The following is a 56674-nucleotide window of genomic DNA, read 5'->3' on the forward strand; positions in this document are numbered from 1 at the left end:
AACAGCCGCAAACATCGGCACCATCGGCAAGATGTAATAAGCGCGCTTGAAGTGCGGCACCGACAACCCGAGCAGAATCATCAAGCCACACGCCCCGAGGCGCACTAGCAGTTGCACCTGCCCGTCGACCCAGCGTTCCGGCCAGCGACGGCGCAGCGCGACCAGGGTGGCCAACGCCAGCGGCACCACCGGGAAGTAACGGTACAAACTCAGCTGGAAATAGAAATAGAACGGCTCACCGGACTCATCCAGGCGCCCGCCGACCTGCATCCTGAACACTTCATCAGCAAAGGCATCACCGCCACTCAATCGCGCAAGCTTCATCAGCAGCCACCAGCACACTGCTAGCAGCACCAGGCCGATAACGCCGTGGATCAGGACTTGCCGGACGCGTTCGCCCGGACTGCCCAGCGCCCAATACACGCACACCACCCCACACACCTCGATCAACCCCAGCGGGCCACGAATCGCAAAGGCCAGAACGAACAACGGGAACACCGCCAATTGCCGCAGCCGCGACCCCAGGCGCTCGCCACTGTGCAGCAGATAGAAACTGCCGACACACAGCAGCGCGATCATCTGGTCCAGGCAGACCGAGCGCGATTTTTCGAGCAACTGGGTGGTGAGCAGCGTCAGCAGCACCGTCAAAAATGCCCATGGGCGACTGAACGGCGCCAGCAGGCGGTACATCAGTGCGATCACACCGGCCGATGCAAGCGCGGTGGGCAGCACATTCGCCAGGTGGTTCGGCGCATCAAACCAGCGAGCGAATACAAAACTGAAGAAGGTCGCGGTGCCTGGGTAGTCCGCGTAAGGCTGACCGTAAGTGGTGGGGAAAAAACTGGCGCCGTGGCGAAACATTTCCTGCATGAACAACGCCCAGCGCCCATCAAAGCCTTGGGGCTGCTGATCCCAGATCCCCAACGTGAACAACAACAGGGCGATCAGAAAGAGGCCCAAGGACTCCAGGCGAAAACGGTTGCGATGATCCATCGGGTGACCTGTCAGGTGGGAAGCGCTGGCGTATGGTGCCGAGCACTGCCCTGAATAGCGCCTGAACGAACCTGAACATTCACGCTTTTATCGACTTGCGGGCCACACCACTGCCGGGATCAGGCGAACGTAGACCAACTCGGCCACCAACTCGACGAGGGTTTGCAGGATCACCGCCGCGGCAGCCAACCCGCGCATGTCCTCCGGCAAGGCCAGCGCCAATGGCAATACCACCAGCGAGTTGCGCGTCGAAGCACTGAACGTCACCGCCCGTGCACTTGGCGCAGGCAGCGCAAACAGTCGCGCAGCCAGGATCCCCATCAACGGCGCCAGCAGTACGAAGCCCAGGTAGATCGCAAGCACTGGCAGCAACAGGTCGAAGTCGCGCATGACCGATGTGATTTGCGACCCGATCACCACGAACAACACCAGGGCCATCGCCGGCACCGGCAACCAGGCCCACGCACTGCTCCATTTGTCGACCAGCCTTGATCGTCGCGCCAGGTAGGCCGTCAGCACAGCCAGCAGCATCGGCATCACGATCAACATCAGGAATGCCTCGATAAACGGGCCGATCTCAACCACCACACCCGAGTGTGCGCCCAGCATAAAACCCAGGTACACCGGCAGCAGTGCCAACTGCAGCAGCAACAGCAACGGTGTGGCCGCCAGCATCAACCGCGAATCGCCCTTGCCGATGTGGGTGAACACCACCACGTAATCAATACAGGGCGTCAACAACACCAGTAATGCCCCCACCAACAGCGCGGGATGCCCCAGCAGGCCACGGGTCAGCGCCCACACCAGCAATGGCACCAGAACAAAGTTGGCCAGCAACAACGCCGAGACAAAGCGGATATTGCCCAAACCCTGGCGCAGATCGAGGAAAGGAATCTGCAGGAACATCGCGTACATCAATACCGCGATGGCAGGTGTGATCAATGCGCTCAAACCGTGAGCCACTAGAGGCGCGAACACACCACAGGCAGCGGCCAGCAGGATGGCGACAAAATAGAAGGGGATCTGGTTATGCTCAAGGGCATCGCGGGTCATGAAGACGCTCTGGCAGATGACAAAGGCATAGCCTATTGATCTATGGCCTGGTGGTCGAGCGCGATAAGCGACCAAACCCCGCCCGGATTTCCTTGGGATTTGCCCCAACCTGCGCTTCAATACTCCACCCCGATCCAGAACCCAAGGATGTTGAGCCCATGGCTTCGCCGAACAAGCAGCAAAAACGCGCCCAGCGGGCAAAGACCAAGGCCAAGCAAAACCGCACCCAGCGCGCCGTCGCGGCCAAGCCGGATGCGTTCGCCGGCGACGACAGCCGCATCGATCTTGAATCGGTGGACTTGACCGAACTGTTCGTCGAGATGCGCACCGCAGGCGAGATCAGCCAGCAGGCACTGTGCGCGGTATTCCTCGCACACCCGCTGTTGGCGCTGGTGCTGGAGCAGGAAGGCGAAGAGGAAGCGACCGACTTTATCCTGGCGGCGCTGATTGAATATTGGCAGTGGGCCACTGACAGCGATGACGAGGCCGCTGCGTTGGCGTGGATCGAATCGCCGCAGTTCCAGGCGGACTATGTAGCAGCATCCCAGGCGCTGACAGCCTCAACAGACTGACACATATCAAAATGTGGGAGGGGGCTTGCTCCCTCCCACATTTGCACCACATTCCGTCAGTTGAGCACTGCTGCGCCTGATTTCTGGGCCTTGCCGCAGCTCGCCACTACCAATACCACCTGCAAGCTCAGCATCTCAGTCGCTGACAACCTCAGCAGACTGACGCGTATCAAAATGTGGGAGGGGGCTTGCTCCCGATGGCAGAGTCTCAGTCGACATCTCAGTGACTGACACTCTGCATCGGGAGCAAGCCCCCTCCCACATTTGCATCACATTCCGTCAGTTGAGCACTGCTGCGCCTAGCTTCTGGGCCTTGCGGCGGCTCGCCACGAACAACCCCGCCAGCACTACCAGCAAGCTCAGGATCCCGGTGGCGATGATCTCGACCCGGTGCGCTTCCTGGAACAGCATGATGGTCAAGGTGCCGACGATAAACACCATCACCGCGTAGGTCAGTCCAGGAAACAGCCACATCTTGAACACGATCTGCTCGCCCGCCGCCGCACGCTTTTGACGCATGCGCAGTTGCGACACGGCAATCACCAGGTACACCAGCAACGCAATGGCGCCGGAGCTGGCCAGCAGGAATTCGAACACGGCCGCCGGGGCCACGTAGTTGGCAAATACCGCGAGGAACGCCGCGCCGGTGGACAGCAACACCGCCCAATAAGGTGTACCACTTTTGTTGGTGCGCTTGGCCACCGCTGGTGCATCACCGCGACGCCCGAGGGAGAACAACATACGCGAGGCGGTGTAGAGCGCCGAGTTGAGGCAACTGGTAACAGCCACCAGCACCACCAGGTCGACGATCAGCTTGGCATTCGGGATGCCCATGCGCTCAAGTACCGTCTGGTAGGAACCTACGGCCGCCAGGGTCGGATCGTTCCAAGGCACCAGCGACACGACAATGAAGATCGACAGCAGGTAGAACAAACCAATCCGCCAGATGACCGAGTTGGTGGCCTTGGTGATTTGCTGGCCGGGGTTCTTGGATTCCGCTGCAGCGATGGTCACGATCTCAGTGCCCATGAACGAGAACATGGTGGTCAGGATCGCTGCCAGAACCGCGCCCATCCCATTAGGCATAAAGCCCTGGGTATCGAACAGGTGCGAAACACCGCTGACCTGGCTGGTGGGCAAAAAGCCGAAAATCGCGGCCAGGCCGAGGATTACAAAGCCGACGATGGCCACGACTTTAATCAACGCAAACCAGAACTCGAACTCACCGTAGTTCTTCACGCTGAACAGGTTGGTTGCCGTCAGCAACAACGTAATGACCAGGGTAAACACCCAAATCGCCACGTCGGGGAACCAGGCGTGCAGGATAGTCGCCGCCGCGTTGGCTTCCAACGGAATCACCAGCACCCAGAACCACCAGTACAACCAACCAATGGTAAACCCAGCCCAGTGACCGATTGCGCGGTCGGCGTAGGTAGAGAACGAACCGGTATCGGGTGACGCAACAGCCATCTCGGCCAGCATCCGCATCACCAGCACCACCAACGTACCGGCGGCCGCGTAGGCCAGCAGCACGGCGGGGCCGGCGGCAGCAATCGCATGGCCAGAGCCGACAAACAAACCTGCGCCGATTACGCCGGCAATCGACAGCATGGTGACATGCCGCGGCTTGAGCCCCTGTTCGAGGTCATTGGAGCTTTGAGTACTACTCATTGACACACCTTTGCGAGGAATTGCGAAAACGGGTTCGCCCGGCCTGCAGCCTTTCTCGTGAAAAGAATCCAACAGGGCGTTCTTTATTTTTTACGCAAGATTTGCGCCAAAATGTAACAGGGCCGCCATTGACGCGGGCTGTAGGACAATTCATCAGCGCTCGCAAGTCTTTGAGAATCATGGCATTCCGCTATAGCGTTACCGTGCGACTCACCTTCAAGCCAATCAGGCGCACCAAAAACACACACAAAAAGTACGTGACGCCCCATAAACGGGCTGATGTGGACCGTTTGCCCGGTTAACCCTTCCAACACCCGGCCAAAGCTGGCACCATCGCGCCCTTTTTTACGCGAAGCCTGTGGATCTTTCCGGTTCAAACGTCTGTAGGTTGTTGATGGCGCGACACGCTACTGCGCCGATGCGACACACTGCCGCAGACCACCAGTTAACCGTCCGCAGCGCTGTTGGCTGTCATCCAAACGCTATGCTAGCTTGGCGCCTCGCCAGGAAGGCGGCCCAACAGCGAAGATCGCAACGAACACAATGAGGACCGCACATGGCCCAGGCCACGCCCGCGCTTGAAATCCGCAACTTGCACAAACGCTATGGTGAGCTTGAGGTACTCAAGGGTATCTCGCTGACCGCTCGCGACGGCGATGTGATCTCGATCCTGGGTTCCTCCGGTTCCGGCAAGTCCACCTTCCTGCGTTGCATCAACCTGCTGGAAAACCCGCATCAGGGCCAGATCCTGGTGGCCGGCGAAGAGCTCAAGCTCAAGGCCGCAAAAAACGGCGAGCTGATGGCCGCCGACGGCAAGCAGATCAACCGCCTGCGCAGCGAAATTGGTTTTGTGTTTCAAAACTTTAACCTGTGGCCGCACATGAGCATCCTCGACAACATCATCGAGGCCCCTCGTCGCGTGCTCGGCCAAAGCAAGGCTGAAGCAATAGAAGTGGCCGAGGCCTTGCTGGCCAAGGTCGGTATTGCCGACAAGCGTCACGCCTACCCTGCACAACTCTCCGGCGGCCAGCAACAACGGGCGGCGATCGCGCGCACCCTGGCGATGCAACCCAAGGTCATCCTGTTCGATGAACCCACGTCGGCGCTTGACCCGGAAATGGTTCAGGAAGTACTTAATGTGATCCGCGCACTGGCCGAAGAAGGCCGCACCATGCTGCTGGTCACCCACGAAATGGGCTTCGCCCGCCAGGTATCCAGCGAAGTGGTGTTTTTGCACCAGGGCCTGGTCGAAGAGCAAGGATCGCCACAGCAGGTGTTTGAAAACCCGCTTTCGGCGCGCTGCAAACAATTCATGTCCAGCAACCGCTAACGGAGCAACATGCATGCAGACCTATAAGAAATTCCTTCTGGCCGCGGCCGTCTCGATGGCGTTCAGCGCCACGGCCATGGCAGAAACCTTGAAAATGGGGATCGAAGCGGCTTACCCGCCCTTCAACAATAAAGACGCCAGCGGCAACGTAGTGGGCTTCGACAAGGACATCGGCGACGCCCTGTGCGCCAAGATGAAAGTCGAGAAGTGCGAAGTGTATGTGTCCGACTGGGACGGCATCATCCCTGCCTTGAACGCCAAGAAGTTCGACTTCCTGGTGTCTTCGCTGTCGATCACCGATGAGCGCAAGCAAGCGGTTGACTTCACCGACCCGTACTACTCGAACAAGCTGCAGTTCATTGCGCCAAAAGCCACGGCAGACTTCAAGACTGACGCCGCTTACCTGAAGGGCAAGGTGATCGGTGCACAGCGTGCGACGCTGGCCGGTACCTACCTGGAAGACAAGCTGCCGGACACCGAAGCCAAGCTCTACGACACTCAGGAAAACGCCTACCTCGACCTGACCTCCGGTCGCCTTGACGGCATCCTCGCCGACAAGTACGTGCAGTACGAGTGGCTCAAGAGCAAAGACGGTTCGGCCTATGAGTTCAAAGGCGACCCGGTGGTGGAAAGCGACAAGATCGGTATCGCCGTACGCAAGGGCGACCCATTGCGCGAGCGCCTGAACAAAGCCCTGGCAGAGATCAAGGCAGACGGCACCTACAAAAAGATCAACGACAAGTACTTCCCGTTCAGCATCGAATGATCTGAACGACCTGCCCGGCGCGCTCCTGGGAGCGCGTCGGCTTTTAGCAATGCCTGCCGCGATATGAAAACACCATGAATTTCGATCTCTACGGATTCGGCCCGGCCCTCGCCGCCGGCGCGCTGATGACCGTCAAACTGGCGCTCACGGCCCTGTGCCTGGGGCTGGTGCTCGGCCTTGCCGGCGCCTTGGCCAAGACTTCGCCGTACAAGCCGCTGCAATGGCTGGGCGGTGCGTATTCGACCATCGTTCGCGGTATTCCCGAATTACTGTGGGTGCTGCTGATTTACTTCGGCACCGTCAACCTGATGCGAGCCCTGGGTGAGTTTTTTGGCAACCCCGACCTGTCGCTGAGTGCCTTCGCCGCCGGCGTCATCGCCCTGGGCCTGTGCTTCGGCGCCTACGCCACCGAAGTGTTTCGCGGCGCGATCCTCGCCATTCCCAAGGGCCACCGCGAAGCCGGTGTGGCATTGGGGCTGTCGAAATTTCGGATTTTCACCCGGTTGATCATGCCGCAGATGTGGCGTATCGCCCTGCCGGGCCTGGGCAACCTGTTCATGATCCTGATGAAAGACACCGCACTGGTGTCGGTGATCGGCCTTGAAGAGATCATGCGCCACGCGCAGATCGGCGTGACCGTGACCAAGCAGCCATTCACCTTCTTCATGGTTGCGGCGTTCATGTACCTGGGCCTGACCGTACTGGCGATGACCAGCATGCACTTCCTGGAAAAACGCGCCGCCCGCGGCTTTGCAAGGAGCACCCAATGAGCGGCGACTACAGTTGGCTATCGCACTTTGACCTGGGCCTGAACTGGGCCGTGATCATCAAGTGGCTGCCGAAGTTGGCCCAGGGCGCCACCCTGACCCTGGAGCTGGTGGCAATCGCCGTGATCGCCGGCCTGCTGCTGGCGATTCCACTGGGTATCGCGCGCTCTTCGCGCCGCTGGTACGTGAGCGCCCTGCCCTATGGCTACATCTTCTTCTTCCGTGGCACGCCGTTGCTGGTGCAGTTGTTCCTGGTGTATTACGGCCTGGCGCAGTTCGATGCCGTGCGCAACAGCTTCATGTGGCCGTACCTGCGCGATCCGTTCTGGTGCGCCACGGCCACCATGACCTTGCACACCGCCGCCTATATCGCCGAGATCCTGCGCGGTGCAATCCAGGCCATTCCGCCGGGCGAGATCGAAGCAGCGCGGGCATTGGGCATGTCCAAACCGAAAACGCTGTTCTACATCATCCTGCCCCGCGCCTCACGCATCGGCCTGCCGGCCTACAGCAACGAAGTGATCCTGATGCTCAAGGCCAGTGCCCTGGCCAGTACCGTGACCCTGCTGGAACTGACCGGCATGGCCCGCACCATCATTGCCCGCACTTACCTGCCGGTAGAGATTTTCTTCGCCGCGGGCTTGTTCTACCTGTTGATGGCCTACGTGCTGGTGCGCGGTTTCAAACTGCTGGAAAAGTGGCTGCGCGTCGATGCGTGCCAAGGACGTTGAGGCACGCTTCCAGGCACTGGATGCATTCCTGATCGAGTACCAAGGGCTGTGGCGACCACGGCCCTTTACTCAGTTGCAGCTGCCCTGGGAAACCGAGCATCCCGAGTTATCCCAGTGGCTGCGTCGGCGTTCGTTGGCCGAAGCTGAAGCCAGTCACAACCACCCCCACGACCTGCGTGCGCCTGCACCGTTTCCACAGCTGGCCGCTCAAGCACTGCGCCTGAGTGCTGTGGATAAGTTACCCGCCCACTCCCTTGACCCCGCTCGCCACCGTTTGAATGTGGACGTGCCCGGGCGCAAGTGGCAACAGATCGAAGCCTTCGGCGCCGCACTGACTTTTGCCCAGACGCCTGCCCACTGGCTGGACTGGTGCGCCGGCAAAGGCCATCTTGGCCGCCGCCTGCTGCAACCCGGCCAACGGTTGACCTGCCTGGAATATGACCCGGCCCTGATTGCGTCCGGCCAAGCCCTGAGCGATCACCACGGCGTGCCCGCTGCCCATTGCCTGCAAGACGTGATGGCCGATGTAACGATCGACCCCGAACACACACCTGTGGCCCTGCACGCCTGCGGCGACCTGCACGTGCGCCTGCTGCAACTGGCCAGCGCCGCTGGCTGCAAACAATTGGCGCTGGCGCCCTGCTGCTACAACCGCATCAATGCCGAGCGCTACCAGGCACTGTCCGCCGCCGGGCGCGCATCCCTGCTAACCCTGTCGATCGACGATCTGGGATTACCCCTGAGCGAAACCGTCACCGCCGGCAACCGCGTGCGCCAGCAACGGGACACCTCCATGGCGCGGCGCCTGGGCTTTGATCGACTACAGCGGCAACTGCGCGGCTGCGACGACTACCTGCCGACGCCCTCCCTGCCCACCAGTTGGCTGGATAAATCCTTCGCCGACTACTGCCGCGAGCTGGCAAACCTCAAGAATTTATCCACAGGTGAACAAGACTGGCCGGCGCTCGAAGCCCACGGCTGGCAGCGCCTGGCCGAAGTGCGAAACCTGGAGTTGGTAAGGGGTTTGTTTCGACGCCCACTGGAAATGTGGCTGGTGCTGGACCGCGCACTTTTTTTGAGCGAAAAGGGCTACAACGTCGAGGTCGGCACCTTCTGCGAACCAACGCTCACCCCGCGCAACCTGATGGTGCTGGCCCAGCGCGAATAAGGTGCAAAATTCGCTGCACGCGCCCTGTGGATAACTCTGTTGATGGAATCTTTGCAGAAGCTGTAGCAATGGGCGCTGAACGCCAAAAGCGAGGCTGGTCATTTTTTGTTCACAAAATAAAACGCACACAAAACAGGCAGTTGCAGCGTGTTGAGAACGGCTGCACAAAATGGCTGTTTCGTGACAACTGTTACCAACCGATTGTGCATAAGCATCAGACGTTAAACGTATAAAGCGGACTTTGCAGGGTGGTTTTTGGCGGTTTCAGCGGGCGGAGAACCTCGTTGGGCGCCGGATCGCTCAGGTACGCGGTGTACCTGGCCTGACGCCGAAGTGACGACTTTTTACGCTGCCACGCCGTGTGGAAAACACGCTAATCGCAAGAAACCTTGGTTTTTGCAAAAATAGTCAGAATTCAGGGGTTTACAGAACCTTTCCAATCGCTATAATCGTCGCCCTAACACGCCGGTATAGCTCAGTTGGTAGAGCAACTGACTTGTAATCAGTAGGTCCCGGGTTCGACTCCTGGTGCCGGCACCATACAAGGTTCCAGAGAAGGCTTTCAAAATCTCTGAAACCCCCGAAAAACCCGCCTTCTGGCGGGTTTTTTCGTTCTGGAGATCCCAGACTCCCTCACATGCAGTTCGCGATTTCTTGAAACGAATCCGCGCTCCAGCCTGCCGCCCATGCCAATCCAGCTACGGTATAGTCCGGCCCCTCCTTGGCGAAAACGCCGGGACCAGTTTTCAGGATTAAGGGAACCTTGGATGGGCGGCAAACCGAGGCCTGATCCTTCTATTGTCAGCGGTTTCAGAGTCGCGTATGTAGAGGGTGGCCGTAAGTATTACTTTGATGCCGTAGAGCAACGATACTACTCATGGGATTCGCTTCACGGCGAGTTTGAAGTCTTCGACCGACGTGGCTTTCACCTGGGTTCGGTCTGCCCTGAAACCGGGCTTGCGTTGAAACCTGCCGTCCGCGGACGAAGGATCAAACCGAACTGAGAGGTTCATATGAATTTTGTAGAGCTTTGCCTTAAAGGCGATGTGCTGGAAGAAGAGATCGACCGATTCGTCGAGGACTGGCACGAGGGCCGTCAAGGTGCCGACATGCAATTGCATGAATACCTGGGCATGAAGTGGGAAGAGTACCAACTGTGGTCAACCACCCCGTCTGTCTTACCTTTTGTATTGACTGCCCACAAGTACGGCACCTCTCTTAAGGACCAACTCGATCAAGACAAATTTGCGATTGCTGCACGCGCGCGATCGGTCGCTGAAGCGACCAAAGTCGAAGCCTGGCTACGCAGCGTGGGCAAGATCTAGTGACCCCAGAAGAAAAAATGGCCAGTCGCGTCCTGGCCATCCGCAAGCTGACACCGCCTTACGATCTAGAACAGCTAGCCTCTGCCTATGGGGAGCTTGAATACCTTGAACTGCCGTTCGGCGTGGACGGAATCACCATTGGTATTGGTGCTGCAACCAAACCCCGCATCCTGATCAACTCAAGCGCACCTGCTACCCGTCGAAAATTTACGCTGGCCCATGAAATCGGGCACGTAGTTATCCCATGGCACACCGGCACAATCGTCTCCCACCTGGAGAATCGGGAAGTTGATGCTGCCTACAGCCAAATGGAGACCGAAGCCAATCGCTTCGCCGCAGAGCTGCTGATGCCATCTGACTGGTTGCTTGAAGCCTACAAAGCCGCACCCAGTGTGGAGCACTATTTCCGCTCGGTCCTTACCCAGGCCGGGGCATCCAAAGAAGCAACATTCAATAAAATATTACGCCCGCTCCCGCAGCCTGTGATTTGCGTGCAAGTGGACAGCACATCCAGAGTTCTCAGCACGCGAAGATCCCAAACGGCGCCGTACCCTCCAGAACCAAACGCCGAAGTCAGCAGCGAAACCTTTCAGACAGACTGTCGTTTCGAAAGCTTTGAAATAGACGGCCAGTTTTACATGAGCTGGACCTTCATCGGCCGCGACATACGGGAAGTAGACAAAAGGCCGTGGCGGGAAGTCTTCAACCAAATCCTGAGTGACACTGGCATGCAGGGTTATTTGCAAAACATGAACGGCATTCTTGCTGCTGCTTACGGCAAAAACAAAGCGCTCGACGAGGCGGAAATCTGCGGAGCCGTTATCCGGGCATTCACAAAATATGAAATGTACGATGTGGTGACTGCGCACCCTCTGTTTGAACAGTTTGTGATCAAACGGGTGAGGGAGCTGAAACTGCGGGGTTGAGTGATCAGACAGGCGTAGAAAAGAGAAGGCAAAGCGCTGCCGCTGACGGCAACCCAGGTAGCCAGAACCTCTAAGGCTGCCACACTGTGGTGGTTCACCCAAAGTGCGATTAGCGTCCGGCGGCTCGCACGGTCACAGCGATGTGATGGATGCCTACTTTTACCAGTGTGCCCACTGCGGCAACTTATTCCGTTTCATAGCTGCCCTGCAGCAACCTATTCGCTTGGCCATTCCCGTGCGCCAACCTGCGCCCGTCTCTTTCTTCTGGAAAGAGACGGGCGCTCCTACCGATGCTGCAGTTCAACTCGTACAAGGCTTTGCGGCATGCCCCCTCGTGACAATCGGCGTGACAAATACCGGGAAAATAGGGGTCAGGGAAAATAGGGGTCAGCAGAATAGGGGTCAGAGCATGTTTTCAATAATGGTGGTCTGACCCCTGTTTCCGTGCTGATACCTTCTGTGGGCATATCCAGATCAAGTAGATGGATAGCCTCAGGACTCTGCGGACCCGGATTCGATTTCACCGAACGCCATAACTAGCTGATTTATTTATCCCTTCGACAACAAATTAATAACCGTACAATATTTGCCGCGTGGTAAATTCCTTATTGCTATCGTCCAACCAAATGTCTAGACCAGATACTTCCTTTGGAAGAATCAAGGCGTTCGCTCGAGGCAGGCTCTTAAGTAGCTCAAGCAATCTTTCACCATCGAAAAGCTCAAGTTCTAACCTAGCATTTACACTATGCTTTAGTTTATCCGGAATCTCTAAAGCTTTTTTACTGTACCTTGTCGCAGTAGTCACGAAGATTCCCTTAGAAATATTCTCAATGGCTAATGCTCCTAGGAAGTTTCTAACCTCCGCCACCCCTTCCACGTCTCGATTTATTCTTCGCTTCACCTAGACCGCCGATAGTATTTTTCCACCCTTGTGGCAAACATGCAAATCTATCCCCCCATCCTGAGTATTTGTATTGGCTGTTGCACTTACCACGTCACAACCTAGATGCTCTTTTAAAAGACTCCCCACAAATAACTCTGCTGCTGACGCAGAAATCATCTTGCGATCACTCCACTTTCTGGTCAGATGAAAAACCAGATCATCAATAGCAACCTTGCTGCTCGATATATCTATTTTTTCTATCCCTGGGCAATAATCATCAGGACTTCGCGAGTTTATACCAGACGGATAAATCACTCCTCGCTCGTTTGACCACCACCAACCACACCTCGGGCAAGAGAATAAATTCTTGCACATCAAAATAAAAGACGATCCGGGTTTAGATTTTATTATCTCATCAAACTCCACTATGTCGCCCCGACTCATCTCCTTTGGTTCTCGATAATGCTTTAGCTTACCTCGGCAAATATGACACACTTTGTCATTAAACTCAGACTCCACCACCAATCCTGATCGTTCATATTCCGCAACATCCATATTATGATCAAATTCGAGAAGATGTCTAAATGCTATTCGCTCTGCACAACCAACGCTCAACTTCAACCCCCTAAAACCAATAAATTTTTCATACTAAAAGACGGCACCGTGAAATCACACTTCGCAACTAAAAACGGGACAGATCAGTGCAACGCGGCACAGCCCACTACGATCAAACATAGCCGACTAATGAGTTCGCTTAATATCATGGCCTGCCACGATCTTCGCCAAGAGAAGCGTGAAATTAATATCGAATAGCTGGCACGCATTTAGTCAATATAAAAAACAATAAAAGCACATATCTTTGAGTTTCAGCATAGTTCTGCCCCCCCAAAAAACACACTCAAAGTGTTAACGATTTAGCCGCTACCACCTCACAAGTGATACAAGTCAATATTTACGAGAAAAATTTGATTTAACCACGCTTGAAATATAGCTATTGAGTCCGCGGCCAGCCACAGCAAGTCGCTGTAATTCAGCAACCACTACTGGTCCGGGACGATTGGAATCATATACATAGGTTCTATAGGCTCCTGAGGCGAACTCTACGGATATCGACCCTTGTGCCAGTTCATATGCCACCACATTTGACTGACCACTGAGATTTTTGTAACGCTCCATGTGTCTCATCTCCTGAAACTGGCAAGTCGCCAGTACACATACTTTAGACATCAATTGACTCCCCGCCAAGTCGAAAGTCCATTACCTCAAGAAGCACGTGTAAATTGCGAGTTTCGCCAACACCGAGTAGATACAAGAAAGGTAGCGGGAACTCAAAATCAGCAACTCTATGATGTAGTACAAGCCTCCGGTTCGATTCCATTGAGCGCCATAACTAGCTGATTTATTTATAGTTACTAGTTGGGGTACGCCAGATTTTCCAGCGAACTCCAGACGCCCGAATAACCTAGTCTCGCTGAAACATACCGTTCGTCTGGTGCCGCACCATACAAAACGAATCCCTCGCAGAAATGTGAGGGCTTTGTAGTTTCCGCACCTCCTCTTTTTGTCCACACACCGCAATCCGGGAGCCTCGTGTGCCACCCAATCCACCGACGATCTACGTGGCATGCCCTCGAGCGCCTTCTCACCTCAGCCAGTGCCTTTCGCTAGCTACCGATCTTTTATACAAAATTATGGGCAGCCAATAATTATGCCGATCCCATAAAACCAATAATTGGTCAGTCGATCCCTGCTCTTAACCCAGCAGACGCCTAACCGATCTAGTTTCCCGATTGCTCCCCACGCCCCACCACGCTAATCTCGTCCCCGTCGCTGCAATTTGGCGACCGGGCCTGAGAACCCGACTTGATGCAGGCGCCTTAGCGCCACGCATTCGTTCAAACGACGAACGTGGTAGCTCTCACTAGATACGGGAGTTCTACCAATGACCGCTCCAAATCCATCCGCGTTAACCACCCTCGGCGTCACCCCCTTTTCCTTTCACTCCGACCAACCTCTGTTCCGCGTCAACAGCGGTGTTTCCCTGCATGAAGCCTTGCATCACGTTTCCGACCTGCTCCACCTCGCCAAGCTGCTCGCGGAAGACGCGGCGATGACGCAGGACACGGACCGTTATGCCTGGGCGTCGCATTATTTGCAGGAGATGAGCAAGGCGGTGATTGATGATGTGGTGAAGGTGTTGGAGTCGCCTGGGAATGTTGAGCAATAAAGAAGTCGTGTGGTGCGCGGGCTGACGTCATCGCGGGCAAACCCAGCTCCCACAAAGGAAAGCCCTGACCTGAATAGGTCGGGGCTTTTTTGCGAAAGGCTAGCCACGCGGCAAGAGCCATATGGCAATTAGCCACTTTTCCGTTTGACACTCCCTCCCACTCCGGTTAAAAACCCCGCCTTGCTTGTGCCTTTAATCGAGACATGGATGTTGTCGAACCCTCCGCTGTTCAAATACCGCCGCTATTGGCTGGCGGTCATCATCGTGTTGCTGGCGATTCTTGATCCTTTCGGCCTGGCCAGTTCCAGCGACAAGGCGTCGGCGCAGTGGCTCAATCGTATGTTCGCCAGCCACTACCCGAGCCTTGGGCAGCAGCGGGTGGCGGTGGTGTTGATTGATGATGCCTACCTGATGCGCAACGACACCTCTTGGCCAATGCCCTACGGCGAGCAGAGCAAGTTGTTCAAGCGTTTGCTGGCGTACAAGCCTCGGGCGGTGTTTGTGGATCTGTTGTACAGCCACGACCACTCGTTGGGCGACCCGGCGCGGGGCAGTCAGTTGCTGGCGAATGTGTTTGAGCGTTATCAACGCCAGGGCATCCCACTGTGGTTGGCCAATACCGGGTTGACGCGTGCGGAGGCGGGCCAGGCCAATACGCTGGCGCCTTTTATGCAGGTCAGCCGCCCAGCGCTGGTGGTATGGGAAGGGGTGGACGACAAGTACCCGCTGGCCATGCACACACAGGCGGGGCTTTTGGAAACCCCAGCGATGGCGCTGTACCGCGAGTTTTGTGCCACGCAACATTGCAAACTGCCACCGGTGGATGCGCAGACCGCTGCGCAGCGCCAGCCCATTGCGGTGCAGTGGGGGCTGAAGTTGGCGGCGGAACAGGCGCGGATTGCCGATATCAGCCACTGCGCGCCCGCGCGGCATTTTTTGCTGGATGGGGTGGCGCAGTTCTTTCAGGCCGTGTTCTGGAAGCTTGATGACTCGGCCCAGGCACGGTGCCCTTATACGCTGACGTTGTCGGCCAGTGACCTGGAGGTCAGCGACCCCGACGATCAGGCACTGATCGCAGAGTTGCTGCGCGACCGCCTGGTGCTGGTGGGCGCCAATATCGCGTCCACGGGGGATCTGGTTGAGTCGCCGGTACATGGCCAACTCCCCGGCGTGTACTTGCACGCCATGGCCCTGGATAACCTGATCAATTCAGGCATGGACTACGACCATGAACCGGCCGACTTTCCCCGCTTGCCCTTCAATTGGCTGGACCTGCTCGAGCTCGGGCTGTTGGCGTTGATTGCCGTGCTCAAGGCGCTGCACGCACGTCGCCTTGCGGGCCAGCGCACCTGGAGCCGGTGGCGGCGCCAGGAAATCTGGTTTTTTACCTCGCCGTGCCCGTCGTGGCTGTTGGTGATGTCGATGTTGGCGGCGGTCAGTGTGTTGCTGAGCCTCAATGACATCACTCCGGTCAACGTGCTGGGCATTGTATTGCTGTCGTTGGTGTTGTTCAGCGAGCGGATCGAAGCCTTCTTCGACCGCGACCGCTGAGTGTGCCGTTTTGTCATTTGACTCAAGGAATTCAAGGATGAACAGAAGTCTCATCGTTTTGCTCACCGCCCTCTTCACCCAGGGTGCCTGGGCGGAAACTCACAGTATCAAAGCGTTCCTGGCCGACCCAGTGACCGTACTGGACGAGCAAGGCAAGCAACAACGTGAGTTGGCGAAAAAGGATGCGCCCACCCAGCCCGTACCGGTGTTGCAGTACAACCAGGCGCTGGACCTGGTGCAGGTCGAGCTGGCGGGCCAGAAGGTCTGGCTGGACACCATGGACCTGCGCATCGAACCGCCGCTGAACGTCGTCGACCTGCCCTGCCAGGGCCTGACCAAAAGCCAGGCCAAAGACAGCCGCAATAACTCCACCATTGGTTTTGGTGCCGGTTGCAATCAATAAAAGGAGCGGTGCGGTGAAGGGATATCTAGTTGCGGCCTGCCTATTGGCCAGTTCGGTGCTCAGCGGTTGCGCCACCTTGAAGGGCGCGGACCAGGCGTTCCTGAACCTGGTGGGGCCTTCGACCCAATCCCGGGTTCAGGGCCACTACGTGGACAACACTGACGTACGCCAGTATTACAAGCTCGACCCACAGCGCCAGAGCCAACAGCGCCTGAGCTACGACGGGCGGGCGGTGCCGGCTGCCGAAGCGCGTCAGCAGAACCTGGTGGATATCCCGATGCTGCAAGGCTACTTGCAGGGCATTGTCACGCGCTTGTCCAAGGGCTGGCCGGGGGAGTTGCCGCCGCTGCAGGTGAAGATCACCGACAGTTATGGTTTCGGGCCATCGGCAGACCCTTACGGCAACCTGTTCGTGCCGCTGGGTATGCTGGACAACGTCGCCAGCGAAGACGAAATCGCGGCGATGCTGGGCCATGAAATGAGCCACGTGTTGCTGCATCACCATGACCGCATGGCTGCCTTCCAGCAGCAGAAAGACATGTTCACCACCGTCGCCTCCACGGTCGCCTTGGCCACCATGGCTGCCGATACGGGCGTCGACCGCAGCTCCGGGACGATGAAACTGTTCAGTAAAGACCCGGCCGGCACGCAAAAGACCATCGGTAACACCGTGCTGTACACCGCACTGGCCAATACCTTTTCCGATCAGGTATGGAGCACCGCCTGGGGCCGCAGCCAGGAAGACCAGGCCGACTTGCTGGGCACTGACTTGATGATCCGCGCCGGTTACGCCCCGCGTGCCGCCACCCATAGTCTGGAGCGCCTCAACGACTTCCAGGGCAAGCAGAAACCCTTGCTCACGGGCTTCCTCACGGCGCGCAAGAATGCCATGCAGGATTCGCTGCAGCAGTTCAATCTCAACCAGTTCACCAAAGAGCTGGACGTGCTGGTCAAGGACGGCTTGACCACCGGCATCAACGCAACCACGCAATACTTCAACCGCTCGCACATGTCGGCGATGGACCGTGACACCGAGCTGCGCCAGTACTTGCAACGCGAATATCGCCAGGAACGCCGCGCTCGGGTCAACCCACAAAGCTGGTCGAAGATGAAGACTACGCCGCAAGTGGCGAAGGCCTTACAGGGTTATAAAGACGCGTACTTCGCCATCGATGCCCTGGAGAAAAACAAAGTGCCGGATGCTGAAGGGTTTATCCGCAAGGCCCTGGCATCACCGGTCAAGGACCAGCCGAGCATTCGGCGCACGGCCTATACCGTGCGCCTGGCCCAGGGCAAAAACAGCGAAGCGGTGAAAGAGTTGCAGGCGATCAAGGACTGGTCCCTGGCCGGCCCCTCCACCTATGACTTGATGATCAGCTACCACCTCAAGCGGGGTGATGGGCAATCGGCCCTGGCGATGATCGACAAGGCTGAACGCAATCTGGGCTCGGAGGAGCTGTTCATCACCGAAAAGCTGTTGGCCAACCAGCAACTGCAGAATGTGCAGCAGGTGCAAACGGTGTTGCGCAAGTGCGAGCAGTACCCGACACGCAAGGAAAACTGCAAGAAGCTCGCACCGGCCAAGGCCTAGGCGGCAACATTCGCACCTGACATAAAAAAACCCCGAACCAGTCGGGGTTTTTTATTGCCTGGCATCAGGCACGACGCTCGATCAATTAGAAAACGTTGATCGGGTAGTCGGCGAACAGACGGATTTCGTTACCGCCTACGTTGTAGTTGCTGGCGTTGTTGGAAACGCGCAGCCACGAGGCGCGAGCACGCAGGCTCAGGTCTTTGGCTGGGCCGCTCTGTACGACGTACTTGAACTGGTTCCAGATTTCACGCTCGGTGCCATCGCCACGGCCTGTGCCGTCGTCGATGTTGGTGCCACGCACGTAGGCAATGTTGTAGGTCAGGCCCGGTACGCCGAAGGTGGCGAAATCGATGCCGTAACCTGCTTGCCAGGAACGCTCGTCCTTGCCGTTGAAGTCAGACCAGTAGGAGTTGGCCAGCAAGATGGTATTGCCGCCGTCGCCGATGCCGCCAGCGTTGCGGTAGCCGCCGTACAGGTAGCCAGTGTCGCCGGTGCTGCGCTGGTGAGCGAGGGTGAAGCTGTGCGCACCAACGGCCCAGGTCGCGCCCAGGCTCCAGATCTTGTTGTCGCGCGCGTCCGCATCACCTTGGTTTTCCAGGGCGAAACTGCGATCAAGCTTGGTTTTGTAGCCGTTGAAGTCAAACGTCAGCGATTGCTTCTCTGGCAGGGCCAGCACGTAGTTGACGTTGACGTATTGCTTTTTCAGCACGTCCTGCATGTCGGAGGCATACAGGGCAGCCGACAGGCTTTCGGTGAATTTGTAGCTACCGCCGATGTAGTTGATGCTCTTCAAGCGGCCGCTGTCGCTGCCCTCGGCGCTCTTGCGAGCTTCCTTGGTGAAGTGACCGGCGTCCAGTTGCAGGCCGGCGATCTCTTTGGAAACAATCGAGGTGCCCTCATAGGTTTCCGAGAGCAAGCGCGAGTTATCGTACTGCAGGACCGGTACGGCCGGCATTTGCTGACCGTATTTGATCACGGTGTTGGAGATACGCGCCTTCACGGCCGCGCCGCCTTTGGCCAGGTCGTTGGCGGCTTCACCGCTGTCACCTTGCTTGAAGAAGTCGATACCGCCAGCGCCGCTGCGGCCTTTACCACCGTCCAGGCGGATAGCGTATTGGCCAATCACGTCCACACCCACACCCACGGTGCCTTGGGTGAAGCCGGACTCGAACTTGCCGATGAAGCCTTGGCCCCATTCAGCTTTGTCCTGCTTGCCGTTTTTGTAGTCACGGCTGATGTAGGCGTTACGTGCGGCGATGTTCAGGTGGCTATCTTCAACAAACCCCTTGGATTGCTCCTGGTCGTTTGCCATTGCTGTCGATGCGCTCAAAATCCCCAGAGCGATCAGACTCATCCGTTGCTTCAACATATTCTTATATTCCTTATTACGGGTTGAGTACGCGCTGTGACACCAGGCTCCATGTTGCTATTTCTGGTGTCGACCTTTGCCGCAAAAAGAAAGCCCGCGGACGACTGAACTGCCGCGGGCCTTTTTTTATTGGAGTAAGTCATGGCGGTGAGCCACAGGCGTTGGGCGCAATCCTATGCGGGCGTTGAACTATGTGTCAATTTCGTGAATCGTCTGTATTTAGGCGATATTCGTCTAAGGGGCGAGCTAAAGCACTACGCTGAAAACGATTGAATGACCTACGGCACCGATAAAAAACACATCAAGTAACAAATCTGCCAGCGACACGACAGGGAATAGATAACACGCGCAAATGCAAAGCATTACCATTCGCGCAAATTTCCTGCCCAACTTGTTGGATACACCCCCATGCCCACCCCTTGCCTGACGCCCATCGCCCTTGGGCTCTCCATGCTGCTGTCTGCCGGTTTTGCCTGCGCGACTACCGTATTGCCCGAGACCTCGATCAACGCCGAAGCTGACGAAGACGACCCACGCGTCAAAGAGACCAACACCGCCACGCGCACCGCGACCTCCGTACGCTATGTGCCCCAGGCGATCGACTCGGTAAAAACCGACAATCTGCGGTCCTACGGCACCAACGACCTAGGCCAGGCGTTAAGCGGTATTCCCAACGTCAGCAGCGGCGCCGACACACGCTTCGACAGCCTGCGCATACGCGGTTTCGACGCCAGCAATGACTTCTATCTGGACGGCATTCGCGACGACAGCCAGTACGTGCGCGACCTGCACAACATCGAGCGTATCGAAGTGCTCAAGGGCCCGGCCGCCGTGCTGTACGGGCGAGGTGGCCAGGGCGGTATCGTCAACCGCGTAAGCAAATTGCCCACGCCAGGTCATAAGTCGAGTATCGAAGCCCAAGGTGGCAGCAACGATTTGCGCAGCCTGTATGCCGACCTGAGCGCCGACCCGAGCGACACCATCAGCCTGCGTCTGAACATGGGCAACCAGGACAACAACAGCTTTCGCGATGGCGTCAGCGGCAACCGCCAGTTGTTTGCGCCGTCGATGAGCTGGCAGCTCACCCCCGACCTGAACTGGCTGGTGCAATACGAATACAGCCGCTACAACCGCACGCCGGACCGTGGCATTCCCGGGGTCAACGGGCGCCCGGCGGATGTGAGCCGCAGCACCACTTATTTCAATCACGGCGACTACATCGACGATAAATCCCAGTCACTGCGTTCCAAGCTCGCCTACGAGCTCAACGCCAACTGGCAACTGCGCCACACCCTCGGTGTGTTCAAGCTCGACAGCGATTTCGACAACACCTACCAGACCGGCTACGACGCGAAAACCAACAGCGTCAGCCGCCAACACTGGCAGCAGGACCTGACCACCCGCAATGTGTTCAACAACCTTGAGCTGGAGGGTGGTTTCGACGCGTTTGGCCTGGAGCATCGCCTGCTCACCGGCATCGAGCTGGGCAGCCAGCGGCGCGACCCGAAGCTGTACTCGGCTCGGGATGCCAGGACGGTCCCCAACCTGGACCTCAACCAACCCAATCGCCGCCTGAGCCACACAGGGAGCATGCGACTGTCGAGTTACAACCACACTGAAGTCGAAAGCAGCGCGCTGTACGTGCAGGATCAACTGCGCCTGAACGACCAGTGGCAACTTTTGGGCGGGCTGCGTTACGACCGCTTTGAAGTGGACACCACCAGCAAGGTGCTCAACACCCAGGAGAACGTGAAGAGCCACAGCACCAGCCCGCGCGTCGGCCTGGTGTGGACGCCGCTGGAGCATCATTCGTTCTATGCCTCGTGGAGCAAGACCTTCTCGCCAGCGGGCGGCGGCCTGATCGGTATCACGCCGAACGCCGCCGGGAACGTCAACGACCTTAGCCCGGAGCTGACCAAGCAGAAGGAAATCGGCGTGAAGAGCGACTGGTTCGACGACCGCCTGAGCACCACGCTCGCCGTGTACGAGCTGGAACTCTACAACCGCCGCACCAGCGACCCGCTGGACCGCACCATCACCCTGCTCACCGGCGAGCAACGCTCACGCGGCGTGGAGCTGACGGCCACCGGCAAGATCATCGACAACTGGTACGTACGCGGCGGTGTAGGCCTGCAGGACGCCAAGGTGGAGAAGGACAACAACGGCTTTGAAGGCAAACGTATCAGCGACGTGGCCAAGCGCAATGCCAGCGTGTTCATCACCTGGAAACCGGAAATGGGCTGGTACGCCGAAACCGGTTTGACCCTGGTGGGTGATCGCTACGCCGACAGCCTCAACACCGTGGTACTGCCGGGATACGGGCGCTGGGACGCACTGGCCGGGTTCCGTCAGAAAGAGTGGGACGTGAGAGCGGCGCTGAACAATATTGCCGACAAAAATTACTACGCCTCGGCGACCAGTGCGGCGCAGATTCAACCAGGGGAGCCGCGTAGCCTGGTGGTCACCGGTACCTACAGTTTCTAATATTTCATCTGGCACACTGACTGCAGTGTGCCTTCACTTACTCATCAACTCGCATAACGCCTGCACTTCATCCTCCGTGAACAACCCCACCGGGTAGCGTTCTCTCATCACCCTGCGCAAGTCAGGCACCTGCCTGACCTGGCGCGAGCCGTTTGCCTTCAACCACAGCGCCAACGCATGGATCGCATCGCCGTTGACTCGCAAGGGGTGAAACGTGCGCATGTTCATCAGGTCGATATCGGCATTCATTTCAGCGCTCTCTCCTGCTGCGTGAGCGGCTAACTTACTCAAGGTTTGTGACAGAACTGCGCAGTCATCGCACAGATTCACTGTGCCGACAGCGATACAAGAGCTATGCCAATGTGCCGTCCGCCTTGGCATTCAGATACAAAAAAGCCCGCGACCTGGCTGGGTCGCGGGCTTGGCTGGAACACTGCGGTTGCGCAGCGCACACGCGCCCTCAAAGCACCGTTACAACTGCACTCAATTTCTGTGCGGTGCGGGCTGCTGTTGGGTCAGGCAATGAATATTGCCTCCCCCCAGTAACAGTTCGCGGCCCGGCACCATCACCACTTCGTGCTGCGGGAACAGGCTCTGCAGGATTTGTTTGGCCTGGTGGTCCAGCGGGTCATCGAAACTCGGCGCGATGATGCCGCCGTTGACGATCAGGAAGTTGACGTAGGACCCGGCCAACCGCACGCTCGGGTTACGTTCCTGGCTGCCGTCCACCGGGTCGACACCGGCGCATTCTTCCTCGGTGGCATACAGCGGTCCCGGGATTGGCATTTTATGCACGATGAACGCGCGCCCCTTGGCGTCGGTGCTGTTTTGCAGCACATCCATGGCTGCGTGGCAGCGTGGGTAGTTCGGATCTTGCGGGTCATCGGTCCAGGCCAGCAACACTTCGCCTGGGCGCACATAGCAGCAGAAGTTATCCACATGGCCATCGGTTTCGTCGTTGAACAGGCCATCCGGCAACCAGATGATCTTATCCACCGCGAGGTGATCAGCCAGTACAGCTTCAATGGCCGCACGATCCAGGTGCGGGTTGCGATTACGGTTCAACAGGCACTCTTCGGTGGTGATCAGGGTGCCTTCGCCATCCACATGGATCGAACCCCCTTCAAGCACGAAGCCTTGGGCGCGATAGCGCGGCGCGCGCTCGATCTCGAGGATCTTGCCGCCTACCTGGGAGTCACGGTTCCACGGTGCATACAGGCCGCCGTCAAAACCACCCCAGGCATTGAAATCCCAATTCACACCCCGCACTTCGCCGCTGTCGTTGATCACGAACGTGGGGCCCGTATCGCGGACCCAGGCATCGTCGGAAGACATTTCCACCAAGCGAATATTGGGTACATCCAGGCGCGCACGGGCGTTCTCGTACTGGCCGGCGGAAACCGCAACGGTCACGGGCTCAAAGCGGGCGATGGCCTTGGCCACAGCCACGTGGGCGGCCTGCGCAGGCTTGCCGCCCAGACGCCAGTTGTCGGGGCGCTCGGGCCAGATCATCCAGGTTTGGGTCTGTGGCGCCCATTCGGCAGGCATATGGAAGCCATCGGCGCGAGGTGTGCTGTGCAGGGTGGTCATGGCGTTCAAAACTCCGAATGGGGTGAAGACCGACTTGATATGGATAAAAATCGGCTTTGGAAGCACTTAACGATTATAGATCCCGAATATTACACAAAATAGCCGATAACAATCGATCTATCACAGCTGCTCATCCAGTACTTTCGACAACATGTCGACAAAGAAGTCCACGCTTTGCCGGGTGGTCACCATCGGCGGTTTGATCTTGAGAATATTCAGGTAGTCACCCGTAGGCTGCATGAAAATCCCCAATTCCCGAAGACGATCACATAACAGCGCCGTCTCTTGCGTCGCTGGTTCCAGGGTGTGTCGGTCACGCACCAGTTCCAGGCCCAGATAGAAGCCCGAACCGTGTACCGCTCCGACCAGCGGATGGCGGTCGATCAGCGCTTGCAGCCGAGCCTTGAAATGCCCGCCAACCACCTGGGCGTTTTCCCAGAGTTTCTCTTCTTCCATCACGTCCAGCACCGCCATGCCGATTTGACAACTGACCGGGCTGCCCCCCGATGACGAGAAGAAATACCCTTCGGCCTCCAGCGCCTCGGCAATTTCTCGACGGGTGATCACCGCCCCCAAAGGCTGGCCGTTGCCCATGCCTTTGGCCATGGTGATGATGTCGGGCACCACGCCCTGCTCTTCAAAGCCCCAGAAGAAGTGGCCCATGCGGCCGTAACCTACCTGCACCTCATCGGCGATGCACACGCCCCCCTGGGCACGGACCAAGCCATACACCTGCTGTAAATAACCCGGCGGCAGAGAGATGCCCCCGGCATTGCCGTATACCGGCTCACAGATAAATCCGGCCAATTGGCGCTGGCTTGCGGCAATTTTCGCCAGGTTGTGTTCCACGCTTCGCACGTAGTCCGGTGCGCTGTCCGGCCCGCGGAATTCGCCGCGGTAGGTATTGGGTGCTGTCACCGGGTGCACCCAGTCCGGGCGGCTGCTCAATGCCTGGGGGTTATCGGCAATTGATGTGGACACGGCGTCTGCCGCCACTGACCAACCGTGGTACGCCTCCAGCACGCTGAGCATGTCGCGCCCACCGCTGTAGGCCCAGGCCAGGCGAATCGCCAGGTCATTGGCTTCGGTGCCGCTGTTGACCAGGAACACGCGGTCCATGCCCTTGGGCGCCAGCGCCAGCAACCGTTCGGAAAACTCGGCAATCGCAGCATAGTGAAACCGCGAGTTGGTGTTGAGCAGCGACCACTGCCGCGCTGCCACCGCGGCCATGCGCGGGTGACCATGGCCCAGCACGGCTACGTTGTTGAGCATGTCCAGGTAGGATCGGCCCTGCATGTCGATCAGGTGGTTGCGCCAGCCCCGCTCGATACGTGGCGGGTCCACGTAGTAATGCTTCTGGGAGCGGGCGAAGCTGGCATCACGCCGGGCCAGCAGAGCCTGCGGGTCCAGTTCCGGCTCGGCATCGCAGGCCAGCCCCAACAGCGCCGCCGGTGACGGGCACAACGCCTGCCAGGCCGAGGCTCGGGAGGGCGTGCAGAACAGTGGCGGTTCAAGGTCGGCGCTGCATAACTGCACAGTCAACGGCGCGTGAACCTCCCCCATTACTTGCCCTTTCACCACCAACGCTCCAGGCGTGAGTGACGTTTTTAAGCCCCACACACGCAGGCTCAGCCTAGGGTCGTGCAAGCACAGCAAGCCATCGGCGCCTTCACGCAGCGTGCCTGCAAAGGGGGCTTGCAGCACGCTGCCGTGGGGCAGGTGCAGTTCGACATGGAGGGGCAAGGTCTGCGGCTCTACCGCGCTGTCGGCACAGGTACGCGACAAGCGGTATTGCCCATACCGGCTGGCCGCCAGCCCATGTACTGCCGCTGCTTCAGCCAGCAACCGCCGATCTATTCCCGGGGTTTCCCAATTACCGGCCTCCCAATGCGGGCTGAGTACGCCCAGGTCGATCAGCGCGAACTCGCGGCCCACCAGGCCCGGCAACAAGGGTGCAAAGTCATGGCTGGCAACCGGTGGCAACGTCTCGCCAACGCCAGTGAGAATCGCCGCTTGCATCAGCGCAAACGGCACCGCCGTCGCAACATGGAAAATTTCCCACTCGTGCTCAGCGTTTTTCTTTAAATACGTGTTATCCGGGTCCAGGCGTTGCTGCTGTTCACTGCTGAGCACCAGCACCGCCGCGCGTGCGACGATCAGCGGCCACAACACTTCCAACTCTTCGCGCTGTAACGGCATCACCGCGTGACAGGCCTGGATTGCCGGCAGAATCGCAAACGGGTCACCGTGAGCGTGGTGCAACAGGGACGCGCAGGTTACCGACAGGTCAGCAATCCGCCAGGTGTGCACCAAATCGCCGAAATCAATCACGCCGTGGATACGCCAGCGCCGCTGGGCATCACGCTGGCACACCACATTGTCATCGGTGATGTCCAGGTGCACCGCTTGCCACGGCAGGCGTGGTGCCAACGGTTGGACATACGCCTCGACCTGCGTGGCTACGCGCTCCAATACGGCGCGTTGCGGCAGGTCAGGCAAGGTTGCCAGCAGGTAAGTGATCAACGCCTGCGCATGGCGCGGATCCCACTGCAGGGTACGCGCAAGGCCCGGATGTTCGAAACCTTGCAGCGCGAGGCTCATCTGTGCGCACAGCTCACCGAAGCCTGCGATCACATCGCGGCCCAGGTGCGGTAAATGCGTGAGGGGCTGGCCGTCGATGTACTCCAGTAGCCGCAGGTGCAGGGTGTGCCCGTCGACGCTTACCGTCAGCAGCTCATTACCATCCAACGCTTGAATCACCTTGGGCACGCGCAGATGGTCATGTGCTTGCAGACTATTGAGGGCCGCGTGTTGGGCCTCGAGTTCAACGGCGGCGTAGTCACCGCGGCAGATTTTGAGAACAAAACGGCCCTGGGCGTTGTCAATCTTGTAGTTGAGGTCTTGTTGACTGCCCAACGCTTGCAGCACACCGCTCATCCCATAATGCCGCTCGAGCAGGCTTGCCGCCTGGTCGGGGCTTACTTGTGGGCAAGGTAAACTGGCGCGGTGGGTCAATGTGGCTAACGACATTGTGACGACCTTTGTTTTTTCAGACGTCTATATCGCCATTGTTCCGGGTCACAAGGCAACCCCCAGTAAACGCCGGACTTGCACCACCCGGCCCACACAACTCAAGCTATGCTTCATTCGCTTAATGTCCATCTAAGGAAAGGGCCCTCCGATATGCGCATTCTCGTTACTGGCGGCGCTGGCTTTATCGGCTCAGCCCTGATCCGCTATTTGATTCAAGATACCGAACATGAAGTGCTCAATCTGGACAAGCTCACCTATGCCGGCAACCTTGAATCGCTGACCAGCATCGCGTCCAACAGCCGCTATGAGTTTGTCCAGGCCGATATCATCGACCAGGCCGCCGTCAGCGCCGTACTCGCACGCTTTGAACCTGATGCGATCATGCACTTGGCGGCCGAGTCCCACGTTGACCGCTCCATTGACGGTCCGTCGGATTTTATCCAGACCAACATCGTTGGCACCTACAGCCTGCTGGAAGCCACACGGGCTTACTGGCAGAAGCTGGCAGAACCGGCCAAAAGCGCGTTCCGCTTCCACCACATTTCCACTGACGAAGTGTATGGCGACCTGCACGGCGTAGACGACCTCTTCACCGAAACCACGCCTTACGCGCCCAGCTCTCCCTACTCCGCGAGCAAGGCGGCATCCGACCACCTGGTACGCGCCTGGCAGCGTACATACGGCCTGCCGATACTGCTGACCAATTGCTCGAACAACTACGGGCCATTCCACTTCCCCGAAAAATTGATCCCGCTGGTTATTCTCAACGCCTTGGCGGGCAAGCCACTGCCTGTCTACGGCGACGGTTTGCAGGTACGTGACTGGCTGTTCGTCGAGGATCATGCCCGTGCACTGCTCAAAGTGGTCACCACTGGGGTGGTTGGCGAGACCTACAACATCGGTGGTCATAACGAGCAGAAGAACATCGACGTGGTACGTGGCATTTGCGGCCTGCTGGAAGAGCTGGCGCCGCAGCGCCCCGCCGGCGTGGAAAAATTCACTGACCTGATCACCTTCGTCAAGGATCGCCCTGGCCACGACCAGCGCTACGCCATCGACGCCAGCAAGATCGAACGCGAGCTGGGCTGGGTCCCGGAAGAAACCTTTGAGACAGGACTGCGCAAAACCGTGCAGTGGTACCTCGATAACCTGGAATGGTGCCGCAGGGTCCAGGACGGTAGTTATCAGGGCGAACGATTGGGCAACACCGACTTGAAGGATCTAATCGCATGATGAAGGGCATCGTATTGGCTGGCGGCTCCGGCACCCGCTTGCACCCCATTACTCTGGGAGTGTCCAAACAGCTGTTGCCGGTGTACGACAAACCCATGATCTACTACCCGATATCCGTGCTGATGCTTGCCGGGATCAAGGACATCCTGGTGATCTCCACGCCGGTAGACTTGCCACAGTACCGAAACCTGCTGGGAGATGGCAGCCAGTTTGGCGTGCATTTCACCTATGCCGAACAGCCGTCTCCAGACGGGTTGGCTCAAGCATTTATCATTGGCGAAGAGTTCATCGGTGATGACGCCGTGTGCCTGATTCTGGGGGACAACATCTTCCACGGCCAACATTTTAGTGACCAATTACGCACTGCAGCCGAGCGTTCATCGGGCGCTACGGTATTCGGCTACTGGGTAAAAGACCCGGAGCGCTTCGGTGTGATTGATTTCGATAAAGAGGGCCGCGCCCTGTCCATTGAAGAAAAACCGGCGAAGCCCAAGTCACCCTATGCCGTCACCGGCCTGTATTTCTACGATAACGACGTGATCAAGATCGCCAAGGCCGTCAAGCCTTCGCCACGCGGCGAGTTGGAAATCACCGACGTCAACAACGCCTATCTTCAGCGCGGCGACCTGCATGTAGAACGCTTCGGTCGCGGTTTTGCCTGGCTCGACACCGGCACCCATGACAGCCTACTGGAGGCCTCGACTTACGTGCAGACCATCGAGCACCGCCAGGGCTTGAAAGTGGCTTGCCTGGAAGAGATCGCCTACGAAAACGGCTGGATCGACCGCGACTATCTGCTGGAACGCGCCAAATACTTCGGCAAGACCGGCTATGGCCAGTACCTGTATTCCCTCGCCGGAGAGACCCAGTGAACGTAGTTGAAACCACACTACCCGGCGTGCTGATCCTTGAGCCAAAGGTATTCGGTGACGAGCGCGGTTTCTTCTACGAAAGCTTCAACGCCCGCGCTTTTGAAGCAGCTACCGGGCTCAAGCGTGATTTTGTGCAGGACAACCACTCGCGCTCGCAAAAAGGCGTACTGCGGGGCTTGCACTATCAGCTTGAGCACACTCAAGGCAAGCTGGTGCGTGTCACTCACGGCGAAGTGCTGGATGTAGCCGTCGACATCCGTCGCAGCTCCCCAAACTTCGGACACTGGGTAGGTGTACGCCTGTCGGCACAGAACCATCGTCAATTGTGGGTGCCGGAAGGTTTTGCGCATGGTTTCGTGGTGTTGAGCGACCACGCAGAGTTCCTGTACAAAACCACCGATTACTACCAGCCAAGCGCCGAGCGCAGCATTCTCTGGAATGACCCAACGCTGGCTATCGACTGGGAGCTGGTCGAGCCGCCGCAATTGTCTGCCAAAGACCAGGTCGGAAAACTGCTGATGGAAGCCGACCTGTTCCCATGAAAATATTAATCACCGGCCAACACGGCCAAGTCTCCCTGGAGCTGCAACAGCGGCTCCAGGGTCTTGGCGAACTCGTCATCCTGGGCCGCGACCAGCTTGACCTGGCCGACGCTGACCTCATCCGCCAACAGGTACGCGCCCACCGCCCTGGCCTGATCATCAACGCGGCAGCTCACACGGCCGTGGATCTGGCCGAGAGCGAACCGGGCGCAGCCTTTGCGATCAACGCCATCGCCCCCGGCATCCTCGCCGAGGAAGCCAAGGCACTGGGCATCCCGCTGATTCATTACTCGACCGACTACGTGTTCGATGGCAGCAAACCTGCCCCTTACATCGAAAGCGACACACCCAACCCTTTGGGTGTCTATGGTCAGAGCAAACTGGCGGGTGAACAGGCGATTGCTGCCGTGGGTGGCGAACACCTGATCTTGCGCACCAGTTGGGTGTATTCGAGCCATGGCAAGAATTTCCTGCTGACCATGCAGCGCCTGCTGCAGGAAAAACCGCAGATGCGCATCGTCGCCGACCAGATCGGTGCGCCGACCTGGGCCGGGACCATCGCCAGCAGCACCCGCGCGCTGATTCAGCAGTGGCAGGCTGGCAAGGCCGGGGACTGGGGGGTTTACCACCTCACCGCACAAGGTGAGACCTCGTGGTTCGGCTTTGCCCAAGCCATTGGCGAGCAATTGCGGATCGAAGGCAAAGCCTGCGCCGAACTGGAGCCGATCCCTTCCAGTGCCTACCCCACCCCCGCCAAGCGCCCGCTGAACTCGCGCCTGGATTGCTCGCGTCTGCAACAGCAATGGCACGTCAGCCAGCCCCATTGGCAAGATGCATTGCACGAGTGTCTTGCCAAGCAGCACTAGGCATAATGCGCCTGTACCCACAGGCGCACACTCCCCATGACTCCACCCCTTCCGCGAAGACCCCGCTGGCGCAGCCTCGCCCTGCTGGCATTGTGCTTGGCACCGCTGTTATGGCCGCTGGAGCATTTGGCCGAGCGCTACTACCGCAGCGAATTGGCCGGGCAAAACCGCCAGACTCTCGACCTGTATGTCGCCAACCTGTTGGGCACCTTGCACCGCTACGAAGTATTGCCGCAAATCCTCGGCGATTTGCCGGCCCTGCGCGTCGCCCTGGACGCACCTCACGTCAGTACCAACCTGGCCAATGCCAACCTGTTGCTCAAGGATGTCGCCGCCCAGGCGGGTGTGGAAGTGATGTACCTGATGGACACCACCGGCAAGACCCTTGCCGCTTCCAACTGGGACAAACAAGACAGCTTCGTCGGGCGCAATTTCTCCTTTCGCCCCTATTTCAGCGAAGCCATGGCCGGGCGCCTGGGTCGGTTTTTCGGCCTGGGCACCACCTCAGCCAAGCGCGGCTACTTCTTCGCCGCCGCGGTGCGTGACGGCGACACCATCATCGGCGTGCTGGTGGTCAAGGTCGACCTTGATCACACCGAAAGCCTGTGGGGCAATACCCCGGAACAACTGCTGGTCACCGACCACAACGGCGTGGTGATCCTCACCTCGCGCCCGCAATGGCGATTCCGCGCCACGCGGCCACTGACCGCCGAAGAGCGCCAGGCCATCATCGCCATACAGCCCTACCCCACCCGTGACCCGCAGCCGCTGAGCCTGAGCAGCAGCGCCTGGCTGCGCCAATCCACGGCCATCGCCGAAACCGGCTGGAATGTGGAAATCCTGGCGCCACGCTCGCTGATCAACCGTCCGGTGCGCACGGTTGTCGCCGTGGGCGGTGCCACGTTGTTGGTGCTGATGCTGTTGCTGGGATTGCTGATGCAGCGCCGTCGGCACTACCTGGAACGCATCGCTTTCGAAGCCAAGGCCCGCCGTGAGCTGGAAATGCGCGTGGCCGAGCGTACCAGCGACCTGGAGGGCCTGAACCGGCGCCTGAAACAGGAAGTGCTGGAACGCGAACACGCCCAGCAGGAACTGGTGCGCGCCCAGGACGACCTGGTCCAGGCCGGTAAACTCTCGGCCCTGGGCACCATGTCGGCGAGTATCAGCCATGAGCTGAACCAACCGTTGGCGGCGATTCGCAGCTATGCAGAAAACGCCGAAATCCTCCTCGACCATGAGCGCACCAGCGATGCCCGCGGCAACCTCAAACTGATCAGCGAGCTGACCGGGCGCATGGCCTCGATCATCGCCCATTTGCGTGCATTCGCTCGCCGTGATCGTCACGCACCGGAGAGCGTAGCCTTGCAACCGGCCCTGGATGACGCCCTGGCGTTGCTGGCCAAGCGGCGGCGCTCAATGGAAGTGGAATTGATCCGCGACCTGCCGGAAGCAACCCTATGGGTGCAGGCCGGCGAAACCCGCCTGCGCCAGGTACTGGGTAACTTGCTGGCCAACGCCCTGGACGCCCTCACCGAAAAAGGCCCGCCGCGCAAGCTCTGGCTGAGTGCCGAAACCACGCCCCAGGGCGTCAACCTGTACATTCGCGACAACGGCCCAGGTTTTTGCATGGAAGCCCTGGGCCGCGCCAGCGAGCCGTTCTACACCACCAAGACGCGCACCCAGGGCCTGGGCTTGGGCCTGGCAATCTGCGACACCCTGATGCGCGCCTTTGGTGGCGAACTGTTGTTCGCCAACCACAAGGAAGGCGGCGCGCTGTTAACCTTGAAATTGCGTGCCGGCTCGCCGGGCGTCAGTCTGCAACCGTCCGAGGACCGCAGTGTATGAGCATCGACAACCAGATTCAGGTGGTGTTGATCGACGACGATCCACACCTGCGTCAAGCCCTGTGCCAAACCCTGGACCTGGCCGGACTCAAAGTCCTGCCCCTGGGCGAAGCCACCGGCCTCACCGCACGCCTGTCCCGCGACTGGCCTGGAGTGGTGGTCAGCGACATCCGTATGCCCGGCATGGACGGCCTGGAGCTGCTGGCCGAACTGCATGGCCAGGACCCGGACCTGCCGGTGCTGCTGATCACCGGCCACGGCGACGTACCGTTGGCGGTGCAGGCCATGCGTGCCGGCGCGTATGACTTCCTCGAAAAACCCTTCGCCAGCGACGCACTGCTCGACAGCGTGCGCCGCGCCCTGGCCTTGCGTCGCCTGGTGCTGGACAACCGCAGCCTGCGCCTGGCTCTCAGCGATCGTCAGCAACTGAGCACGCGCCTGGTGGGGCACTCCCCGCAAATGTTGCGCCTGCGCGAGCAGATTGGCGCCTTGGCCGCGACCAAGGCCGATGTGCTGATCCTGGGCGAAACCGGTGCTGGCAAAGAAGTCGTCGCCCGCGCCCTGCATGATCTTTCAAGCCGCCGCAGTGGCCCATTTGTGGCGATCAACGCCGGGGCGCTGGCCGAATCGGTGGTAGAAAGCGAACTGTTCGGCCATGAGCCGGGGGCGTTCACCGGCGCGCAGAAACGCCGCATCGGCAAGTTCGAGTTCGCCAATGGCGGCACGCTGTTTCTCGATGAAATCGAAAGCATGAGCCTGGATGTGCAGGTCAAGTTGCTGCGCCTGTTGCAGGAGCGCGTGGTGGAGCGCTTGGGCGGCAATCAGCTGATTCCGCTGGATATCCGCATTATCGCCGCCACCAAGGAAGACCTGCGCCAAGCCGCTGACCAGGGCCGTTTCCGTGCCGACTTGTATTACCGCCTCAACGTCGCACCGCTACGCATCCCGCCTCTGCGCGAGCGTGGTGAAGATGCATTGATGCTGTTCCAGCACTTCGCCGACGAGGCCAGCAGCCGCCACGGCCTGCCCCTGCATGAGCTGCAACCGGGCCAACGCGCGCTGTTATTGCGCCACAGCTGGCCGGGCAATGTGCGGGAACTGCAAAACGCCGCTGAGCGTTTCGCCCTGGGCCTGGAGTTGGCGCTCGATAGCGCCCAGGACAATCCCGCCGCGGGCGTGCTGACGTCCACGCCCGGCGGCTTGAGCGAGCAAGTCGAGCAGTTCGAAAAAAGCTTGATCGCCGCCGAACTCACCCGCCCTCACAGCTCCGTGCGCAGCCTCGCCGAAGCGTTGGGCGTGCCGCGCAAGACCTTGCACGACAAGTTGCGCAAACACGGTCTGAACTTCGCCGACAGCACCAGCCACAGCGCCGACGACGAATGAATCCGCCTACCACCAAGAGACCGCTATGAGCCGCGACAGCCGTTACCTGGAAGCCGTCCTTCACCACGACATTCCCCTCACCCGGGAGATGGGTCTCAAGGTGCTCGACTGGCGACACGACCAACTGCAGCTGTACCTGCCCTTGCAAGCCAATATCAACCACAAAAGCACCATGTTCGGTGGCAGCCTCTACTGTGGCGCCGTACTGGCAGGCTGGGGTTGGCTGCACCTGAAGCTGCGCGAAGCGGGGATAGAAGACGGTCATATCGTGATTCAGGAAGGGCAGATCAGCTATCCGCTGCCGGTGACGCAGGATGCGACGGCCATTTGCGCGGCGCCGGAAGAAAAAGTGTGGAAGCGTTTCCTGGCGACGTACAAGCGTTATGGACGCGCGCGGTTGGCGCTGCAGACATGGATTGTGAATGAAGGCAGTGAGGAGCGTGCAGTGGCCTTTACCGGCCAGTACGTCCTGCACCGCTAGCAGCCATTACATAAAATAAAAGTGGGAGCTGGCTTGCCTGCGATAGCGGTGGATCAGCCAATACCTGTATGACTGACACTCCGCCATCGCGGGCAAGCGATGCTCCCACATTTTGCTCTGCAGTGATCTTAAGATCTGGCCAGGGTCAACAGGCGCTCACGCCATGCAGCCTTGGCTGGCAGCGCCAGAAAGAACGGGTTCAATAGCGATTCCCGCGCCGGGTAGCTGAACGGCTGACCGTTCAACTCCAACACTTCACCTCCCGCGCCTTCCAGTACGCCCTGTGCCGCAGCGGTATCCCACTGTGAGGTCGGTGCCAGGCGCGGATAGCAGTCAGCACTGCCTTCGGCCAGCAGGCAAAACTTCAACGAGCTGCCGATATTCGCCAGCTTCAGCGCGCCCAAACCTTCGCTCAAGCCATCCAGCAGGCGTTTCTGCTCAGGGCTGGTATGCCGACGACTGGCGACCACAGTAAAGGCTTCGCCCACGGCCGGGGTCTGGCGTACCTGGATCTGCTTGGGTGCGGCCTTCACATCTGAACGCCATGCCCCAAGGCCCGCGCCACCGAAGTAGCAACGGCCAGTGGTCGGCATCGACACTACGCCGAACACCACGCGGCCCTGTTCGATCAAGGCAATATTGACAGTGAATTCTTCGCTGCCGGAAATGAATTCCTTGGTGCCATCCAATGGGTCCACCAGCCACCAGCGCTGCCACTGGGCACGCACGCTCAGATCGATATCGGCGTCTTCTTCGGAGAGTACCGGAATACTCGGATCGAGCGCGGTCAGGCCCGCGAGAATCAGATGGTGAGCGGCCAGATCGGCAGCCGTCACCGGCGAATCATCCGCTTTGGAGGTCACGGCTACATTGGCGCGCCAGTAGGGCAGGATAGCTTCGCCGGCCTGGCGGGCCAGCTCAATCACGGGGGCGATAAACGGGTGGCCTAAAAACAGTTCGCTCATGCGTTGAACGCTCCACGCTGGGTCAACAGATCGCGTACCAGGTACAGCGCGGCAAGCGCTCGGCCCTCGCTGAATTGCTCGTTTTGCGCAAGCGCAGAAAGCTCCCGCAGGTTGACCCTGTCCACGCGCATCGGCTCAGGCTCATCGCCCTCCAGGCGCTCTTCGTAAAGGTCGGTGGCCAGTACTACCTGAATTTTCTGGCTCATATAGCCCGGCGATAACGACAGCTCGGTGATGTGCTCCAACTGCCGTGCGCCATAGCCAGCTTCTTCCTTGAGCTCGCGGTCCGCCGCCGCCAGCACGTCTTCGCCGGGCTCGATCAAACCTTTGGGCAAGGACAATTCATATTCGTCAGTGCCACCGCAGTATTCTTCGACCAGCAATGCATGATCCTCGTCGATCATCGCCACAATCATCACCGCGCCGTAGCCCGCGCCGCGCCCCACCAGGCGCTCGTAGGTCCGTTCAACGCCATTGGAAAAGCGCAACTGCACTTCCTCCACGCGGAACAAACGGCTACTGGCGACTATTTCGCGGGCGAGGACGGTGGGTTTCTGGCGCATAAGCGGCTCCTTGGCGTGATCGGGTTACTATACCGTGGCTTTTCCGATTGTCTGTGTCGGATATCTTTACTTACATGAGAACGCACCATGCCCTCTTTGCCCTGGCACGCCATCGACACCGTCCTGCTGGACATGGACGGCACCCTGCTCGACCTGCATTACGACAACCATTTCTGGATGGAACATCTGCCCCACCGATACGCCGAACTGCACGGCGTGAGCCGGGCCATGGCCGAAATGGAGTTGCAGCCGTTGTTTGAGCGTAACGCCGGACAGTTGCAATGGTATTGCCTGGATTTCTGGAGCACTGAACTGGCGATCCCGGTGCGCGAACTCAAGTTGGAAACCGCCCACCTGATCGCCCTGCGCCCGGATGCCGATACTTTTCTGAAGGCGATCAAACAGGCCGGCAAGCGCGTGATCATGATCACCAACGCTCATCGTGATTCGCTGTCATTGAAGTTGGAACGCATTGAACTGGCGCCGTATTTCGAGCGATTGATCAGCTCCCATGACTACGGTTTTCCCAAGGAAAACCCACAGTTCTGGGAAGCGTTGCAAGCCGATATCCACTTTGACCCGGCCCGTAGTCTGTTTATCGATGACACCTTGCCGATCCTGCGCAGTGCCCGGGATTTCGGCGTGGGGCATTTGCTGGCAGTCAAAGAGCCTGATAGCAAGAAAGGCCCGAAGGACACCGCAGAGTTCGCGGCAGTAGAGGATTACCGCAATCTCATTGTCGGGCTCTGAACCCATGTGGGAGGGGGCTTGCTCCCGATGGCGGTGTATCAGCCAAGTATCAGGTGCTGAACCACCGCCATCGGGAGCAAGCCCCCTCCCACATTTTGTCCTGCGTATTACTCAGGGATACGCAGTGTCTGGCCTGGATAGATTTTGTCCGGGTGCGACAGCAGCGGCTTGTTAGCCTGGAAAATCTTGTCGTACTTATTCGCGTCGCCATAAACCGTTTTAGAGATTGCGCTGAGAGTGTCACCGCTTTTCACAACAACAAAGCGTGAAGCCACGACTACTGGACCAGTTACAGTGATCTGGTCGTCTACGCTTGCCACGCCAGCAATGTTACCCAGCGCCAAAAGGATCTTTTCTTTCTCTTCCTGGCTCGCCACTTCACCAGTCACAGTGACCTTGTCGCCATCCACCGTGGTCTGCACGTTTGGATTACCCAGGCCCACCTTGCTCACATGCTCCTTCAGCTGCTCACTCGCATTCGCATTACCCGGCGTCAACAGATCGATCAACTTCTCGCCAGCTTCCTTCACAAAACTTAAAAGACTCATGGTGCGCTCTCCTTGGGATTTAATTTCCAGATGCCCAAGACTAGACCAGTCCAGCAGACTTGGGTTCCAAACCGGCTAAAGACTCAAAAGTATCCAGATCCGCCGTCCCTGGAATAAGCCCCCGGCGAAATGGGCGGGAACCTTGATCGACGCCATCTATCAATACATCAATACTGGCAATTAGACGCGACCCTTTGTCGCGCCTAGTCTGAACACTGATCAATCCGTCGGTGGTACTGCCCCATGAACGCCAAGCGCCCAACCTGCGCGGCGCCCGCCCTTGAAACGCCCGCGCCCGCCGCCAGCCAGAGCTACCAATACTGCAATCTTGAACACACTGAAGTCGGCAGCACTGCGTTGGCCGAAGAGGTGGCGTTGGCCATTGCCTATAACGATATCAGTCAGGCTGTCATGTTGGTCACACCGACTGATCTTGAGGATTTTATCGTCGGCTTCAGCCTCGGCAGCGGCATTATTGCCGACGTTAGCGACATTTATGATCTCAAAATCAGCGGCGCGGGCTCCGCTCAGTATGCTCAGGTACAGATTTCCAGCCGGGCCTTCTGGAACCTCAAGCAGCAGCGCCGCCAATTGGCGGGCACCAGCGGCTGCGGCCTGTGCGGTGTAGAAGCGGTTGAACAGGCCCTGCCCGACCTTCAAGTGCTGCCCGGCGCGCCCTTGCCGCCAGCGCAATGGCTCGACGGCCTGCGCCAGCGCATCAGTGCGTTCCAACCGTTGGGCCAGTACAGCGGTGCAGTGCACGCAGCGGTGTTTATGAACGATCAAGGCGAATTGCTGTTGGGCCGTGAAGACATCGGCCGGCATAACGCCTTGGATAAATTGATCGGCGCGTTGATCCGCCAAAAGATTCAGACCGACGGCGGCCTGGCGATTGTTACCAGCCGCTGCAGCCTTGAATTGATCCAGAAAGTCTTGCGTGCAGGCATCCAAACCCTGGTCAGCCTGTCGTCGCCCACCGGCCTGGCCTTGCAATGGGCGCGCCGGCATAACCTCAATCTCATCCACCTGCCGCAGAAAAGCGCGCCACGGGTCTACAGCCCAGCGATGGAGCACCAGCCATGAGCCTTCACCACCAAGCCGACCAAACCCCGACTCCGCGCTACAAGCCTTATAAAGGCCCGGCTGGCGGCTGGGGCGCCCTGATCAGCGTGGCACAAGCCTGGCTGACCAGCGATAACGCGCTTAAAAACCTGCGCATGATGCTCAAGACCAACCAGAACGGCGGCTTCGACTGCCCGGGCTGCGCCTGGGGCGACTCGCCGGAAAGCGGCATGGTCAAGTTCTGCGAAAACGGCGCCAAGGCGGTCAACTGGGAAGCCACCAAGCGCCGCGTCGATGCAGCCTTCTTCGCCAAGCACAGCGTCACGGCATTGCTGGAGCAAAGCGACTATTGGCTGGAATACCAGGGCCGCCTGACCGAGCCGATGCGCTATGACGCCGAAACCGACCGCTACACCCCCATCAGCTGGGATGCGGCATTTGACCTGGTCGGCAAGCACCTCAACGCCTTGCCCAGCCCGAACATGGCAGAGTTCTACACCTCGGGTCGCGCCAGCAACGAAGCCGCCTACCTGTATCAGCTGTTTGTGCGCGCCTACGGCACCAACAATTTCCCGGACTGCTCGAACATGTGCCACGAAGCCAGCGGCGTAGCCCTGGCGCAGAGTGTGGGCGTGGGCAAAGGCACCGTGACCTTTGACGACTTCGAACATGCCGACGCTATTTTCGTCTGGGGCCAGAACCCCGGCACCAACCACCCGCGCATGCTTGAACCGTTGCGCGAAGCGGTGAAGCGCGGCGCCCAGGTGGTGTGCATCAACCCCCTGAAAGAGCGCGGCCTGGAGCGCTTCCAGCACCCGCAACACCCGCTGGAAATGCTCACTAACGGCGACAAGCCGACCAACACTGCCTACTTCCGCCCGGCCCTGGGCGGCGACATGGCGATCCTGCGCGGCATGGCCAAGTTCCTGCTGCTGTGGGAACGCCAAGCGCTGGCCGAAGGCAAGGAAGCGGTATTCGACCATGACTTTCTCAATGAACACACCGCCAACGTACTGGAGTATCTGGGCCAGATCGACGACACCTCATGGGAAGAAATCGTCGAGCAATCCGGCCTGACCCTGGTCGAGATCGAGCAAGCGGCGCGCATGTACGCCAAAGGCAAGAACGTGATCATGTGCTGGGCAATGGGGATTACCCAGCACCGTCACTCGGTGCCGACCATCCAGGAAATCGCCAACCTGATGCTACTGCGTGGCAATATCGGCCGCCCTGGTGCCGGCCTGTGCCCCGTGCGCGGTCACAGCAACGTGCAGGGCGATCGAACCATGGGCATCAACGAGCGCCCACCGGTGGCGTTCCTTGACGCGCTGGAGCGTCGTTTCCAGTTTCAGGTGCCGCGAGACAATGGTCACAACGTGGTGGAAGCGATTCACGCCATGCTCGAAGGCCGCTCCAAGGTGTTTATCGGCCTGGGCGGCAACTTCGCCCAAGCCACGCCTGACAGCCCGCGTACCTTCGAAGCCCTGCGCAATTGCGACCTCACCGTGCAAATCAGCACCAAGCTCAACCGCAGCCACCTGATGCACGGTAAAGACGCACTGATCCTGCCGTGCCTGGGCCGTACTGATATCGACATCCAGGCCGACGGCCCGCAAGCGGTGACGGTGGAAGATTCGTTCAGCATGGTCCATGGCTCCAATGGCCAACTGCAACCGCTGTCGGCGCTGATGAAATCCGAGCCCGCGATCCTCGCCGGAATTGCCGCCGCCACCCTGGGCAGCACACCGGTGGACTGGAACTGGCTGGTAGCCGACTACGGGCGCATCCGCGACCTGATCGCCGACACCATCCCGGGCTTCAAGGATTTCAACGAACGCATCAAGCACCCAGGTGGTTTTTACCTTGGCAACTCGGCCGGTGCACGTCGCTGGAACACGCCGTCGGGCCGCGCCAATTTCCGCCCTAACATCCTGCCCAAAGACCTGATCCACGAACGCACCCACGCCACGGGCCGGGTACCAGACCTGATCATGCAGTCGATGCGCTCCCACGATCAGTACAACACCACTATTTACGGCCTGGACGACCGTTACCGTGGCGTCAAGGGCCAGCGTGACGTGCTGTTCGTCAACGAAGCCGACATCATCCGCCTGGGCTTCAAGCCAGGGCAGAAGGCCGACATTGTGTCGCTGTGGGAGGACGGCCGTGAGCGCCGGGTGAAGGGCTTTACCTTGCTGGCGTTTGATATTCCGGCCGGACAGGCGGCAGCGTACTACCCGGAAGTGAACCCACTGGTGCCGTTGGAAAGCACCGGCGACGGCAGCCATACGCCGACGTCGAAGTTCGTCGCAATTCGTCTGGAGGCGGCGAGTGATACTGGGTTGATCATGGCGCGCTCGGCCTGACCCGGGATCTTTGTTGTTTGAATGACCGCTTTCGAGGCCCGCACAATCTCTACATATTCTACGGGCACAAAAAAGGCCGCTTTTGCATAAAAGCGGCCGTTCCGAAGTAACTAAAGACCTGTAAAAACAATTTAAGTTCCCCATACAAAACAGCAACTTAGCAAATTGTATACAACCTCTGCCGCCGGTCGGATTTCGATTGTCAGCGACCCGATACAACCTCAGGATCGCGCCGTCATCCCCTTGAGGTTTCCCTGAATGAAGTTCTCCTCGATTCTCTTGTTGTCCCTTGGCCTGGTCAGTGGCGCAGCCATGGCCGGTGGCACCACCGAAGCCGGTGTAGGCGGCGCATTGGGCGGGGTTCTAGGTTCTGTTGTCGGCCAGCAGCTGGGCGGCAATACCGGTTCGACCATCGGCGCGGCCCTGGGCGGCGCGGGTGGTAGTGCGGTCGGCGCCGACAAGCGCAGCCGTGGCGAAGCCGCCATTGGCGGCGCACTGGGCGCAGCTGGCGGCAACGTCGTGGGCCGCAGTGTCGGCGGCAGTACCGGCGCACTGATCGGCTCGGCGGCCGGCGGTGGCGCGGGCGGTGCACTGGGCAACTACATGGGTAACGAAAGTGACCGCGACGACCGCCGTTATCGCGACCGCGACCGTGACGACCGTCGCTACTACCGCGATGGCCATCCAGGCCGTGGTCATGCCTATGGGCATCGCAAGAACAAGCACCACTACCGTCATCGGTAAGCTCTGAAGAGCACCTCAGTACTAATGTGGGAGGAGCAAGCCCCCTCCCACATGGGGTGCCGCAAGGTCAGACCACCAGTCGCTGCAACGCCTCGCGCAACATCCCCGGTATCGGCACAGGCTGGTTCGAGGCCCGATCCACAAACACATGCACAAAGCGCCCCGCCGCACAGGCTTCTTCTTCGCCTGCCTTGAACACCGCCAGCTCATACTGCACCGAACTGTTGCCCAACTTGCCCACTCGCAGGCCGATTTCAATGCGCTCGGGAAAGGCCACCGAGGCAAAATAGTCACAGGCCGAACTCACCACAAACCCCACCACTTCACCGTCATGAATATCCAGCCCGCCCTGTTCAATCAGGTAGGTATTCACCGCCGTATCGAAGAAGCTGTAGTAGGTGACGTTGTTCACATGGCCGTAGGCATCGTTGTCGTGCCAGCGTGTGGTGATGGGCTGGAAGTAGCGGTAATCGGCGCGCAGGGGCGTTGAGTCAGGCATCGGCAAGTCTCTTCAGAGTAGGTCTAATTGAGCGCGGGCCCATTCGCGAACTTCGGCGTAGGGGTAGTCTTCCAGCGCAGCGAAACCGGGAATGCCCCGCGCCTTCAACTTGGTAAACAACGGCACGCTGATACCGCCAAGAAACCGCGTCAGCCGCTCGGCACTGGGTAGCTCGCCAGTGTGCTCATGATGCCTGTGGATAAAATCGCCGCACAGCCCCATGAAGCTTTTATCCACAAGCGGCGGCAGGCTTGGCGAAGGCGGCAGATACGCGACATGGCCGTGGCACACCGAACAATGTCCACAACGCTGGGGAGCGTTTTCATCACCAAAGTACTGCGCCAGGCGCTGCCCCAGGCAGTGCTCGGTGGCGAACAGGTCGAGCATGGCGTGAATCCGCGCCACCTCCGTTACTTCATGCTGCTTGAAGCCTGTGTATAACTCGGCGCTCAACACCACCGGATCGAAATCGGTGTCGAGCAAACTGTAGACCTCGGTCATCTGTTTGCTTTCCAGCTCGATCAGGCCCTGCTCCTGGAAGTAATCCAGCGCCTTGACCACCCGGCTGCGCTCGGCATTGTGCTGTTGATACAGCGCGTCGAAATCCACCGTTGCCCAGGTTTTCGCACGCTTGCACACCTGGATGATCGCCGCGACGAACTGCTGCCGCTCGCCGGAAAAACGTGCGAGCAAAGCGTCGGGCTCGACCAGGTACTTGAAACGGTATTCGGCATAAAACGCGTAGCGCGGCGCGATCACACCCTTGAGTTCCAACTGCACCAGCAGCGTCTTGAGTGGCAGCTCGCGAATATTGCTGTGATCGGACAACGACCTGAGCAGGAACTCCCACTGCCCTTCACTGCGTGCGGCCTGCAACTCCTCGAGGACACGGCCAATGCCCTCTTGCTCCGGCGTGTCGCCGTAGACGAAATTTTCCAGCACATTGAGGCTGTCGCGATTGGCCAACACCAGGCAATCCGACGGCTGCCCGTCACGCCCTGCACGGCCGATTTCCTGGCTGTAGTTCTCGATGGACTTTGGCAGGTCGAAGTGCACCACATTGCGGATATCGCTTTTATCGATGCCCATGCCGAACGCGATCGTCGCGACAATGCAATTGGAGCGCCCACCCATGAAACGCTGCTGGATGCCTTCGCGTTTATCGTGGGGCAGCCCCGCGTGGTAAGCCTCGGCCTGAATGCCGTGGCGGTTCAGATGCTCGGCAATCTGCTCGGCGGTTTTCTGCAAGGTGACGTAGACAATGCTCGGCTGGTTGGGCCGCTCTCTCATCCACTCCACCAGCCGGCGACGTTTGTCCTGGCCGCTGACCGGCTCCACCAGCAGGTTGAGGTTGGGCCGGTAGAAGCCTGTGGTGACCACGTCACCCGGAGCAATCGCGAACTTGGCCTGCATGTCGGCAATCACCTTGGGCGTGGCCGTAGCTGTCAGCAGCAACGCTTGCGGGATATTGAACTGACGCTGGTAGTCCGGCAGCTTCAAGTAATCCGGGCGGAAGTTATGGCCCCATTCGGAGATACAGTGCGCTTCATCCACCACCAGCAGTGAGATCTGCACGCTGTGCAGGAAGTTACGAAAGCGCTCGTTCTTCAAGCGCTCCACCGAAATCATAAGGATTTTCAACTCGCCCGAACGCGCACGGGCCATCACATCGTTGGCCTCATCACGGCTCTGGGCCGAATCGATACTGCCCGCCGAAATGCCATGGCGCTGCAGGAACCCCAATTGATCCTGCATCAACGCCAACAAGGGTGAGACCACCAGCGTCAGGTGCGGCAGCAACACCGCCGACAGCTGGTAGCACAAAGATTTACCCGACCCCGTAGGGAAAATTGCTGCTGCCGAACGCCCGGCCAGGACGGCGCTGACCGTCTCTTCCTGGCCCAGGCGAAACTGTGGATAACCAAAGACCTGCTGGAGGGTGTCGTGCATAAGGCTGTCACTCCATTGACCGCTGAACGTGGCTTAAAAACGTAGCCCAGTAAGTTCGGCGAATCGAGAAAGGTCGCAAGGAAATAAGAGACAGGATGATACACAGGCAGGGGATGGCCCAGGGCCGACGGGGAATATTGCGAAAACTCACATTGAATTAAGATCTTCGGCGGGATTTTGATACAGGTTACGACTTGGTTTTTATACTGCCTTCCCCCTGAAGCATTGCGCTACAATCACAGCCTTGCTACCCAGGAGTACGCTGCAATGAGCGAACTGACGTTTGAGCAAAAGCAGGATCACTATCACAAGATCCGCCGTTCCAATTACCTGGCCAGCCTGCGCCTGGAAGGGTTCGATACCCAACCGACCGATGTCGACAAGCCCCTGCCGACCCGCGAAGCCGTCCTGGCCAAATACCGCAATACCTCACGCTGATGCTCGACAAATACGGGGTGGGCCAGGACCCGTACTGCTACCCCGGTAGCAGCGTCCTGCGCAACCGCCTCGATTTGCTCGATGAACACCGCCTGCACGAGGCAGAGCGGGAGTTATCCGAGATTGCAGTAGGCAACCTTCCGCTCTTTCCGCCGCCCTACGACCTTGATCGTCTGCAACACATCCACCGCGTCCTGTTCGGTGACCTCTACGATTGGGCCGGTGAACTGCGCAGCGTCAACATCCAGAAAGGTGAGACGCTGTTCTGCACCCCGGAGCGCATCCCGCCGGAAGCAGCGAAGATCATCCGGCATATGCAGGAAGCCAATTGGTATACCGGCGCGTCCCAGGCCGATCTCGTTCACCACATCGCTGAAGCTTATGGCGATCTGAATGTTATCCATCCCTTCCGTGAAGGCAACGGACGGGCTCAGCGGATCCTGTTTGAACAGATCATCGTGAATGCGGGATTTTCGGTGAATTGGTGGCTGGTGAAACACGCGGCATGGATACCCGCGAATATTGATGCGGTGGCGTGTGATTATCGGGGATTGGAGGCGATTTTTGGGCGGTGTATCAGTAAGCCTCTCAGTGTCTGATCGAAGCGCGAACGATTAAACTATCTGTTTATTGCCCGATAACAAACTCACTTCTAAGCCACTGACCACCTGAACGCGACAGCCCCCTCACCCACTCCTATGTACCCACCATGAACCTGGCCCCCAACTTCCCCGAAGATCCTGTCATGCAGCAACTCCTGCAATTGCTGCATGAAGAATTCACTCTGCCGAAACACAAGACCATCAGCCTGCAAACCTCGCTCAACTTCGACCTTGCTTGCGATGGCGTTGAGGCCAAGCAATTCATGGAGGCGCTGGAACAGGATTTCGGGGTAGACCTAAGCGACTACGACGCTTATCGTTACTTTCAGCCGCCGGTATTCGACGTATTCTTGAAGCGACGCGCCAAAGGCCGTGGCGACAAAATACCGCTGACCATCGGCATGCTCTACCTGGCGAGCAAGACCCTCAGGTGGGACACGCAGACCTTGGAAAACCTGAGCTGATCCCAAGAGCACTGAGATACCAATGTGGGAGGGGCTTGCTCCCGATGGCGGTGAATCAGTCAGCTTATCTATAGCTGACCCACCGCTATCGGGAGCAAGCCCCCTCCCACATTGGTTCTGCGCTAATCTGGCGAGCAGTGTGCATAACAAGGATCTTACATGGACGTACTAATGGGCCTGCTGGCCGCCCTGCTCTGGGGTGGCACGGACTTTCTGGTGGGCCTCAATGCCCGCGCCGTTGGCGTTAAACGCGCGGTGTATTTCGGCCAAGCCCTCGGCTTTCTGATCATGACTCTGCTGCTGGTCATTTTCCCGGCCTTCCTGTTCAAATCCCTTGATGCGCCGTTGAGCGTCTGGCTCCTGGGCATCGCAGCGGCCCTGCTGACCGTCTCTGGAGCCCTCGCGCTGTCCAAGGCTTTCGCCCTGGGCAAAGCCGCCATCGTCGCGCCATTGGTCACGTCCTATGGCGTGGTGACCACCCTGCTGTCCTGGGCCAGCGGTGAGCACATCAGCCTGATACAACTGGGCTGCATAGCCCTGTGCGTGATCGGCGTGATCCTGTCCAGCATCCACAAGGACAACGGCACGCCCCACAACAACCCGCGCCTGTCCATCGCCTACGCCATGCTCGCAGCAACGCTGTACGGCACCAGTTTCTGGCTGCAAGGTCGCTACACCCTGCCGGCACTGGGGCCGATCACCATGTTGTGGTTGGGGTACCTGGTGGGCCTGTGCGTGCTGGTGGTGATGGTGCTGAAGATCAAGGACGGCCTGAAGATCCCACCACTGAAAAATTGCGCGACGTTGACCGGTGCGAGCCTGATGAACCTCGGCGGGTTCTCGGCGTTTTCGTGGGGGGCGATGGCCGGCTCGGTTTCGGTGGTGACCGTGATCAGTACGCTGTCAGGCGGTATCGCGGCGATCCTGGGGTTTGTGTTTTTCAAGGAGCGCTTGTCGGCGGTACAGGTGCTCGGGGTTGTGCTGGTGCTGGTCGGCGCGGTGCTGCTGCACATCGCCCACTAACCCTGCGCGCACAAAAAAGCCGCCTACAAGAGGCGGCTTTTTCACAACAGCTAAGTCTTACAACTTAGGACCCGCCGCCTTGATCGCATCGCTCACTTCAAACTTCTTGAAGTTCTCGATAAACAGACCAGCCAGCGCCTTCGCGGCTTCGTCGTAGGCAGCTTTGTCAGCCCAGGTGTTACGTGGGTTCAACAGGCCGGTTTCAACGCCCGGTACGGCCAATGGCACGTCGAGGTTGATGGTGTCCAGGTGTTCAGTTTGCGCACCGATCAACGCGCCGCTCTGGATCGCTGCAATCACGCCGCGAGTAGTCGGGATGTTGAAGCGCTTGCCAACGCCGTAGCCGCCACCGGTCCAGCCGGTGTTGACCAGGTAGACCTTGGAGCCGAAACCACGGATGCGCTTGATCAAAAGCTCAGCGTATTCGCCGGCCGGACGCGGGAAGAACGGCGCGCCGAAGCAGGTGGAGAAGGTCGACTTGATACCGCTGCCGGAACCCATTTCAGTCGAGCCCACCAACGCGGTGTAGCCGGACAGGAAGTGGTAGGCCGCTTGTTCTTCGCTGAGGATCGACACTGGCGGCAGTACGCCGGTCAGGTCGCAGGTCAGGAAGATCACTGCGTTTGGCTCGCCGCCCAGGTTCTTCTCGGAACGCTTGGCAACGTGCTCCAGCGGGTAGGCGGCACGGCTGTTCTGGGTCAGGCTGACATCAGCGTAGTCGGCGTGCTTGGCCTCGTCGATCACGACGTTTTCCAGCACGGCGCCGTGCTTGATGGCTTTCCAGATAACCGGCTCGTTCTTCTCCGACAGGTCGATGCACTTGGCATAGCAACCGCCTTCGATGTTGAACACTACGCCTTCGCCCCAGCCGTGTTCGTCGTCACCGATCAGGTAACGGCTTTCGTCGGCCGACAGGGTGGTCTTGCCGGTGCCGGACAGGCCGAAGAACAGGGTCACGTCGCCTGCTTCGCCAATGTTGGCGGCGCAGTGCATCGGCAGTACATCGGCGGCCGGCAGCAGGAAGTTCTGCACCGAGAACATGGCTTTTTTCATTTCACCGGCGTAACGCATACCGGCGATCAGCACTTTTTTCTGTGCGAAGTTGAGGATCACGCAACCGTCGGAGTTGGTGCCGTCGCGCTCTGGCACGCACTCGAAGTTGGCCACGTTGAGCACTTGCCACTCTTCACGACCGGCCGGGTTGTACTGGGCCGGGTTGATGAACAGGCAACGACCGAACAGGTTCTGCCAGGCAGTCTGGGTGGTCATTTTCACGGCCAGGTAGTGGTCTTCTGCGGCCCCTACGTGAACATGGGAAACGAAATGCTCTTGCGCGTTGTTGAACGCCTCGACGCGAGCCCACAGGGCATCGAACTTGTCGGCCGGGAACTTGCGGTTGATCGGGCCCCAGGCAATGGCGTCCTGGGTGGAAGGCTCTTCAACGATAAAACGGTCGACCGGCGAACGACCGGTGCGGTGACCGGTTTCGACAACCAGCGCACCAGTATCGGCAAGCACGCCTTCACCGCGCTGCAGGGCTTCTTTGACCAGATCGTCAACACTCAGATCGGTGTATACGGCGTTATTGGCTTGCGTCATGAGGTTCCCCGTCGGCCTATGGCCGAGTGCTCCAAACGTTTTGTAGTAGAAAGTTGCGCACTACTACCGCGAAAAAAGTGGGCCGGATTATGCCAGAAAAGCCCAAAAAGAGTAGGGCCCTCCCGTCAGAACACCTCTAATCCGGCGTTTGTCAGGTGATTTACCTGTGCTTAAACGTTTTAGTGGCGGGTGTCGGAAGGGGTGTCGATGCCCGCTCCGGCGAACAATTGGGCTACATCAGCGGCATCGAACAGGTAGCGCTGGTTGCAGAACTGGCAATCAATCTCGATATGGCCGCCGTGTTCCACCACCAGATTTTGCGCATCTTCCAGGCCCAGGCTGACCAAGGCGTTGCCTGAACGCTCGCGCGAACAGCTGCAATGAAAGTGCAAGGCTTGCGAGTCAAACAACCGCACAGCCTCTTCATGGTAAAGGCGGTGCAGGATGGTTTCGTTGTCCAGGCCCAGCAGTTCTTCGGCCTTCAACGTATCAGCCAAGGCGATGATATGCCGCCAGCTTTCGGCACGATCATCCTCATCCTTGATGCGGTCGGCCGGCAATTGTTGCACCAGCAAACCACGGGCACGTTTGCCGTCGGCGTTAAGCCAGAACTTGGTGCCCACCTGCTGGGACATTACGAAGTAGTTGGTGAAGCACTCCGACAGGGTTTGGCCATCGAGGTCGACAATGCCCTGGTAGCGTTGGCCTTCGGTCGGGTCGACGGTGAGTGCCAGGACGCCATTGGGCATCAGGTCGGCCAAGGTGGCGTCCGCGGCGATCTGGTCGGCTTCATAACGGGCCAGGCCACGGATTTCGCGCTCGCTGGAGCACTCGATCATCAACATGGGCACCGGCCCTTCGGAACGGGCCTGCAAGATCAGCAACCCGTCGAACTTCATGGTGCCAACCAGCAGCGCCGCGGCGGCCATCAGCTCGCCGAGCAATTGCGCGACCGGCTCCGGATAGGCGTGCTTGGCAAGGACTTCGGCATAGCTGAGCTCCAACGACACCATCTCGCCGCGGGCATCGCTCTCATCGAAGATGAAGCGTTGGGTGAAGTCGGTATCCGGTAGATCAGTCATAGGTCTGGGTATCTGAAGTGATGACAAAATGATTACAAGGTTTATAAAATTAAACGCTTTAGCACCATCTTGGTGCGACTTCTCCTGAATTCAAGGAGCTGAATAGAGCGATGAGGGACAGTTTATGAACAATCCGGGTTTGTTCCAAGCCAACTGGAACCTCCGGCGATGGGCTCTTTGCAATCTACTCGCTATCGGACTGCTGTGTTTTTGGCTGTGGCCCACGGGCCAGATGCTGTGTGTGATTTTCGACGAGTGGCTGTTTCATCTGCTCAATGGCCCGCTGGCAACCAATTCGACCTGGCTGCATGTGTGGGCCGTGGCCAGCCTGCGGCCGTTTGATGCAGTGGTCGGCGTTATTTTGCTGACGCTGCTGATCCGCGGCGACTGGGTGTTCAAGGCCGTGCAGGTGCGCCAGGCGTTTTTTGGTTTTCTCGGCATTCTGCTGCTGTTGCTGTTTATTCGCATGTTGTTCTCCAAACTCGCGGCGCATATGGGCTGGCAGCACAGCAGCCCATCCATGGTGATCAGCGGCGCGATTCAGATGAGTGATTTTTTCCCGGGACTGGAGAAAACCTGGGAGTTGAAGGACCGTTCCAGCCAGAGCTTCCCGGGCGACCATGCCTCGGTGCTGTTGATCTGGGGGATGTTCATGACCGTATTTGCCAAGCGCATCGGCCAGGTGCTGGTGATCTGGGGCCTGGCGCTGCTGTTCATGATGCCGCGCCTGGTTGCGGGCGCGCACTGGGGTCAGGACGATTACATAGGTGGCGTATTGCTGGCGCTGTTGGCGCTGGGGTGGGGGTATTACACGCCGTTTGCGGCGAAGGTGTCGGGGTTCCTGTTGCGGGTAACCGCGCCGGTGTTCGGGTTGCTTGGAAAACTGCCGGTGATCGGGCGATTGAGCGTCATACGCACCGCTCCTTAAATACGCGGGTTAAATGTGGGAGGGGGCTTGCTCCCTCCCACATTTTGATCTGCTGCCGGCAGGAGATTCGTAATCAATCGTCGTTGCCGCTGCCGCGGAACTTGAATAGATCGCGGCGCTGCTTCTTGCTTGGCTTGCCATCGGTGGTCATTCCAGTCGCTCCCGCCTTGCGCATGGCCGCTGCGTTTTCGCGCTTGGCGATACTCGCTTCGGTCTCGGTGTACAGCGCCTGCGCTTCGGGTGCCCCACGGCGCACGACAGAAAGCGCCTGCACCACGACGGTCTTTTCATCAAACCCTGTACGAATCTGAAACTCATCGCCGATACGTGGCTCTTTGCCCGGCTTGCAGCGCTCGCCGCGATGATGAACCTTCCCGCTTTCGATTGCGGCCTTGGCCAGGGCACGGGTTTTGTAGAACCGCGCGGCCCACAACCACTTGTCCAGTCGGACCTTTTCTTCCTCTTCCTGTTTTTGACCCACTTGAATTCCTCGCTCTGAAAAATGTCGCAACCTTACCGTTGAAACCCTTCGACGCATAAACCCCAAGGCTCACCTAAGATACGCCAGGTAGCACCCTGTTTTCGCGAGGATACGCTGTGACCGACTTCCCCCTTTCACTCACCTCGCCCAACCAGCGGTGCGTGGGTTGCCAGCAAAGCGAGCCTCTGGGGTTCGACTTTGCGTTCGCCTACCAGCCTATCGTAGACCTGCGTGACCACTCGATATTCGCCAACGAAGCCTTGGTGCGCGGTACCCAGGGAGAAGGCGCGCTCTCGGTGCTGGCCCAGGTCAACGAAACCAATCGCTACCGCTTCGACCAGCGCTGCCGAACCAAGGCCATTGCCGGTGCCGCAGCGCTGGGCATGCAGACTCACCTTTCCATCAATTTCATGCCCAATGCCGTATACCGTCCGGAACTGTGTATTCGCAGCACCCTGGAGGCCGCCCGGGCGCACAATTTCCCGCTGGACCGGCTGATTTTCGAGACCCTGGAAAGCGAGCATGTAGATAACTATCGCCATTTGACGAATATTCTGCGTGAATATCGCGAATTCGGCTTCAAGACCGGCATCGACGACTTCGGTGCGGGCTATTCGGGGCTGAACCTGCTGGCCGATTTCCAACCCGACCTGATCAAACTCGACATGGCGTTGATTCGCGATGTCGATCAAGACCGTGTCCGTCAGGTGATCGTCCGGGGGATTGTCACAATCTGTGAGCAGTTGGGAGTTACTGTCATCGCCGAAGGCATCGAAAGTGCTGGCGAGCGGGATTTCCTCTCCGACTGTGGAATATTTCTGATGCAGGGTTTTTGGTTCGCCAAACCTGCATTCAATGCCCTGGCCAAGGTTTCTCCTCAAGCCTGGGCAAATTGACCGGTACCCATATTGAAGACATTTGACCATTTGACCGTTGTGGGTCTGCGTGAATGGGTGGCACTTCCCGACCTGGGAGTGGCGGGCCTGCGCGCGAAGATCGACACCGGTGCCAGCACCTCAAGCCTGCATGCCACCGATATCGAGCCGTTTGAGCGCGACGGTGAAAAGTGGGTGCGCTTTACCGCGCACCTGGGCAGCGTGGTGCAACTGCGTCACCGTCGCTGCGAAGCGCCCCTGGTGACGATGAAAACCATCAAGAGCTCCAACGGCCATGCGCAGGTGCGCTACGTGATCAGCACCACCCTGGCGCTGGGTGACCGGGTATGGCGGGTGGAATTCACCCTCGCCTGTCGCAAAGCCATGCGTTATCGCCTGTTACTGGGCTCCAAGGCGTTGATTGACGGCCAGTTGGTCGTCAATCCAGGCGTCAAGTACGTTCAAGACAAGCCGGTGTTCCCGGTCTCCACTATTTCTGCCCCAGGTGCTGCATGAAGATTGCTGTGCTGTCGCGAAACCCGCGTCTGTATTCCACCCGCCGCCTGGTCGAGGCCGGCACTGAACGTGGCCATGAAATGGTGGTGATCGACACGTTGCGTGCCTACATGAACATTGCCAGCCACAAGCCGCAGATCCACTACCGGGGCAAACCCCTGGAAGGCTTTGATGCGGTGATCCCGCGTATCGGCGCTTCGGTGACGTTTTATGGCTGCGCGGTGTTGCGTCAGTTTGAAATGATGGGGGTGTTTCCTCTCAACGAGTCCGTGGCCATTGCCCGCTCGCGGGACAAACTGCGTTCGCTGCAGTTGCTGTCACGCCGGGGTATCGGCTTGCCGGTCACCGGCTTTGCCCACTCCCCGGATGACATCCCTGACCTGATCGAGATGGTCAATGGTGCACCGCTGGTGATCAAGGTACTGGAAGGCACCCAAGGCATCGGTGTGGTGCTGTGTGAAACGGCGACGGCAGCTGAATCGGTGATCGAGGCGTTCATGGGCCTCAAGCAGAACATCATGGTGCAGGAGTACATCAAGGAAGCCGGCGGCGCGGATATTCGCTGCTTCGTGGTGGGCGACAAAGTGATCGCGGCGATGAAGCGCCAGGCCAAGCCCGGTGAGTTCCGCTCAAATCTGCACCGTGGCGGCAGCGCCAGCCTGATCAAGATCACACCGGAAGAACGCATGACCGCACTGCGGGCAGCCAAGGTGATGGGCTTGAGCGTGGCAGGCGTGGATATCCTGCGCTCCAATCATGGGCCGCTGGTGATGGAAGTGAACTCATCGCCGGGCCTGGAAGGGATCGAGACCACCACCGGCAAGGACGTGGCGGGGATCATCATTCAGCACTTGGAGAAGAATGGTGGGCCGAATATGACTCGGACCAAGGGCAAAGGCTAAAAGCCTATTTTAATCCCGACATGAAACCAATGTGGGAGGGGGCTTGCTCCCGATAGCGGTGTCACAGTCACTGAACTTCTTGACTGAAAGACCGCCATCGGGAGCAAGCCCCCTCCCACATTTTTGATATTTGTTGTTTGTCAGACCGCATCTCTAGGCAGCATCAGCCCAAGCGGCAAGCGCACCCGCGCCTCCAACCCGCCTTCTTCCCGGTTACGCAACTCGACATTGCCGCCATGCATCGAGGCGATTCGTCGCACGATCGCCAACCCCAACCCGGTGCCCTTGCCACCTCGGGCTCGGTCGCCACGGGTGAACGGGTTGAAGATACCCTCAAGCTCGGCAGGGTCGATCCCCGTGCCACGGTCCATCACGCTCAGCACCACGTAAGGCGCGGCACTGTCACCGGAGACATACGCCGCCACCTCCACATCGGAACCGGCATGATGCAAGGCGTTGCCGATCAGGTTGTTCAGCAGGCGCTTCATCGAGACCCGGCGCAATGCAAACGGCTGGATCGGCTCCAGGCGCATGCGCACCTGCTCACCGTTCTGGTTATAGGGCGCAACCACCTCACGCACGAGGTCCGTGAGGTCCACCTCCTCAACCACTTCATCACGCCCGTCGCGGATGAAGGCCAGGAACTGGTCCAGGATAGCGTCCATGTCCTCGATATCGCGCACCATGTCATCGGTGAGGTCGGTATGGTCCCCCATCAGCTCCAGGGACAGGCGCAATCGCGTCAACGGTGTGCGCAAGTCATGGGACACACCTGCCAGCATCAGCTCGCGCTCGCGCCCGGCCTGCTCGACGTCTTCCGCCATCTGGTTGAACGCGCCGTACACCTCGGTCATCTCACTGGGCGTGTCGCTGACCGGCAGGCGCACACTGCGCCCCTGGCCCAATTGGCGAGCGGCAAATACCAGGCGCTTGAGTGGTTGGTTGAGCTGACGGACGAAGATCCACGCGGAGGCCGTTGAAAGCAAGCCGATGGCCAGGAACCAGCCCAGCACGTTCCAGATTTTCTGCCCGCGCAGCGGGTGCGGATAAAGCGGCACCTTGATCCAGGCATCGCCCAGGCTAGGTGCCCGCACCCATAACGCCGGTGAAACATGCATGCGCAGCCTCACCTCGGTGTCGGCGCCCAGTTCGGCCTGCATCTGGCGCTGATAGATCTCGCTGTAAGGCCAATGCTGCTCGCCTTCAGGCACGCCGGCCCCATCAACCCGAGTCAAGGTCGACGCCTTGGCCACCTTTTCTCGGTTCTCAGGGTCTACGGCCCAATAGCCCCGCAACGTCAGGGCCACACCGTGGCTGTACTGCCGATCCACCAGCACGTCTTCGTTCATCAACAGATAAACCAGCGTGAGCGCCTTGGAAAACAGAACGACAATAAGCACCAGCCAAAGGGTGCGAGAGAAGAAACTTTGTGGGAACCACAGCGGGGTTTTCATAGATGAAAGCTGCACACCTTGCAGGAACGAGCGGTGCTCGCAGAATTGCAGACGCCGGGCATCCCGTCGACTCTTATGGAGTCAAACGCCGGATACCCGCCCCTGCAAATCATCGGTCACTTGGTTGCGGTGCCATCCGGCACAAACACATAACCCACGCCCCACACCGTCTGGATATACCGCGGCTTGGAGGGGTCCGGCTCAATCATCCGGCGCAGTCGGGAAATCTGCACGTCGATGGAGCGCTCCAGGGCGTCCCATTCACGGCCACGGGCCAGGTTCATCAGCTTGTCACGGGTCAGCGGCTGACGGGCGTTCATCACCAGAGCCTTGAGCACCGCAAATTCGCCGGTGGTAAGCATGTGCACTTCTTCGCCACGCTTGAGCTCACGGGTGGCCAACGACAGTTCGTAGTCGCCAAAGGTGACGCTTTCGTCTTCGCTGCCCGGTGCGCCCGGCACGGCCGGTGCCTGGCGACGCAATACGGCCTTGACCCGCGCCATCAGCTCATCAGGGTTGAACGGCTTGGCCAGGTAGTCATCAGCGCCCAGTTCAAGGCCCTTGATGCGGCTCAACTCATCGCCCTTGGCGGTGAGCATGATGATTGGAATCTGGTTGTTGGCACCACGCAGGCGCTTGCAGGCGGTAAGGCCGTCTTCGCCGGGCAGCATCAGATCGAGCACGACCAGGTTGAACACTTCACGCCCCAACAGGCGGTCCATTTGCTCGGTGTTCGGCACCGCGCGGGCACGGTAGCCCTTGGAGTTGAAAAAACGCTCCAGCAGGCTGCTCAGCCCCGGATCGTCATCAACGATGAGAATTTTTTCGCCTTCAGCAGTTTGTGCGGTGCTGCTCATTGGATGCTCCTCTTATCTCGGCGCGCATTATGGCGTAGCTGCCGTTATACGCACCGTGTGCATTGTTAGCAGATTTTTCATCTACTGCCAGCGAACCCACGCCCTACAACCTCCGGCGCAGTACCCCCCAATAGCAGAACGCTGGTTATAATGCGGCGCCTCCGTGCAGGGCAACGTCAGATCGTTACCGTTTGCTGCCGGGCTTTTTTTACCCGCTTGTCGTGAATTTTTCGATTTCGAGGGTCAATAGGCAGCCTCTTGACCCAGGCAGCGGCGCCAGTCGGGCCGCTCAACCAGCCTCGCCGGGCCTTGTTTTTACGGGCCGGCGCGCTGATTTTAAGAATTTCAGGTGGTTTTATGGACAGCATCAACAGCCGCATCGCCGAGGAACTCGGTGTACGCCCACAACAGGTCGAAGCGGCCGTCGCTCTACTGGATGAAGGCTCCACGGTGCCTTTCATCGCCCGTTACCGAAAAGAAGTGACCGGCAGCCTCGACGACACTCAACTGCGTCACCTGGAAGAGCGCCTGCGCTACCTGCGAGAACTCGACGAACGGCGTATCAGCATCCTCGCCAGCATTGAGGAACAGGGCAAGTTGACCCCTCAACTGGAGCGCGACATCAAACTCGCGGACACCAAGACCCGCCTCGAAGACCTTTACCTGCCATACAAACAGAAACGTCGTACAAAGGGCCAGATCGCTCTGGAAGCCGGCCTGGGCGATTTGGCCGATGGCCTGTTCAACGACCCATCGTTGACGCCGGAAACCGAAGCCGCTCGCTTCATCGACGCGGAAAAAGGCGTCGCCGACGTCAAGGCTGCCCTCGAAGGCGCCAAGTACATCCTGATGGAGCGCTTCGCCGAAAACGCCAGCCTCCTGGAAAAACTGCGTACCTACTTGAAGCAGGAAGCCATCCTCAGCGCCCGCGTCATCGCCGGCAAAGAGGAGGAAGGCGCCAAATTCCGCGACTACTTCGAACACGACGAGCCGCTCAAAAGCATGCCGTCCCACCGCGCCCTGGCGATTTTCCGCGGCCGTAACGAAGGCATTCTCAGCTCCGCGCTGAAAGTCGGTGACGAACTGCCAGGCACCATGCACCCGTGCGAAGGCATGATCGGTCAACAATTCGGCATCCAGAACCAGAATCGCCCTGCGGACAAGTGGCTCGGTGAAGTCGTGCGCTGGACCTGGAAGGTCAAGCTCTACACCCACCTGGAAACCGACCTGCTGGGCGAGTTGCGCGACGGCGCCGAAACCGAAGCGATCAACGTGTTCGCCCACAACCTGCACGACCTGCTGCTGGCCGCACCGGCCGGCCCGCGTGCCACCCTGGGCCTCGACCCGGGCCTGCGCACCGGTTGCAAGGTCGCTGTGGTCGATGCCACCGGCAAGCTGCTGGACCACGCCACCGTGTACCCACACGTACCGCACAACAAGTGGGACCAGACCCTGGCGATCCTTGCCGCCCTGTGCGCCAAGCACGCGGTAGACCTGATCGCCATCGGCAACGGCACTGCCAGCCGCGAAACCGATAAGCTGGCCGCTGAGCTGATCAAAAAATACCCGGCCATGAAGATGACCAAGGTCATGGTCTCCGAGGCGGGTGCTTCGGTGTACTCGGCTTCGGAGCTGGCGTCCAAGGAGTTCCCGGACCTCGACGTGTCGATCCGTGGCGCCGTCTCCATCGCCCGTCGCCTGCAAGACCCGCTGGCCGAGTTGGTGAAGATCGACCCCAAATCCATCGGCGTCGGCCAGTACCAGCACGACGTGTCGCAGCTTAAACTGGCACGCGGCCTGGATGCGGTGGTGGAAGACTGCGTAAACGCCGTGGGCGTAGACGTGAACACCGCTTCAGTAGCGCTGCTGGCGCGAATCTCGGGCCTCAACGCGACCCTGGCGCAGAACATCGTCAGCCATCGCGACGAAAATGGTGCGTTCAAAACCCGTGCTGCGCTGAAAAAAGTCGCACGCCTGGGTGAAAAAACCTTTGAACAAGCGGCCGGCTTCCTACGCGTGATGAATGGCGATAACCCGCTCGACGCCTCGGCGGTTCACCCGGAAGCCTACCCGCTGGTGCAACGCATTGCCGCCGAGACCGACCGTGATATCCGCTCGCTGATCGGCGACGCCGCCTTCCTCAAGCGTCTGGATCCAAAGAAGTACACCGACGAAACCTTCGGTGTGCCGACCATCACCGACATCCTGCAAGAGCTGGAAAAACCTGGCCGCGACCCACGTCCCGAGTTCAAGACCGCCGAGTTCCAGGACGGCGTCGAAGACCTCAAGGACCTGCAACCGGGCATGATCCTCGAAGGTGTAGTGACCAACGTGACCAACTTTGGCGCC

General features: G+C 59.0%; 54 protein-coding genes and 1 tRNA gene (2 of these 55 only partly in view). 35 read left to right on the forward strand and 20 right to left on the reverse strand.

The genetic code is table 11. The features are described from left to right. Both TK42_RS08085 and TK42_RS08090 read right to left on the reverse strand, forming a co-directional pair. Window positions 1–993, reverse strand: the 5' portion of a protein-coding gene (locus TK42_RS08085; RefSeq protein ID WP_103733960.1) for a hypothetical protein. Its footprint begins 615 nt before the window's first position; 993 of the gene's 1608 nt are visible here — the first part of the coding sequence; its start codon is at window positions 991–993; the stop codon falls past the left edge of the window. An 87-nt stretch (window positions 994–1080) separates the two neighbouring features. After that, window positions 1081–2046: an arsenic resistance protein gene (locus tag TK42_RS08090; RefSeq protein WP_103733961.1), complete on the reverse strand. Its 966-nt coding sequence runs from the start codon at window positions 2044–2046 to the stop codon at window positions 1081–1083. Window positions 2047–2204: 158 nt separating this feature from the next. Between TK42_RS08090 and TK42_RS08095 the strand changes: the two genes are divergently transcribed. Then, window positions 2205–2618: a hypothetical protein gene (locus tag TK42_RS08095; protein ID WP_103733962.1), complete on the forward strand. Its 414-nt coding sequence runs from the start codon at window positions 2205–2207 to the stop codon at window positions 2616–2618. A 279-nt stretch (window positions 2619–2897) separates the two neighbouring features. On the opposite strand, the gene gabP is transcribed toward TK42_RS08095, so the two are convergent. After that, entirely contained in the window at window positions 2898–4289 is a 1392-nt protein-coding gene (gene gabP / locus TK42_RS08100) for a GABA permease (RefSeq protein WP_103733963.1), read from the reverse strand. Between the two features lie 556 nt (window positions 4290–4845). Here gabP and TK42_RS08105 point away from each other — a divergent pair. The 9 genes from TK42_RS08105 (at window position 4846) to TK42_RS08145 (ending at window position 11302) form a co-directional block, all read left to right on the forward strand. Continuing rightward, entirely contained in the window at window positions 4846–5619 is a 774-nt protein-coding gene (locus TK42_RS08105; RefSeq protein WP_003187760.1) for an ABC transporter ATP-binding protein, read from the forward strand. A 13-nt stretch (window positions 5620–5632) separates the two neighbouring features. Next, the gene (locus TK42_RS08110; RefSeq protein WP_005783892.1) at window positions 5633–6385 is read left to right on the forward strand and encodes an ABC transporter substrate-binding protein; all 753 of its coding nucleotides are present in this window, start codon (window positions 5633–5635) and stop codon (window positions 6383–6385) included. A 74-nt stretch (window positions 6386–6459) separates the two neighbouring features. Next, the gene (locus tag TK42_RS08115) at window positions 6460–7155 is read left to right on the forward strand and encodes an ABC transporter permease (protein WP_005783890.1); all 696 of its coding nucleotides are present in this window, start codon (window positions 6460–6462) and stop codon (window positions 7153–7155) included. A gap of 38 nt (window positions 7156–7193) precedes the next feature. Then, on the forward strand, window positions 7194–7883 hold the full coding sequence (locus TK42_RS08120; protein ID WP_032803763.1) for an ABC transporter permease: 690 nt from the start codon (window positions 7194–7196) through the stop codon (window positions 7881–7883). Continuing rightward, window positions 7864–9051, forward strand: a complete 1188-nt coding sequence (locus TK42_RS08125) for a methyltransferase (RefSeq protein ID WP_103733964.1) — start codon at window positions 7864–7866, stop codon at window positions 9049–9051. The genes TK42_RS08120 and TK42_RS08125 overlap by 20 nt, the downstream gene beginning before the upstream one ends. 464 nt (window positions 9052–9515) lie before the next feature. Continuing rightward, window positions 9516–9591 (forward strand) — tRNA-Thr (locus tag TK42_RS08130). 227 nt (window positions 9592–9818) lie between these two features. After that, the gene (locus TK42_RS08135; RefSeq protein WP_018606357.1) at window positions 9819–10055 is read left to right on the forward strand and encodes a colicin E3/pyocin S6 family cytotoxin; all 237 of its coding nucleotides are present in this window, start codon (window positions 9819–9821) and stop codon (window positions 10053–10055) included. Between the two features lie 9 nt (window positions 10056–10064). Beyond that, window positions 10065–10376: a hypothetical protein gene (locus TK42_RS08140; protein WP_018606359.1), complete on the forward strand. Its 312-nt coding sequence runs from the start codon at window positions 10065–10067 to the stop codon at window positions 10374–10376. Between the two features lie 17 nt (window positions 10377–10393). After that, window positions 10394–11302 (forward strand): ImmA/IrrE family metallo-endopeptidase, encoded by a 909-nt coding sequence (locus tag TK42_RS08145; RefSeq protein WP_103733965.1) that lies wholly within the window; start codon window positions 10394–10396, stop codon window positions 11300–11302. Window positions 11303–11870: 568 nt separating this feature from the next. Here the strand turns inward: TK42_RS08145 and TK42_RS27305 are convergent. The 3 genes from TK42_RS27305 to TK42_RS08160 all read right to left on the reverse strand — a co-directional run bounded on the left by TK42_RS27305 (window position 11871) and on the right by TK42_RS08160 (window position 13361). Further along, complete coding sequence (locus TK42_RS27305; protein WP_103733966.1) at window positions 11871–12203, reverse strand: restriction endonuclease; 333 nt, start codon at window positions 12201–12203, stop codon at window positions 11871–11873. Next, complete coding sequence (locus tag TK42_RS26795) at window positions 12204–12740, reverse strand: hypothetical protein (RefSeq protein WP_146097868.1); 537 nt, start codon at window positions 12738–12740, stop codon at window positions 12204–12206. A gap of 390 nt (window positions 12741–13130) precedes the next feature. Then, window positions 13131–13361 (reverse strand): hypothetical protein, encoded by a 231-nt coding sequence (locus tag TK42_RS08160; RefSeq protein ID WP_103733967.1) that lies wholly within the window; start codon window positions 13359–13361, stop codon window positions 13131–13133. 766 nt (window positions 13362–14127) lie between these two features. On the opposite strand from TK42_RS08160, the gene TK42_RS08165 reads away from it, so the two are divergent. The 4 genes from TK42_RS08165 (at window position 14128) to TK42_RS08180 (ending at window position 17957) form a co-directional block, all read left to right on the forward strand. Then, complete coding sequence (locus TK42_RS08165; protein WP_103733968.1) at window positions 14128–14412, forward strand: DUF3077 domain-containing protein; 285 nt, start codon at window positions 14128–14130, stop codon at window positions 14410–14412. Between the two features lie 207 nt (window positions 14413–14619). Then, the gene (locus TK42_RS08170) at window positions 14620–15963 is read left to right on the forward strand and encodes a CHASE2 domain-containing protein (RefSeq protein WP_103733969.1); all 1344 of its coding nucleotides are present in this window, start codon (window positions 14620–14622) and stop codon (window positions 15961–15963) included. 37 nt (window positions 15964–16000) lie between these two features. Further along, entirely contained in the window at window positions 16001–16366 is a 366-nt protein-coding gene (locus TK42_RS08175) for a hypothetical protein (RefSeq protein ID WP_032878382.1), read from the forward strand. A gap of 13 nt (window positions 16367–16379) precedes the next feature. Continuing rightward, the gene (locus TK42_RS08180) at window positions 16380–17957 is read left to right on the forward strand and encodes a M48 family metallopeptidase (RefSeq protein ID WP_103733970.1); all 1578 of its coding nucleotides are present in this window, start codon (window positions 16380–16382) and stop codon (window positions 17955–17957) included. An 85-nt stretch (window positions 17958–18042) separates the two neighbouring features. On the opposite strand, the gene TK42_RS08185 is transcribed toward TK42_RS08180, so the two are convergent. Beyond that, window positions 18043–19329, reverse strand: a complete 1287-nt coding sequence (locus TK42_RS08185) for an OprD family porin (RefSeq protein ID WP_032878384.1) — start codon at window positions 19327–19329, stop codon at window positions 18043–18045. Window positions 19330–19737: 408 nt separating this feature from the next. Here TK42_RS08185 and TK42_RS08190 point away from each other — a divergent pair, with 408 nt between their 5' ends. Continuing rightward, entirely contained in the window at window positions 19738–21813 is a 2076-nt protein-coding gene (locus TK42_RS08190) for a TonB-dependent siderophore receptor (protein WP_103733971.1), read from the forward strand. A 33-nt stretch (window positions 21814–21846) separates the two neighbouring features. Here TK42_RS08190 and TK42_RS08195 read toward each other — a convergent pair whose 3' ends face one another. From TK42_RS08195 to TK42_RS08205, 3 genes are all read right to left on the reverse strand, one after another. Continuing rightward, window positions 21847–22062: a hypothetical protein gene (locus TK42_RS08195; RefSeq protein WP_103733972.1), complete on the reverse strand. Its 216-nt coding sequence runs from the start codon at window positions 22060–22062 to the stop codon at window positions 21847–21849. Between the two features lie 234 nt (window positions 22063–22296). Beyond that, entirely contained in the window at window positions 22297–23403 is a 1107-nt protein-coding gene (gene aguA / locus TK42_RS08200) for an agmatine deiminase (RefSeq protein ID WP_103733973.1), read from the reverse strand. 120 nt (window positions 23404–23523) lie between these two features. After that, window positions 23524–26433: an aminotransferase gene (locus TK42_RS08205; protein WP_103733974.1), complete on the reverse strand. Its 2910-nt coding sequence runs from the start codon at window positions 26431–26433 to the stop codon at window positions 23524–23526. A gap of 153 nt (window positions 26434–26586) precedes the next feature. Here TK42_RS08205 and rfbB point away from each other — a divergent pair, with 153 nt between their 5' ends. The 7 genes from rfbB to TK42_RS08240 are packed head-to-tail and all read left to right on the forward strand — an operon-like array spanning window position 26587 to window position 33657. Then, window positions 26587–27669, forward strand: a complete 1083-nt coding sequence (gene rfbB, locus TK42_RS08210; protein WP_032878389.1) for a dTDP-glucose 4,6-dehydratase — start codon at window positions 26587–26589, stop codon at window positions 27667–27669. Further along, window positions 27666–28541, forward strand: a complete 876-nt coding sequence (gene rfbA, locus TK42_RS08215; RefSeq protein WP_005783860.1) for a glucose-1-phosphate thymidylyltransferase RfbA — start codon at window positions 27666–27668, stop codon at window positions 28539–28541. Before rfbB ends, rfbA begins: the two co-directional genes overlap by 4 nt. Beyond that, window positions 28538–29083: a dTDP-4-dehydrorhamnose 3,5-epimerase gene (gene rfbC, locus TK42_RS08220; protein WP_032878390.1), complete on the forward strand. Its 546-nt coding sequence runs from the start codon at window positions 28538–28540 to the stop codon at window positions 29081–29083. The genes rfbA and rfbC overlap by 4 nt, the downstream gene beginning before the upstream one ends. Then, window positions 29080–29949, forward strand: coding sequence for a dTDP-4-dehydrorhamnose reductase (gene rfbD / locus TK42_RS08225; protein ID WP_103733975.1), 870 nt, complete (start codon window positions 29080–29082; stop codon window positions 29947–29949). Before rfbC ends, rfbD begins: the two co-directional genes overlap by 4 nt. Before the next feature lie 36 nt (window positions 29950–29985). Beyond that, a complete protein-coding gene (locus tag TK42_RS08230) occupies window positions 29986–31794 on the forward strand; it encodes an ATP-binding protein (protein ID WP_103733976.1) in 1809 nt (602 codons plus the stop codon). Continuing rightward, complete coding sequence (locus TK42_RS08235; protein ID WP_032878393.1) at window positions 31791–33176, forward strand: sigma-54 dependent transcriptional regulator; 1386 nt, start codon at window positions 31791–31793, stop codon at window positions 33174–33176. The genes TK42_RS08230 and TK42_RS08235 overlap by 4 nt, the downstream gene beginning before the upstream one ends. A 25-nt stretch (window positions 33177–33201) precedes the next feature. Next, on the forward strand, window positions 33202–33657 hold the full coding sequence (locus tag TK42_RS08240; RefSeq protein WP_103733977.1) for a thioesterase domain-containing protein: 456 nt from the start codon (window positions 33202–33204) through the stop codon (window positions 33655–33657). 128 nt (window positions 33658–33785) lie between these two features. Here the strand turns inward: TK42_RS08240 and cysQ are convergent, their stop codons facing one another. Together cysQ and nudE are read right to left on the reverse strand one after the other, a co-directional pair. Next, window positions 33786–34622 carry a 3'(2'),5'-bisphosphate nucleotidase CysQ gene (cysQ, locus tag TK42_RS08245; protein WP_103733978.1) on the reverse strand — a complete coding sequence of 279 codons (837 nt, stop codon included), beginning with the start codon at window positions 34620–34622 and terminating at the stop codon, window positions 33786–33788. Next, window positions 34619–35185, reverse strand: a complete 567-nt coding sequence (nudE, locus tag TK42_RS08250; protein WP_005783845.1) for an ADP compounds hydrolase NudE — start codon at window positions 35183–35185, stop codon at window positions 34619–34621. Before nudE ends, cysQ begins: the two co-directional genes overlap by 4 nt. A gap of 87 nt (window positions 35186–35272) precedes the next feature. Between nudE and yrfG the strand changes: the two genes are divergently transcribed. Then, a complete protein-coding gene (yrfG, locus tag TK42_RS08255) occupies window positions 35273–35935 on the forward strand; it encodes a GMP/IMP nucleotidase (RefSeq protein ID WP_103733979.1) in 663 nt (220 codons plus the stop codon). 107 nt (window positions 35936–36042) lie between these two features. On the opposite strand, the gene lysM is transcribed toward yrfG, so the two are convergent. Next, on the reverse strand, window positions 36043–36483 hold the full coding sequence (gene lysM, locus TK42_RS08260) for a peptidoglycan-binding protein LysM (RefSeq protein WP_103733980.1): 441 nt from the start codon (window positions 36481–36483) through the stop codon (window positions 36043–36045). A 243-nt stretch (window positions 36484–36726) separates the two neighbouring features. Between lysM and fdhD the strand changes: the two genes are divergently transcribed. The 3 genes from fdhD (at window position 36727) to TK42_RS08275 (ending at window position 40655) form a co-directional block, all read left to right on the forward strand. Beyond that, on the forward strand, window positions 36727–37566 hold the full coding sequence (fdhD, locus tag TK42_RS08265) for a formate dehydrogenase accessory sulfurtransferase FdhD (protein WP_032878399.1): 840 nt from the start codon (window positions 36727–36729) through the stop codon (window positions 37564–37566). Next, window positions 37563–39911, forward strand: coding sequence for an FdhF/YdeP family oxidoreductase (locus TK42_RS08270; RefSeq protein ID WP_103733981.1), 2349 nt, complete (start codon window positions 37563–37565; stop codon window positions 39909–39911). The genes fdhD and TK42_RS08270 overlap by 4 nt, the downstream gene beginning before the upstream one ends. Before the next feature lie 258 nt (window positions 39912–40169). Continuing rightward, window positions 40170–40655, forward strand: a complete 486-nt coding sequence (locus tag TK42_RS08275; RefSeq protein WP_005783837.1) for a glycine zipper domain-containing protein — start codon at window positions 40170–40172, stop codon at window positions 40653–40655. A 67-nt stretch (window positions 40656–40722) separates the two neighbouring features. On the opposite strand, the gene TK42_RS08280 is transcribed toward TK42_RS08275, so the two are convergent. Together TK42_RS08280 and TK42_RS08285 are read right to left on the reverse strand one after the other, a co-directional pair. Beyond that, window positions 40723–41154, reverse strand: coding sequence for a thioesterase family protein (locus TK42_RS08280; RefSeq protein WP_103733982.1), 432 nt, complete (start codon window positions 41152–41154; stop codon window positions 40723–40725). A gap of 12 nt (window positions 41155–41166) precedes the next feature. After that, window positions 41167–43104, reverse strand: a complete 1938-nt coding sequence (locus TK42_RS08285) for an ATP-dependent DNA helicase RecQ (RefSeq protein ID WP_103733983.1) — start codon at window positions 43102–43104, stop codon at window positions 41167–41169. Between the two features lie 267 nt (window positions 43105–43371). On the opposite strand from TK42_RS08285, the gene TK42_RS08290 reads away from it, so the two are divergent. The 4 genes from TK42_RS08290 (at window position 43372) to TK42_RS08305 (ending at window position 45631) form a co-directional block, all read left to right on the forward strand. Next, entirely contained in the window at window positions 43372–43542 is a 171-nt protein-coding gene (locus tag TK42_RS08290; protein WP_003187692.1) for a YhfG family protein, read from the forward strand. Next, on the forward strand, window positions 43542–44141 hold the full coding sequence (locus TK42_RS08295) for a Fic family protein (RefSeq protein ID WP_103733984.1): 600 nt from the start codon (window positions 43542–43544) through the stop codon (window positions 44139–44141). The genes TK42_RS08290 and TK42_RS08295 overlap by 1 nt, the downstream gene beginning before the upstream one ends. Before the next feature lie 110 nt (window positions 44142–44251). Then, complete coding sequence (locus TK42_RS08300) at window positions 44252–44608, forward strand: DUF1493 family protein (protein ID WP_005783828.1); 357 nt, start codon at window positions 44252–44254, stop codon at window positions 44606–44608. A gap of 159 nt (window positions 44609–44767) precedes the next feature. Then, entirely contained in the window at window positions 44768–45631 is an 864-nt protein-coding gene (locus TK42_RS08305) for a DMT family transporter (protein ID WP_248133279.1), read from the forward strand. Between the two features lie 57 nt (window positions 45632–45688). On the opposite strand, the gene TK42_RS08310 is transcribed toward TK42_RS08305, so the two are convergent. Both TK42_RS08310 and hslO read right to left on the reverse strand, forming a co-directional pair. Beyond that, window positions 45689–47230, reverse strand: coding sequence for a phosphoenolpyruvate carboxykinase (locus TK42_RS08310; RefSeq protein ID WP_005783824.1), 1542 nt, complete (start codon window positions 47228–47230; stop codon window positions 45689–45691). 179 nt (window positions 47231–47409) lie between these two features. After that, entirely contained in the window at window positions 47410–48312 is a 903-nt protein-coding gene (gene hslO / locus TK42_RS08315) for an Hsp33 family molecular chaperone HslO (protein WP_005783822.1), read from the reverse strand. 124 nt (window positions 48313–48436) lie between these two features. Between hslO and TK42_RS08320 the strand changes: the two genes are divergently transcribed. Beyond that, window positions 48437–49240, forward strand: a complete 804-nt coding sequence (locus TK42_RS08320; RefSeq protein WP_032878407.1) for a phosphatase PAP2 family protein — start codon at window positions 48437–48439, stop codon at window positions 49238–49240. Between the two features lie 73 nt (window positions 49241–49313). Here the strand turns inward: TK42_RS08320 and TK42_RS08325 are convergent, their stop codons facing one another. Next, entirely contained in the window at window positions 49314–49721 is a 408-nt protein-coding gene (locus TK42_RS08325) for an RNA-binding S4 domain-containing protein (protein WP_005783819.1), read from the reverse strand. Between the two features lie 116 nt (window positions 49722–49837). On the opposite strand from TK42_RS08325, the gene TK42_RS08330 reads away from it, so the two are divergent. Genes TK42_RS08330 through rimK form a run of 3 tightly spaced genes read left to right on the forward strand, consistent with a single transcriptional unit; the run spans window position 49838 to window position 52014 of the window. After that, on the forward strand, window positions 49838–50617 hold the full coding sequence (locus TK42_RS08330) for an EAL domain-containing protein (RefSeq protein ID WP_103733986.1): 780 nt from the start codon (window positions 49838–49840) through the stop codon (window positions 50615–50617). 30 nt (window positions 50618–50647) lie between these two features. Further along, entirely contained in the window at window positions 50648–51112 is a 465-nt protein-coding gene (locus tag TK42_RS08335; RefSeq protein WP_169986753.1) for an ATP-dependent zinc protease, read from the forward strand. Then, a complete protein-coding gene (rimK, locus tag TK42_RS08340; RefSeq protein WP_003187674.1) occupies window positions 51109–52014 on the forward strand; it encodes a 30S ribosomal protein S6--L-glutamate ligase in 906 nt (301 codons plus the stop codon). Before TK42_RS08335 ends, rimK begins: the two co-directional genes overlap by 4 nt. A gap of 140 nt (window positions 52015–52154) precedes the next feature. On the opposite strand, the gene TK42_RS08345 is transcribed toward rimK, so the two are convergent. Together TK42_RS08345 and ompR are read right to left on the reverse strand one after the other, a co-directional pair. Further along, the gene (locus TK42_RS08345; RefSeq protein ID WP_005783812.1) at window positions 52155–53468 is read right to left on the reverse strand and encodes an ATP-binding protein; all 1314 of its coding nucleotides are present in this window, start codon (window positions 53466–53468) and stop codon (window positions 52155–52157) included. A 116-nt stretch (window positions 53469–53584) separates the two neighbouring features. Next, on the reverse strand, window positions 53585–54325 hold the full coding sequence (gene ompR / locus TK42_RS08350; RefSeq protein ID WP_003187669.1) for a two-component system response regulator OmpR: 741 nt from the start codon (window positions 54323–54325) through the stop codon (window positions 53585–53587). 357 nt (window positions 54326–54682) lie between these two features. On the opposite strand from ompR, the gene TK42_RS08355 reads away from it, so the two are divergent. Then, a protein-coding gene (locus tag TK42_RS08355) for a Tex family protein (RefSeq protein WP_054896653.1) crosses the window boundary here: on the forward strand, window positions 54683–56674 show its 5' portion. The gene runs 333 nt beyond the window's last position; 1992 of the gene's 2325 nt are visible here — the first part of the coding sequence; the start codon lies at window positions 54683–54685; the stop codon falls past the right edge of the window.

It is taken from the genome of Pseudomonas sp. GZJR-8, assembly GCF_002916705.1.
Lineage (GTDB): Bacteria > Pseudomonadota > Gammaproteobacteria > Pseudomonadales > Pseudomonadaceae > Aquipseudomonas > Aquipseudomonas synxantha_A.

Excerpts from the sequence above, each read along its gene's own strand:
- TK42_RS08090 (WP_103733961.1), bottom strand. The coding sequence starts at position 2,046 with ATGACCCGCGATGCCCTTGAGCATAACCAGATCCCCTTCTATTTTGTC.
- TK42_RS08095 (WP_103733962.1), top strand. The coding sequence starts at position 2,205 with ATGGCTTCGCCGAACAAGCAGCAAAAACGCGCCCAGCGGGCAAAGACC.
- gabP (WP_103733963.1), bottom strand. The coding sequence starts at position 4,289 with ATGAGTAGTACTCAAAGCTCCAATGACCTCGAACAGGGGCTCAAGCCG.
- TK42_RS08105 (WP_003187760.1), top strand. The coding sequence starts at position 4,846 with ATGGCCCAGGCCACGCCCGCGCTTGAAATCCGCAACTTGCACAAACGC.
- TK42_RS08110 (WP_005783892.1), top strand. The coding sequence starts at position 5,633 with ATGCAGACCTATAAGAAATTCCTTCTGGCCGCGGCCGTCTCGATGGCG.
- TK42_RS08115 (WP_005783890.1), top strand. The coding sequence starts at position 6,460 with ATGAATTTCGATCTCTACGGATTCGGCCCGGCCCTCGCCGCCGGCGCG.
- TK42_RS08125 (WP_103733964.1), top strand. The coding sequence starts at position 7,864 with ATGCGTGCCAAGGACGTTGAGGCACGCTTCCAGGCACTGGATGCATTC.
- TK42_RS08135 (WP_018606357.1), top strand. The coding sequence starts at position 9,819 with ATGGGCGGCAAACCGAGGCCTGATCCTTCTATTGTCAGCGGTTTCAGA.
- TK42_RS08140 (WP_018606359.1), top strand. The coding sequence starts at position 10,065 with ATGAATTTTGTAGAGCTTTGCCTTAAAGGCGATGTGCTGGAAGAAGAG.
- TK42_RS08145 (WP_103733965.1), top strand. The coding sequence starts at position 10,394 with ATGGCCAGTCGCGTCCTGGCCATCCGCAAGCTGACACCGCCTTACGAT.
- TK42_RS26795 (WP_146097868.1), bottom strand. The coding sequence starts at position 12,740 with ATGGATGTTGCGGAATATGAACGATCAGGATTGGTGGTGGAGTCTGAG.
- TK42_RS08160 (WP_103733967.1), bottom strand. The coding sequence starts at position 13,361 with ATGGAGCGTTACAAAAATCTCAGTGGTCAGTCAAATGTGGTGGCATAT.
- TK42_RS08165 (WP_103733968.1), top strand. The coding sequence starts at position 14,128 with ATGACCGCTCCAAATCCATCCGCGTTAACCACCCTCGGCGTCACCCCC.
- TK42_RS08170 (WP_103733969.1), top strand. The coding sequence starts at position 14,620 with ATGTTGTCGAACCCTCCGCTGTTCAAATACCGCCGCTATTGGCTGGCG.
- TK42_RS08175 (WP_032878382.1), top strand. The coding sequence starts at position 16,001 with ATGAACAGAAGTCTCATCGTTTTGCTCACCGCCCTCTTCACCCAGGGT.
- TK42_RS08185 (WP_032878384.1), bottom strand. The coding sequence starts at position 19,329 with ATGTTGAAGCAACGGATGAGTCTGATCGCTCTGGGGATTTTGAGCGCA.
- TK42_RS08190 (WP_103733971.1), top strand. The coding sequence starts at position 19,738 with ATGCCCACCCCTTGCCTGACGCCCATCGCCCTTGGGCTCTCCATGCTG.
- TK42_RS08195 (WP_103733972.1), bottom strand. The coding sequence starts at position 22,062 with ATGAATGCCGATATCGACCTGATGAACATGCGCACGTTTCACCCCTTG.
- aguA (WP_103733973.1), bottom strand. The coding sequence starts at position 23,403 with ATGACCACCCTGCACAGCACACCTCGCGCCGATGGCTTCCATATGCCT.
- TK42_RS08205 (WP_103733974.1), bottom strand. The coding sequence starts at position 26,433 with ATGTCGTTAGCCACATTGACCCACCGCGCCAGTTTACCTTGCCCACAA.
- rfbB (WP_032878389.1), top strand. The coding sequence starts at position 26,587 with ATGCGCATTCTCGTTACTGGCGGCGCTGGCTTTATCGGCTCAGCCCTG.
- rfbA (WP_005783860.1), top strand. The coding sequence starts at position 27,666 with ATGATGAAGGGCATCGTATTGGCTGGCGGCTCCGGCACCCGCTTGCAC.
- rfbD (WP_103733975.1), top strand. The coding sequence starts at position 29,080 with ATGAAAATATTAATCACCGGCCAACACGGCCAAGTCTCCCTGGAGCTG.
- TK42_RS08230 (WP_103733976.1), top strand. The coding sequence starts at position 29,986 with ATGACTCCACCCCTTCCGCGAAGACCCCGCTGGCGCAGCCTCGCCCTG.
- TK42_RS08235 (WP_032878393.1), top strand. The coding sequence starts at position 31,791 with ATGAGCATCGACAACCAGATTCAGGTGGTGTTGATCGACGACGATCCA.
- TK42_RS08240 (WP_103733977.1), top strand. The coding sequence starts at position 33,202 with ATGAGCCGCGACAGCCGTTACCTGGAAGCCGTCCTTCACCACGACATT.
- cysQ (WP_103733978.1), bottom strand. The coding sequence starts at position 34,622 with ATGAGCGAACTGTTTTTAGGCCACCCGTTTATCGCCCCCGTGATTGAG.
- nudE (WP_005783845.1), bottom strand. The coding sequence starts at position 35,185 with ATGCGCCAGAAACCCACCGTCCTCGCCCGCGAAATAGTCGCCAGTAGC.
- yrfG (WP_103733979.1), top strand. The coding sequence starts at position 35,273 with ATGCCCTCTTTGCCCTGGCACGCCATCGACACCGTCCTGCTGGACATG.
- lysM (WP_103733980.1), bottom strand. The coding sequence starts at position 36,483 with ATGAGTCTTTTAAGTTTTGTGAAGGAAGCTGGCGAGAAGTTGATCGAT.
- fdhD (WP_032878399.1), top strand. The coding sequence starts at position 36,727 with ATGAACGCCAAGCGCCCAACCTGCGCGGCGCCCGCCCTTGAAACGCCC.
- TK42_RS08270 (WP_103733981.1), top strand. The coding sequence starts at position 37,563 with ATGAGCCTTCACCACCAAGCCGACCAAACCCCGACTCCGCGCTACAAG.
- TK42_RS08275 (WP_005783837.1), top strand. The coding sequence starts at position 40,170 with ATGAAGTTCTCCTCGATTCTCTTGTTGTCCCTTGGCCTGGTCAGTGGC.
- TK42_RS08280 (WP_103733982.1), bottom strand. The coding sequence starts at position 41,154 with ATGCCTGACTCAACGCCCCTGCGCGCCGATTACCGCTACTTCCAGCCC.
- TK42_RS08285 (WP_103733983.1), bottom strand. The coding sequence starts at position 43,104 with ATGCACGACACCCTCCAGCAGGTCTTTGGTTATCCACAGTTTCGCCTG.
- TK42_RS08290 (WP_003187692.1), top strand. The coding sequence starts at position 43,372 with ATGAGCGAACTGACGTTTGAGCAAAAGCAGGATCACTATCACAAGATC.
- TK42_RS08295 (WP_103733984.1), top strand. The coding sequence starts at position 43,542 with ATGCTCGACAAATACGGGGTGGGCCAGGACCCGTACTGCTACCCCGGT.
- TK42_RS08300 (WP_005783828.1), top strand. The coding sequence starts at position 44,252 with ATGAACCTGGCCCCCAACTTCCCCGAAGATCCTGTCATGCAGCAACTC.
- TK42_RS08305 (WP_248133279.1), top strand. The coding sequence starts at position 44,768 with ATGGACGTACTAATGGGCCTGCTGGCCGCCCTGCTCTGGGGTGGCACG.
- TK42_RS08310 (WP_005783824.1), bottom strand. The coding sequence starts at position 47,230 with ATGACGCAAGCCAATAACGCCGTATACACCGATCTGAGTGTTGACGAT.
- hslO (WP_005783822.1), bottom strand. The coding sequence starts at position 48,312 with ATGACTGATCTACCGGATACCGACTTCACCCAACGCTTCATCTTCGAT.
- TK42_RS08320 (WP_032878407.1), top strand. The coding sequence starts at position 48,437 with ATGAACAATCCGGGTTTGTTCCAAGCCAACTGGAACCTCCGGCGATGG.
- rimK (WP_003187674.1), top strand. The coding sequence starts at position 51,109 with ATGAAGATTGCTGTGCTGTCGCGAAACCCGCGTCTGTATTCCACCCGC.
- TK42_RS08345 (WP_005783812.1), bottom strand. The coding sequence starts at position 53,468 with ATGAAAACCCCGCTGTGGTTCCCACAAAGTTTCTTCTCTCGCACCCTT.
- ompR (WP_003187669.1), bottom strand. The coding sequence starts at position 54,325 with ATGAGCAGCACCGCACAAACTGCTGAAGGCGAAAAAATTCTCATCGTT.